The organism is Amycolatopsis sp. NPDC043885, from assembly GCF_056435685.1.
This window is the reverse complement of record NZ_JBWKEA010000003.1, coordinates 302,957-358,385: the sequence shown is the minus strand read 5'-3', so window position 1 is coordinate 358,385 and position 55,429 is coordinate 302,957. Positions and strand designations below refer to the sequence as shown.

The 55,429-nt window shown below is 68.9% G+C and carries 58 protein-coding genes (1 of these 58 only partly in view); 25 read left to right on the top strand and 33 right to left on the bottom strand.

All coding sequences use genetic code 11. The annotated features are described in order from the left end of the window. From modA to AC069I_RS14645, 5 genes are all read left to right on the top strand, one after another. A protein-coding gene (gene modA / locus AC069I_RS14665) for a molybdate ABC transporter substrate-binding protein (protein ID WP_478265617.1) crosses the window boundary here: on the top strand, window positions 1–458 show its 3' portion. The gene continues 298 nt to the left of window position 1, outside the view; only the last 458 of its 756 coding nucleotides appear in the window; its start codon lies off the left edge, out of view; it ends in the stop codon at window positions 456–458. Window positions 459–534: 76 nt separating this feature from the next. Next, window positions 535–1,311 (top strand): ABC transporter permease, encoded by a 777-nt coding sequence (locus AC069I_RS14660; RefSeq protein WP_478225263.1) that lies wholly within the window; start codon window positions 535–537, stop codon window positions 1,309–1,311. Further along, the gene (locus tag AC069I_RS14655) at window positions 1,308–2,372 is read left to right on the top strand and encodes a sulfate/molybdate ABC transporter ATP-binding protein (RefSeq protein ID WP_478265616.1); all 1,065 of its coding nucleotides are present in this window, start codon (window positions 1,308–1,310) and stop codon (window positions 2,370–2,372) included. Before AC069I_RS14660 ends, AC069I_RS14655 begins: the two co-directional genes overlap by 4 nt. A gap of 10 nt (window positions 2,373–2,382) precedes the next feature. Beyond that, on the top strand, window positions 2,383–3,177 hold the full coding sequence (locus AC069I_RS14650; protein WP_034308369.1) for an HAD-IIA family hydrolase: 795 nt from the start codon (window positions 2,383–2,385) through the stop codon (window positions 3,175–3,177). Window positions 3,178–3,423: 246 nt separating this feature from the next. After that, the gene (locus tag AC069I_RS14645) at window positions 3,424–4,239 is read left to right on the top strand and encodes a metallophosphoesterase (protein WP_478225265.1); all 816 of its coding nucleotides are present in this window, start codon (window positions 3,424–3,426) and stop codon (window positions 4,237–4,239) included. 3 nt (window positions 4,240–4,242) lie between these two features. Here AC069I_RS14645 and AC069I_RS14640 read toward each other — a convergent pair whose 3' ends face one another. Beyond that, entirely contained in the window at window positions 4,243–4,617 is a 375-nt protein-coding gene (locus AC069I_RS14640; protein ID WP_034308373.1) for a YccF domain-containing protein, read from the bottom strand. After that, window positions 4,617–5,378, bottom strand: a complete 762-nt coding sequence (locus AC069I_RS14635) for a PhzF family phenazine biosynthesis protein (RefSeq protein WP_478235360.1) — start codon at window positions 5,376–5,378, stop codon at window positions 4,617–4,619. The genes AC069I_RS14640 and AC069I_RS14635 overlap by 1 nt, the downstream gene beginning before the upstream one ends. A gap of 133 nt (window positions 5,379–5,511) precedes the next feature. Between AC069I_RS14635 and AC069I_RS14630 the strand changes: the two genes are divergently transcribed. After that, a complete protein-coding gene (locus AC069I_RS14630) occupies window positions 5,512–7,170 on the top strand; it encodes an AMP-binding protein (RefSeq protein WP_478235359.1) in 1,659 nt (552 codons plus the stop codon). 77 nt (window positions 7,171–7,247) lie between these two features. Further along, on the top strand, window positions 7,248–8,399 hold the full coding sequence (locus tag AC069I_RS14625; protein WP_478265615.1) for a hypothetical protein: 1,152 nt from the start codon (window positions 7,248–7,250) through the stop codon (window positions 8,397–8,399). Between the two features lie 57 nt (window positions 8,400–8,456). Here the strand turns inward: AC069I_RS14625 and AC069I_RS14620 are convergent, their stop codons facing one another. Together AC069I_RS14620 and AC069I_RS14615 are read right to left on the bottom strand one after the other, a co-directional pair. After that, window positions 8,457–9,428 carry a R2-like ligand-binding oxidase gene (locus AC069I_RS14620; protein ID WP_478265614.1) on the bottom strand — a complete coding sequence of 324 codons (972 nt, stop codon included), beginning with the start codon at window positions 9,426–9,428 and terminating at the stop codon, window positions 8,457–8,459. A gap of 30 nt (window positions 9,429–9,458) precedes the next feature. Next, window positions 9,459–10,055 carry a TetR/AcrR family transcriptional regulator gene (locus AC069I_RS14615; protein WP_478225270.1) on the bottom strand — a complete coding sequence of 199 codons (597 nt, stop codon included), beginning with the start codon at window positions 10,053–10,055 and terminating at the stop codon, window positions 9,459–9,461. Window positions 10,056–10,150: 95 nt separating this feature from the next. On the opposite strand from AC069I_RS14615, the gene AC069I_RS14610 reads away from it, so the two are divergent. Continuing rightward, window positions 10,151–10,804: an HAD family hydrolase gene (locus tag AC069I_RS14610; RefSeq protein ID WP_478225271.1), complete on the top strand. Its 654-nt coding sequence runs from the start codon at window positions 10,151–10,153 to the stop codon at window positions 10,802–10,804. Here the strand turns inward: AC069I_RS14610 and AC069I_RS14605 are convergent. Then, window positions 10,740–10,985: a hypothetical protein gene (locus tag AC069I_RS14605; protein ID WP_125683903.1), complete on the bottom strand. Its 246-nt coding sequence runs from the start codon at window positions 10,983–10,985 to the stop codon at window positions 10,740–10,742. The genes AC069I_RS14610 and AC069I_RS14605 overlap by 65 nt on opposite strands. Window positions 10,986–11,116: 131 nt before the next feature. Between AC069I_RS14605 and AC069I_RS14600 the strand changes: the two genes are divergently transcribed. Then, complete coding sequence (locus AC069I_RS14600; RefSeq protein WP_016337551.1) at window positions 11,117–11,503, top strand: cold-shock protein; 387 nt, start codon at window positions 11,117–11,119, stop codon at window positions 11,501–11,503. A gap of 131 nt (window positions 11,504–11,634) precedes the next feature. On the opposite strand, the gene AC069I_RS14595 is transcribed toward AC069I_RS14600, so the two are convergent. The 3 genes from AC069I_RS14595 to AC069I_RS14585 are packed head-to-tail and all read right to left on the bottom strand — an operon-like array spanning window position 11,635 to window position 14,857. Continuing rightward, on the bottom strand, window positions 11,635–12,099 hold the full coding sequence (locus AC069I_RS14595) for a DUF2771 family protein (protein WP_478225538.1): 465 nt from the start codon (window positions 12,097–12,099) through the stop codon (window positions 11,635–11,637). Between the two features lie 28 nt (window positions 12,100–12,127). Beyond that, on the bottom strand, window positions 12,128–14,041 hold the full coding sequence (locus AC069I_RS14590; protein WP_478265613.1) for an MFS transporter: 1,914 nt from the start codon (window positions 14,039–14,041) through the stop codon (window positions 12,128–12,130). Between the two features lie 51 nt (window positions 14,042–14,092). Beyond that, window positions 14,093–14,857, bottom strand: a complete 765-nt coding sequence (locus AC069I_RS14585) for a glutaminyl-peptide cyclotransferase (RefSeq protein WP_478225273.1) — start codon at window positions 14,855–14,857, stop codon at window positions 14,093–14,095. Window positions 14,858–14,906: 49 nt separating this feature from the next. On the opposite strand from AC069I_RS14585, the gene AC069I_RS14580 reads away from it, so the two are divergent. Both AC069I_RS14580 and AC069I_RS14575 read left to right on the top strand, forming a co-directional pair. Then, the gene (locus AC069I_RS14580) at window positions 14,907–15,773 is read left to right on the top strand and encodes a DUF3027 domain-containing protein (protein WP_478225274.1); all 867 of its coding nucleotides are present in this window, start codon (window positions 14,907–14,909) and stop codon (window positions 15,771–15,773) included. Next, a complete protein-coding gene (locus tag AC069I_RS14575; RefSeq protein ID WP_478265612.1) occupies window positions 15,763–18,570 on the top strand; it encodes a sacsin N-terminal ATP-binding-like domain-containing protein in 2,808 nt (935 codons plus the stop codon). The genes AC069I_RS14580 and AC069I_RS14575 overlap by 11 nt, the downstream gene beginning before the upstream one ends. Before the next feature lie 67 nt (window positions 18,571–18,637). Here AC069I_RS14575 and AC069I_RS14570 read toward each other — a convergent pair whose 3' ends face one another. After that, window positions 18,638–18,865 carry a DUF2530 domain-containing protein gene (locus AC069I_RS14570; RefSeq protein ID WP_125801418.1) on the bottom strand — a complete coding sequence of 76 codons (228 nt, stop codon included), beginning with the start codon at window positions 18,863–18,865 and terminating at the stop codon, window positions 18,638–18,640. An 80-nt stretch (window positions 18,866–18,945) separates the two neighbouring features. On the opposite strand from AC069I_RS14570, the gene AC069I_RS14565 reads away from it, so the two are divergent. The 4 genes from AC069I_RS14565 (at window position 18,946) to AC069I_RS14550 (ending at window position 22,691) form a co-directional block, all read left to right on the top strand. Beyond that, a complete protein-coding gene (locus tag AC069I_RS14565) occupies window positions 18,946–20,403 on the top strand; it encodes an NCS2 family permease (protein WP_478225276.1) in 1,458 nt (485 codons plus the stop codon). 67 nt (window positions 20,404–20,470) lie between these two features. Then, complete coding sequence (locus AC069I_RS14560; RefSeq protein WP_016337543.1) at window positions 20,471–20,902, top strand: MarR family winged helix-turn-helix transcriptional regulator; 432 nt, start codon at window positions 20,471–20,473, stop codon at window positions 20,900–20,902. A gap of 107 nt (window positions 20,903–21,009) precedes the next feature. Further along, the gene (locus AC069I_RS14555; RefSeq protein ID WP_478265611.1) at window positions 21,010–22,269 is read left to right on the top strand and encodes an MFS transporter; all 1,260 of its coding nucleotides are present in this window, start codon (window positions 21,010–21,012) and stop codon (window positions 22,267–22,269) included. Then, window positions 22,266–22,691, top strand: coding sequence for a hypothetical protein (locus AC069I_RS14550; protein WP_478225277.1), 426 nt, complete (start codon window positions 22,266–22,268; stop codon window positions 22,689–22,691). Before AC069I_RS14555 ends, AC069I_RS14550 begins: the two co-directional genes overlap by 4 nt. Here the strand turns inward: AC069I_RS14550 and AC069I_RS14545 are convergent. The 7 genes from AC069I_RS14545 to AC069I_RS14515 all read right to left on the bottom strand — a co-directional run bounded on the left by AC069I_RS14545 (window position 22,688) and on the right by AC069I_RS14515 (window position 31,422). Beyond that, on the bottom strand, window positions 22,688–23,704 hold the full coding sequence (locus tag AC069I_RS14545) for a hypothetical protein (protein ID WP_478265610.1): 1,017 nt from the start codon (window positions 23,702–23,704) through the stop codon (window positions 22,688–22,690). The genes AC069I_RS14550 and AC069I_RS14545 overlap by 4 nt on opposite strands. Window positions 23,705–24,772: 1,068 nt before the next feature. Next, complete coding sequence (locus AC069I_RS14540; RefSeq protein WP_478265609.1) at window positions 24,773–25,522, bottom strand: arylamine N-acetyltransferase family protein; 750 nt, start codon at window positions 25,520–25,522, stop codon at window positions 24,773–24,775. 94 nt (window positions 25,523–25,616) lie between these two features. After that, a complete protein-coding gene (locus AC069I_RS14535) occupies window positions 25,617–26,240 on the bottom strand; it encodes a superoxide dismutase (protein ID WP_340686579.1) in 624 nt (207 codons plus the stop codon). Window positions 26,241–26,438: 198 nt separating this feature from the next. After that, window positions 26,439–28,307 (bottom strand): serine hydrolase domain-containing protein, encoded by a 1,869-nt coding sequence (locus AC069I_RS14530; RefSeq protein WP_478265608.1) that lies wholly within the window; start codon window positions 28,305–28,307, stop codon window positions 26,439–26,441. Window positions 28,308–28,562: 255 nt separating this feature from the next. Further along, window positions 28,563–29,231, bottom strand: a complete 669-nt coding sequence (locus AC069I_RS14525; protein ID WP_478225281.1) for a biliverdin-producing heme oxygenase — start codon at window positions 29,229–29,231, stop codon at window positions 28,563–28,565. A 73-nt stretch (window positions 29,232–29,304) separates the two neighbouring features. Then, window positions 29,305–29,898: a TetR/AcrR family transcriptional regulator gene (locus tag AC069I_RS14520; protein ID WP_478225282.1), complete on the bottom strand. Its 594-nt coding sequence runs from the start codon at window positions 29,896–29,898 to the stop codon at window positions 29,305–29,307. Between the two features lie 24 nt (window positions 29,899–29,922). Then, complete coding sequence (locus tag AC069I_RS14515; protein WP_478225283.1) at window positions 29,923–31,422, bottom strand: glutamate-cysteine ligase family protein; 1,500 nt, start codon at window positions 31,420–31,422, stop codon at window positions 29,923–29,925. 216 nt (window positions 31,423–31,638) lie between these two features. Between AC069I_RS14515 and AC069I_RS14510 the strand changes: the two genes are divergently transcribed. Together AC069I_RS14510 and AC069I_RS14505 are read left to right on the top strand one after the other, a co-directional pair. After that, complete coding sequence (locus tag AC069I_RS14510; protein WP_478225284.1) at window positions 31,639–32,454, top strand: TrmH family RNA methyltransferase; 816 nt, start codon at window positions 31,639–31,641, stop codon at window positions 32,452–32,454. 27 nt (window positions 32,455–32,481) lie between these two features. Beyond that, on the top strand, window positions 32,482–33,084 hold the full coding sequence (locus tag AC069I_RS14505) for a DUF2537 domain-containing protein (RefSeq protein WP_478225285.1): 603 nt from the start codon (window positions 32,482–32,484) through the stop codon (window positions 33,082–33,084). Here AC069I_RS14505 and AC069I_RS14500 read toward each other — a convergent pair. From AC069I_RS14500 to AC069I_RS14475, 6 genes are all read right to left on the bottom strand, one after another. Further along, window positions 33,081–33,425, bottom strand: coding sequence for a YbaB/EbfC family nucleoid-associated protein (locus AC069I_RS14500; protein ID WP_478225286.1), 345 nt, complete (start codon window positions 33,423–33,425; stop codon window positions 33,081–33,083). The two genes, AC069I_RS14505 and AC069I_RS14500, sit on opposite strands and share 4 nt — an antisense overlap. Before the next feature lie 2 nt (window positions 33,426–33,427). Continuing rightward, entirely contained in the window at window positions 33,428–34,054 is a 627-nt protein-coding gene (locus AC069I_RS14495; protein WP_478265607.1) for a hypothetical protein, read from the bottom strand. Between the two features lie 3 nt (window positions 34,055–34,057). Continuing rightward, a complete protein-coding gene (locus AC069I_RS14490; protein WP_478265606.1) occupies window positions 34,058–35,269 on the bottom strand; it encodes a putative T7SS-secreted protein in 1,212 nt (403 codons plus the stop codon). Beyond that, window positions 35,266–35,709: a hypothetical protein gene (locus AC069I_RS14485; protein ID WP_478225289.1), complete on the bottom strand. Its 444-nt coding sequence runs from the start codon at window positions 35,707–35,709 to the stop codon at window positions 35,266–35,268. Before AC069I_RS14485 ends, AC069I_RS14490 begins: the two co-directional genes overlap by 4 nt. Before the next feature lie 33 nt (window positions 35,710–35,742). Next, a complete protein-coding gene (locus tag AC069I_RS14480) occupies window positions 35,743–36,483 on the bottom strand; it encodes a hypothetical protein (RefSeq protein WP_478225290.1) in 741 nt (246 codons plus the stop codon). Between the two features lie 189 nt (window positions 36,484–36,672). Continuing rightward, complete coding sequence (locus AC069I_RS14475; RefSeq protein ID WP_478265605.1) at window positions 36,673–37,491, bottom strand: hypothetical protein; 819 nt, start codon at window positions 37,489–37,491, stop codon at window positions 36,673–36,675. A 32-nt stretch (window positions 37,492–37,523) separates the two neighbouring features. Between AC069I_RS14475 and AC069I_RS14470 the strand changes: the two genes are divergently transcribed. After that, window positions 37,524–37,889: an MmcQ/YjbR family DNA-binding protein gene (locus AC069I_RS14470; RefSeq protein WP_478235340.1), complete on the top strand. Its 366-nt coding sequence runs from the start codon at window positions 37,524–37,526 to the stop codon at window positions 37,887–37,889. Window positions 37,890–37,925: 36 nt separating this feature from the next. Here AC069I_RS14470 and sepH read toward each other — a convergent pair whose 3' ends face one another. From sepH to AC069I_RS14450, 4 genes are all read right to left on the bottom strand, one after another. Then, window positions 37,926–38,771 (bottom strand): septation protein SepH, encoded by an 846-nt coding sequence (gene sepH / locus AC069I_RS14465; protein WP_478225293.1) that lies wholly within the window; start codon window positions 38,769–38,771, stop codon window positions 37,926–37,928. A gap of 190 nt (window positions 38,772–38,961) precedes the next feature. Then, window positions 38,962–40,119, bottom strand: coding sequence for an ATP-binding protein (locus tag AC069I_RS14460; RefSeq protein WP_478265604.1), 1,158 nt, complete (start codon window positions 40,117–40,119; stop codon window positions 38,962–38,964). Next, a complete protein-coding gene (locus AC069I_RS14455; RefSeq protein WP_478225295.1) occupies window positions 40,116–40,775 on the bottom strand; it encodes a response regulator transcription factor in 660 nt (219 codons plus the stop codon). The genes AC069I_RS14460 and AC069I_RS14455 overlap by 4 nt, the downstream gene beginning before the upstream one ends. A gap of 117 nt (window positions 40,776–40,892) precedes the next feature. Further along, window positions 40,893–42,695: an alpha-L-fucosidase gene (locus AC069I_RS14450; RefSeq protein WP_478265603.1), complete on the bottom strand. Its 1,803-nt coding sequence runs from the start codon at window positions 42,693–42,695 to the stop codon at window positions 40,893–40,895. A 230-nt stretch (window positions 42,696–42,925) separates the two neighbouring features. On the opposite strand from AC069I_RS14450, the gene AC069I_RS14445 reads away from it, so the two are divergent. From AC069I_RS14445 to AC069I_RS14425, 5 genes are all read left to right on the top strand, one after another. Then, window positions 42,926–43,471, top strand: coding sequence for a hypothetical protein (locus AC069I_RS14445; protein WP_478265602.1), 546 nt, complete (start codon window positions 42,926–42,928; stop codon window positions 43,469–43,471). Then, a complete protein-coding gene (locus AC069I_RS14440; RefSeq protein WP_478265601.1) occupies window positions 43,468–44,568 on the top strand; it encodes a peptidoglycan-binding protein in 1,101 nt (366 codons plus the stop codon). Before AC069I_RS14445 ends, AC069I_RS14440 begins: the two co-directional genes overlap by 4 nt. Next, on the top strand, window positions 44,565–45,251 hold the full coding sequence (locus AC069I_RS14435; protein ID WP_034308470.1) for an ABC transporter ATP-binding protein: 687 nt from the start codon (window positions 44,565–44,567) through the stop codon (window positions 45,249–45,251). The genes AC069I_RS14440 and AC069I_RS14435 overlap by 4 nt, the downstream gene beginning before the upstream one ends. Next, entirely contained in the window at window positions 45,248–46,468 is a 1,221-nt protein-coding gene (locus AC069I_RS14430) for an ABC transporter permease (protein WP_478265600.1), read from the top strand. Before AC069I_RS14435 ends, AC069I_RS14430 begins: the two co-directional genes overlap by 4 nt. A 92-nt stretch (window positions 46,469–46,560) precedes the next feature. Continuing rightward, window positions 46,561–47,751 carry a glycosyltransferase 87 family protein gene (locus AC069I_RS14425; protein ID WP_478265599.1) on the top strand — a complete coding sequence of 397 codons (1,191 nt, stop codon included), beginning with the start codon at window positions 46,561–46,563 and terminating at the stop codon, window positions 47,749–47,751. Between the two features lies 1 nt (window position 47,752). Here the strand turns inward: AC069I_RS14425 and serC are convergent, their stop codons facing one another. Beyond that, the gene (gene serC, locus AC069I_RS14420; RefSeq protein WP_478225301.1) at window positions 47,753–48,880 is read right to left on the bottom strand and encodes a phosphoserine transaminase; all 1,128 of its coding nucleotides are present in this window, start codon (window positions 48,878–48,880) and stop codon (window positions 47,753–47,755) included. A 115-nt stretch (window positions 48,881–48,995) separates the two neighbouring features. Between serC and AC069I_RS14415 the strand changes: the two genes are divergently transcribed. Next, window positions 48,996–49,313, top strand: coding sequence for a hypothetical protein (locus tag AC069I_RS14415; RefSeq protein WP_192743760.1), 318 nt, complete (start codon window positions 48,996–48,998; stop codon window positions 49,311–49,313). Next, a complete protein-coding gene (locus AC069I_RS14410) occupies window positions 49,313–49,780 on the top strand; it encodes a hypothetical protein (protein WP_478265598.1) in 468 nt (155 codons plus the stop codon). The genes AC069I_RS14415 and AC069I_RS14410 overlap by 1 nt, the downstream gene beginning before the upstream one ends. Here the strand turns inward: AC069I_RS14410 and AC069I_RS14405 are convergent. The 6 genes from AC069I_RS14405 to AC069I_RS14380 form a co-directional block, all read right to left on the bottom strand. Continuing rightward, window positions 49,777–51,123, bottom strand: a complete 1,347-nt coding sequence (locus AC069I_RS14405) for a serine hydrolase domain-containing protein (protein ID WP_478265597.1) — start codon at window positions 51,121–51,123, stop codon at window positions 49,777–49,779. The genes AC069I_RS14410 and AC069I_RS14405 overlap by 4 nt on opposite strands. A gap of 14 nt (window positions 51,124–51,137) precedes the next feature. Beyond that, the gene (locus AC069I_RS14400; protein WP_478225303.1) at window positions 51,138–51,758 is read right to left on the bottom strand and encodes a response regulator; all 621 of its coding nucleotides are present in this window, start codon (window positions 51,756–51,758) and stop codon (window positions 51,138–51,140) included. Continuing rightward, a complete protein-coding gene (locus AC069I_RS14395; RefSeq protein WP_478265596.1) occupies window positions 51,755–52,909 on the bottom strand; it encodes a sensor histidine kinase in 1,155 nt (384 codons plus the stop codon). Before AC069I_RS14395 ends, AC069I_RS14400 begins: the two co-directional genes overlap by 4 nt. Continuing rightward, on the bottom strand, window positions 52,906–53,718 hold the full coding sequence (locus tag AC069I_RS14390) for an ABC transporter permease (RefSeq protein WP_478225305.1): 813 nt from the start codon (window positions 53,716–53,718) through the stop codon (window positions 52,906–52,908). The genes AC069I_RS14395 and AC069I_RS14390 overlap by 4 nt, the downstream gene beginning before the upstream one ends. Beyond that, window positions 53,715–54,542, bottom strand: a complete 828-nt coding sequence (locus AC069I_RS14385) for an ABC transporter ATP-binding protein (protein WP_478265669.1) — start codon at window positions 54,540–54,542, stop codon at window positions 53,715–53,717. Before AC069I_RS14385 ends, AC069I_RS14390 begins: the two co-directional genes overlap by 4 nt. Window positions 54,543–54,706: 164 nt before the next feature. Continuing rightward, window positions 54,707–55,297: a TetR/AcrR family transcriptional regulator gene (locus AC069I_RS14380; protein WP_478265595.1), complete on the bottom strand. Its 591-nt coding sequence runs from the start codon at window positions 55,295–55,297 to the stop codon at window positions 54,707–54,709. Window positions 55,298–55,429 lie beyond the last annotated feature (132 nt).

Sequence of the window (55,429 nt, the reverse complement as noted above, 5' to 3'; positions counted from 1 at the left end):
ACGGGCAGCCGTCGGTCCTCGCCACCAATCGGCTCGCCATCGCAGTCGGCAAGGGCAACCCCCAGGGCATCAAGGGGCTGGCCGATCTCGCGCAGGACGGGCTGACCGTCGTCGTCTGCGCGCCGCAGGTGCCGTGCGGGTCGACGGCGAAGAAGGTCCAGCAGTCGTCCGGGGTCACGCTCAAGCCCGCGAGCGAGGAACAGGACGTCAAGTCTGTGCTCGCGAAGGTGCAGTCGGGTGATGCCGACGCGGGACTCGTCTACGTCACCGACGCGACCTCCGCGGCCGCGAAGGTGGACAAGGTGGACTTCCCGGAGGCGGCGGGCGCGGTCAACGACTACCCGATCGCGGTGGTGAAGGACGCTCCGCAGGCTCGGCTCGCAGGGCTGTTCAGGGACTTCGTCCTCGGCGCGGAGGGCAAGGCCGAACTCGCGAAGGCCGGTTTTGGCACGCCCTGACCCCGCATTTCGTCCTCTGGACGCGGTAGATGCACGCGCAAGTACCGCATTCAGAGGACGAAATGCGGGGGCCGGGGTGCCGTGGGTGTTGTGGCCGCCGGCGATCTGCGCGCTGGCGCTGGTGGTACTGCCGGTCGTCGGCCTTCTGGTGCGTTCGGACCTGACCCGCTTCCCGAGCCTCATCACCTCGACGTCGTCGCTGAACGCGCTCAAGCTCTCGCTGATCACCGCCGGACTGTCCACTGTGGCCTGTGTGCTGCTCGGGGTCCCGCTCGCCGTGGTGCTCGCGCGCTCGGGGGCGCGCGGTGTCCGCGTGCTGCGCGCGGTGGTGCTGCTGCCGCTGGTGCTGCCGCCGGTGGTCGGCGGCCTGGCGTTGTTGTACCTGTTGGGCCGCAAGGGTTTCCTCGGGATCCTGGTGACCACCCTGACCGGTGAGCAGGTGCCGTTCACCACGGCGGCCGTGGTCATCGCGCAGACGTTCGTCGCGATGCCGTTCCTGGTGGTCAGCCTCGAAGGAGCTCTCCGGGGCGCCGGCGACCGGTACGAAAGGGTCGCATCCACACTGGGCGCCGAACCGTGGACGGTGTTCCGCCGGGTCACGCTGCCGCTGCTGCTGCCCGCGCTCGGTTCGGGCATCGTGCTGAGCTTCGCGCGGGCGCTGGGCGAGTTCGGCGCGACGATCACCTTCGCCGGCAGCCTGGAAGGGGTGACCCGGACCCTGCCGCTGGAGGTCTACACCCAGGCCGAGGTCGACGTCGACAGCGCGGTGGCGCTCGCGTTGCTGCTCATCCTGGTCGCCGTCGCGGTGATCGCGCTCGCCCGGCCGCGCGCGCTCGAAGGAGTCCGGTCGTGACCCTGTCGGCCGAGCTCGCCCTGCGGCGTGGCGAGTTCACCTTGGAAGTCGGCTTCGAAGTTCCCGACGGCGGGGTGCTCGCGCTGCTCGGCCCGAACGGGTCGGGGAAGTCCAGTGTGCTCGGCTGCCTCGCCGGGCTGCTCCGGCCCGGCCGGGCGCGGATCACCCTCGACGGCCGCGACCTGGCGGGCCTGCCGCCGCACGCGCGCGGTATCGGCCTGCTCTCCCAGGACGCACTGCTGTTCCCGCATCTGTCCGCTTTGGACAACGTCGCCTTCGCGCCGCGCTCGACCGGTGCCGGCCGCGCCGAGGCGAAGAAACGTGCGCGGGAGTGGCTGACCGAAGTGGACGCTCTCGAACTGGCCGGACGGCGGCCCGCGCAGCTCTCCGGCGGGCAGGCGCAGCGGGTCGCGATCGCGCGGGCGCTGGCCGCCGAGCCGGGACTCCTGCTGCTCGACGAGCCCTTCGCCGCGCTGGACGTCGACGCGGCGCCCGCCATCCGGGGGCTGCTCCGGCGGGTCCTGCGTTCCGGGCCGCCGACCGTGCTGGTCACCCACGACCCCCTCGACGCGCTGGCGCTGGCCGATCACGTCGCCGTCCTCGACGGCGGCCGGATCGTCGAACGCGGCGAGACCCGCAAGGTCCTCTCCGCGCCGCGCACGGCGTTCACCGCGCGGATCGCCGGGCTGAACCTGGTGCCCGGCATCGCCGTCGAGGGCGGTTTGCGCACGTCAGGCGGGCAGCTGGCCGGAATTCCGGCCGAGGACGTCGTCGAGGGCGAAGCGGCCGTCGCCGTCTTCGCGCCCAGTGCCGTGGCGGTGTACCTGCGGGACGGCGAGCACCGGGGCAGCCCGCGCAACACCGTCGAGGGAATCGTCGACGCGCTCGAACCCCACGGACCGGTGATCCGTGTCCGGGCCCGCGGCGACGACTGGGCGGCGGGTCTCGCCGCGGACCTCACCCCGGCCGCGGTCGCCGAGCTGGCGCTCGAACCCGGCACACCGGTCAATCTTTCGGTCAAGGCGGCGTCCGTGGCTGTTCACGCCGTCTCGGATCATTAGGGTGGGCGGTATGAACGAGCGCCGTTGGACATACCTCAGCGACATGGATGGCGTGCTGGTCCAGGAGGAGCATCTCGTACCCGGCGCGGACGAGTTCCTCAAGGAGCTGCGCGCCAACGACATCGGCTTCCTGGTGCTGACCAACAACTCGATCTACACCCCGCGCGACCTGCGGGCGAGGCTCGAGCGGACCGGTCTCGACATCCCCGAGGAGGCCATCTGGACCTCCGCGCTGGCGACCGCGAAGTTCCTCGCGTCGCAGCGGCCGAACGGCTCGGCGTTCGTGATCGGCGAAGCCGGGCTCACCACGGCCCTGCACGAGGTCGGCTACGTGCTGACCGAACGCGACCCGGACTACGTGGTACTCGGCGAGACCCGCACGTACAGCTTCAGCGCGATAACCCGCGCGATCAGGCTCATCGAGGGCGGCGCCAAGTTCATCGCGACCAACCCGGACGCCACCGGCCCGAGCATGGAAGGCTCGATGCCCGCCACCGGTTCGGTCGCGGCGCTGATCGAGAAGGCGACCGGCCGCTCGCCGTACTACGTCGGCAAGCCGAACCCGCTGATGATGCGCTCCGCGCTGCGGCGGCTCGGCGCGCATTCGGAGTCGACGCTGATGATCGGCGACCGGATGGACACCGACGTCCACTCGGGAATCGAGGCCGGATTGCAGACGATCCTGGTGCTCACCGGCATCTCCACGCGGGAGAGCGCCGAGCACTACCCGTACCGGCCGACCAAGATCATCGACTCCATCGCCGATCTGGTCGGGCGCACCGGCGACCCCTTCGGCGAAGGCTGAGTCCGTGGTGAACCCGCGTCCGAGATCGACGTCGGCAGGGCGCGGCGCCGTCACCTCTCACTTCTCCACGGGTGGGACCGGCCAGGTGCCGTCCGTACGCGGCGTGTCGCGAAAGCCACAACCTCGGTGTGGAGAGGCGAGCGACCGAGCCCCGTAGCGGGGCCTTCGGCCGGTTTCGCGGGCCGTCATCAGCTCCGCCAACAGGCTGAGCGACACAGCCGCATGCGGAGGGCTTATCGTCAGACGATGCACGACGATCAGCCCGCGTCCTCGACCTACGTGGTCGGTGACGTGCACGGACACCGGGACGAGCTGGCCGAAGCGCTCCGGGCGAAGGGGCTGATCGACTCCGACGACGACTGGTCCGGTGGGGAGACGACCCTCTGGTTCCTCGGTGACTTCGTCGACCGGGGGCCCGACGGCGTCGGCGTCATCGACCTGGTGATGCGGCTGGAACGGCAGGCCGCGACGGCGGGCGGCCACTGCGGGACGCTGCTGGGCAACCACGAGATCCTGCTGCTCGGGATGTACCACTTCGGCGACACCGAGGTGCCGTCCGACTTCGGTCCGCGCAGCTTCGCCCGCAGCTGGGAGATCAACGGCGGGCTGCTCGAAGACCAGGACAGGCTCACCCCGCAACATATCGAATGGCTGACTTCCCGTCCGATGCTGACGCTGGCCGCGGACCATCTGCTGATGCATTCGGACACGCTCGAGTACCTCGACTGGGGCGAGGACATCGACGGCATCAACGCGCGCGGCCGCGAAATCCTCGAAGGCAGCGACATCCAGGCCTGGTGGGACGTCTGGCGGCGGATGACCACGCGCTACGCCTTCCGCGGCCCGGACGGCGCGGACGTCGCGCAGCAGGTCATGGACCGGCTCGGCGGCGAGCGGATCGTGCACGGGCACAGCGTCATCGCCGACCAGCTCGGGATCCACCCCGCGCAGATCGAGGGACCGTACCTCTACGCGGGCGGGAAGGCGCTGGGGATCGACGGCGGGTTGTTCGTCGGCGGCCCGTGCCTCATCGTGCCGCTGCCCTGGGAACCCGAGGACTGATCGTCAGGGGAGCTCCACGATCTCCTTGCCCAGCGGCATCAGCGAGACCGGGATCATCTTGAAGTTCGCCACGCCGAGCGGGATCCCGATGATCGTGACGCAGAGCGCCACCCCGGTCAGCACATGCCCGATCGCGAGCCAAAGCCCGGCGAAGAGGAACCAGATGACGTTGCCGATCGTCGACGCGGCCCCGGCGTCGCGCCGGTCCACCACGGTGCGGCCGAACGGCCAGAGCGCGTAGGCCGCGATCCGGAACGACGCCAGCCCGAACGGGATGGTGACGATCAGGATGCAGCAGATGACGCCGGCGACGACGTAGCCGAGCGCCATCCACAGGCCGCACAGCACGAGCCAGATGACGTTCAGGATCAGGCGCATCAGACGTGCAACTCCCCGCTGGCCACGGTGACCGCCTGCCCCGAAAGCAGGACGCGGTCGCCTTCGAGACTCATCCGGACGATGCCGCCGCGGGACGAGGCCTGTTCGCCGACGAGCTTCTCCCGGCCGAGGCGAGCGGCCCAGTACGGCGCGAGGACGCAATGCGCGGAGCCGGTGACCGGGTCTTCGTCGATGCCGACGCCCGGCGCGAAGAACCGGGTGACGAAGTCGATCCCGTCCACGTCACCCGGCGCGGTGACCATCAGCCGCCCGTTCCAGTGCGCGCGCAGCGCGGCGAGGTCCGGGGCGAGCGAGCGCACCACGGAAGCGTCGTCCACCACCGCGAACAGGTTGTGCTTACTGCGCCCGACGTACTCGAAGGAGACACCCGGCAGGATCGACGACAGATCGTCGTCCGACTCGCGGGGCGGGTCCGACGGGAAGTCCATCGACACCCAGCCGTCTTCGGCGCGGCAGCGCAACTCGCCGCTTTTCGTCGTGAAGGTCTGTTCGCCGCCGAGGACGTGCGTGGTCGCCAGCGTCGCGTGCCCGCACAGGTCGACTTCGGTCTCCGGCGTGAACCAGCGAAGCGACTTCGGGCCTTCGCCACCGACCTCGACGAAGGCCGTCTCGGCGTGCTTCAACTCGGCGGCGACGGACTGCATCCAGCCCGCGTCGCCCGGCGAGTCCAGCAGCACGACGCCGGCGGAGTTACCGGCGAAGGCCTCGGAGGTGAAGGCGTCGACGATGTAGAGGCGCATGTCTCCGACGATATCCGCCACGGCCGGACCCGGCCTCCGGGTTTCCCCTGAGGTGGTCTCCACTTGCAGGTGGCCGCCGTCACGCCGCGTTCCTAGACTCGGCGCGTCGATGCCGCCGAACGCAGGAGTCTCCATGCCCGACGCCCCCGCCTTGCCGAGCTACGCATCGGGAATCTCGGACACCCCGCTGCTGGGGGACACCATCGGGGACGACTTCGACCGCACCGTCGCCGCCTTCGGCGACCGGGACGCGCTCGTCGACCGCGCCGCCGGGAAACGCTGGACCTACACCGAACTCGCCGCCGAGGTGGACGCGCTCGCACTGGGCCTGCTGGACCTCGGGATCGCCAAGGGCGACCGCGTCGGCATCTGGTCGCCGAACCGGTGGGAGTGGACCTGCGTCCAGTACGGATGCGCGAAGATCGGCGCGATCCTGGTCAACATCAACCCGGCGTACCGCTCGCACGAACTCGAGTACGTGCTGAACCAGGCCGGGATCAAGCTCATCGTGGCCGCGGCGTCGTTCAAGACGTCGGACTACGCGGGCATGATCGCCGAAGCGGGCCCGAAATGCCCGGCGCTGGAACACGTCGTGCTGCTCGAAAGCGAGGAGTGGACGTCGCTGCTGGAGAACGGACGCGGCGCGGATCCGTCGAGGCTCGCCAAGCGCCAAGGCGAACTGTCCGCGGACGACCCGATCAACATCCAGTACACGTCCGGCACCACGGGGTTCCCCAAGGGCGCCACGCTGAGCCACCACAACATCCTCAACAACGGCTACTTCGTCGGCGAACTCTGCAACTACACCGAAGCCGACAAGATCTGCATCCCCGTGCCCTTCTACCACTGTTTCGGCATGGTGATGGGCAATCTCGCGGCGACGACCCACGGCGCGTGCATGGTCATCCCGGCGCCCGCGTTCGAGCCGAAGGCCACCCTCGAAGCCGTCGCGGCCGAGAAATGCACTTCCCTGTACGGCGTCCCGACGATGTTCATCGCCGAACTGGCCGACCCGGACTTCGCTTCCCACGACCTGTCCTCGCTGCGCACCGGGATCATGGCGGGCTCGCCGTGCCCGGTCGAGGTGATGAAACAGGTCATCGACCGGATGGGCATGGCGGAGGTGTCGATCTGCTACGGCATGACCGAGACGTCGCCGGTGTCCACGCAGACCCGCGCGGACGATTCGGTGGAACGGCGGGTGTCGACGGTCGGGCGGGTCGGGCCGCATCTGGAGGTCAAGGTCGTCGATCCGGAGACCGGGCTGACCGTGCCGCGCGGCGAACCCGGCGAACTCTGCACCCGCGGCTACTCGGTGATGCTCGGCTACTGGGAGCAGGCCGACAAGACGGCCGAGGCGATCGACGCGGCGCGGTGGATGCACACCGGCGACCTCGCGATCATGGACGCCGACGGGTACGTCAACATCACCGGCCGGATCAAGGACATGGTCATCCGCGGCGGTGAGAACCTGTACCCGCGCGAGATCGAGGAGTTCCTCTACACCCATCCGGACATCCTCGACGCGCAGGTCATCGGCGTCCCGGACGAGAAGTACGGCGAGGAACTGATGGCGTGGGTCCGCATGCGCGAGGGCGCGGAGCCGCTGACGGCCGAAGCCGTGCGGGAGTTCTGCGAGGGGAAGCTGGCGCGCTACAAGATCCCGCGGTACGTCCACGTCGTCGAGGAGTTCCCGATGACGGTGACCGGCAAGGTGCGCAAGGTCGAGATGCGGGCGGAGTCGATCAGCATCCTCGGACTCGAAAAGGCGGCGGCGACCGAACACGCCTGACACTTCGGGGGCAACCTGTCACAGTTTTGCCGCGTGTTCCCTTCGCGGTGGATCCGAACCGCCGCGAGGGGAGAAGAATGAAACTCGAGCGAAGCAGAAGAGTTCTCGCCCTGACCGTCTCGGCGATCGTCCTGCCGCTGTCGCTGCCCGGCGCGGCGGCCGCGGCTCCCGCGACCGCCCCCATCGATCTGGGCACCCTGCCGGGAGACCAGTACAGCCAGGTCAACGCGGTCAACGACGACGGCGTCATGGTCGGCTCGTCGACGCCGCCGGACGGCCAGATCAAGTACCACGCGGCGAAATGGGACCCGCGGGGCCGCATTTCCGCGCTGCCGGGCCTCGGCGGTGAACAGAGCAAGGCGACGGACATCAACCGCGGCGGGGTCGCGGTCGGCTGGGCCCACAAGGACGCGGCCTGGAACCAGACGGCGGTCAAATGGGCGCCGGACGGCACGGTCACCGCGTTGCCCTACCTGGCGGGCGGGGATTACGCGATCGCGAACGCGATCACCGACCGTGGCGTGATCGTCGGCGCGGCGCGGGCCGCGGACGGGAAGATCCACGCCGTGCGGTGGAATCCGGACGGGAAGGTGGTGGACCTCGGCGGCCTGCCGGGCGGGGCTTACGCCAACGCGGAATGGATCACCCCGGACGGCAGGACCGTCGCCGGGACGGCGTCCGACGCCGCCGGGAACAACCACGTCGTGCGCTGGAACCTCGCCGGCGCGATCACCGATCTTTCCCCCGGCAATCCGCGCGGCACCCCGGAGGACATGAACGATTTCGGCGTGATCGTGGGAAGTGCCGACGACGTGAACGGCAATCCGAAACCCGTGCGATGGGAGCGTGACGGGCGGATGACCTGGCTGGAGTACCCGGAGATGTGGCCAGGCTGGGCGATGGCGGTCAACAACGCCGGTGCCGCCGCCGGCGGCGGTTACCTGGTGTTCGGAACGGAGAGCCCGGTCAAGTGGAACCGGGCGGGAACCCGTACGACGCTTTCGACCGAACGCGGACTGGGTCACGACATCGACCGGGCGGGGACGGTCGTCGGCCTGGAGAACAACATCGCGACGAAGTGGGCCGCCGACGGCACCCGGACGGTGCTCGGCGCTTTGCCGGGCGGTACCTACAGCGTCGCCGACCACATCACGGCGAACGGGACGATCATCGGCCTGTCCGACAACGAGAACGGCCGCACGCACGCCGTCTACTGGCCCGCCGGGTAAGTCCGTGAAGGCCTCCTTCCCTACCCTCAGAGTAGGGAAGGAGGCCTTCACGGCACATCAGGCCGCGGTGTTGGCGGCGGCCGCGGCGATCGCCTTCGCGTCTTCTTCGCCGAAGGTCTCTTCGAGGTTCTCCGGCGAGTAGTCGAGGTCGATCTGCTCCACCGGCATCCCGCGCGCGGACTCGATCGCGCCGAGGCGCCGCCGCGCCCGGTCCGCCGCGTACTGGGTGATCCCGTCCTGGTCGAAGTCGAAGGGAGGCTCCTCGAACTGGCTCTGCACCCACTGGATCATGTCGAGCGCGTGGGGTAGCAGTTCGCCCATCCGCTGCTGCACCGCGTCCCACAGTGAGTCGTCCGCGGCGACGTGACGGCGGCAGGTGAAGGTGCCCCACGCCATGTGGCGGCGTTCGTCGTCGCCGATACGGCGTACCACCTCCTGCACACCCGGCAGGATGTTGTGCTGCGTGCAGATCAGCTGCCACGAGTAGTACCCGGTCAGCGCGAGACTGCCTTCGATGACGTGGTTGTAGGTGACGCTCGCGCGGATCTGGTTGAGCGGACTGGGATCGTCCTCCAGCGCACGCAAGGACTGCGGCAGCTCCTCGTAGAAAAGCTTGCGGTAGTGCGGATTCTCCGCGACATACGGATGCAGGTCCTCGGTGAGACCGACGGCGTCCATCCAGCGGCGGAACACCTCGGTGTGCTTGGCCTCTTCGAAGCAGAACTGCGTCAGGTACATCTCGTCGCCGAAGCGCCCGGTCGCGGACATCGCCCGCATGAACGGCTGGATGTCTTCGGTGACAGCCTCTTCGCCCGCGATGAACTGCGACACCAGGTACGTCGCCGACCGCTGCTGCTCCGGGTTGAGCGTCTCCCAGCCCTCGCGCTCCCGGGAGAAGTCGATGTCGGCGGGATTCCAGAACTTCATGTTCCCCTTGACGAACAGCCGCAAGGGGAACGAGTCCCAATTCAGCCCGCCTTCGCGCAGTGAGGAAAAACCGGTCCGCAGTTCGGAGACCGTATCGGTCATGACGTACCCTTCATGTCACTCCATTGTGGACTAATCAGTGGTCAGCGCCCGGATGGCGGGCGCCAGCACGGCGACGACCGAAGCCGCCGCCTCGTCGGCCGAATGCGTCGGCATGACGAGATGGGAGAGGGAAAGCCGCACGACGGTCTCCGCCAGCAGCGCGGCGGATTCCGGGGACAGCGACGGCTCGAACTCGCGGTACTGCCCGGCCGCGACCTCGGTGGCCGCGGCCAGGATCGGTTCGCCTTTGGTGGTCAGCAGGGGAAGGAGATCCTCGCCCGCTTCGGTGCCGAGTGTCGTGGCGACGAGCCGGTTCTCGCGGGCGTGCTCGATCGTGTGGACGACCGCCACCCGGATCCCGTCGCGCAGGTTCCGCGCGTCCTGGACGCGCAGGCGGATGCCTTCCAGGAACTCCGACGTCGTCCGGAGGATCACGGCCTCGGCGAGCGTGCCCTTGTTGCCGAACTCGTTGTAGACGGTCTGCCTGCTCACTCCGGCGCGGGCGGCGACGTCCGCCATCCGCAGGGCCGTGTAGCCGCGTTCGGTGAGCAGGTCGGTCGCCGCGTCGAGCAGAGCCTCCCGCAGAGAGGCCTTGGTTCGATCGGAGAAGCTCGTGATGTCGCCCACACTTCCAGCTTGACACAGATCGCGTCCATGTCAAAGAAGTTGACGGGCACCCCATTCGGTGTAAATCAGTCGGTGGGGGCGGCTACCGTGGCCGGGTGGGCATTACCGTGGGGTTCGACCTCGACATGACATTGATCGATCCGCGGCCGGGCATGGTCGCGGTGATGAACGCGCTCGGCGTGGAATCCGGCCTGCCGCTGGACGGCGAGTTCTTCGCGGCCAACCTCGGCCCGCCCCTCGACGCCAGCCTGCGGGGCTTCGGGGCGCCGGAGGAGCGGATCCCGGAGCTGGTGACGCGCTTCCGCGCGATGTACCCGGAGACGGTCGTGCCGGTGACGGTCGCGATGCCCGGCGCGGCCGAGGCACTGCACGCGGTCCACGAGGCGGGTGGGCGCACCGTCGTCGTCACCGGGAAGTACGCGCCCAACGCGAAACTCCACCTGGACGCGCTCGGTCTCGAGGTCGACGTCCTGGTGGGGGAGCTGTGGTCGACGGAGAAGGCCGCCGCGCTCACCGAGCACGGCGCCCGTGTCTACGTCGGGGACCACCTCGGCGACATCCGCGGCGCACTGGCGGCCGGTGCGGTCCCCATCGGGGTCACGACCGGCCCGTGCACCAAGGAGGAGCTGCTCGCGGAAGGGGCCGACGTGGTGTTCGACTCGCTGACCGAGTTCCCCGGCTGGCTCAGCTCTTTCGGCGAGCCTCGCGGATCAGGGCGATCAGGCCGAGGGCCAGCCCCAGCGGAGTGATCACACCCGCCGCGGCGGACAGCCACACCGGCAGGTTCTCCAGTCCGGCGGCGAACAGCACGAACACCGCTGTGACGGCGATCATGCCGAGCGCGAACAGGCCGATGCCGACGCGCATGAGGATCGGTTTGCCGGGCTTTTCGGGGACGGCCACAGCGGCCTCCTTTACTGCGGTCTCCATGAAGCAGAGGGTATCCGCCGGTATCCGCTTCTCCACAGGGCGTGTGGCGAGATACGCTTATGGGACGCGCGCCCTGGGTACGCCCCGGGCGCGTTCGTTGTGAGCAGGACAGCAAAGGACTGGTGAGGGAAGTGCCGACCGGCAAGGTCAAGTGGTACGACGCGGAGAAGGGTTTCGGTTTCGTCACCCAGGATGGGGGCGCCGACGTCTACATCCGCAAAGCCGCGCTGCCGCAGGGCGTCGAAGGGCTCAAGGCGGGCCAGCGCCTCGAGTTCGGTGTCGCCGACGGCCGCCGCGGCCCGCAAGCGCTCTCCGTCCGGCTGCTGGACCCGCCGCCGTCGGTCGCCGAGGCGCGCCGCCGTCCCGCCGAGGAGCTGCACGGGCTCATCGAGGACATGATCAAGCTGCTCGAGCTCAAGGTGCAGCCAGACCTGCGGCGCAATCGCTACCCGGACCGGAAGAACACGAAGCAGATCGCCGAGATCATGCGCGCCGTCGCCCGGGACCTCGATCCCTGATCGGCGCCCCTGCGGGTGGCTCGGGGGCCTGCAGCTGGTCCGTGAAGGCCCCCTTGCCTACCTTCAGGGTAGGCAAGGAGGCCTTCACGGACCGATGGGCCGCGCGTGGTAGCAAAGGTCCCTTGCTCCCCTCAGGCGGCCGGCGGCTCGACCTGCAGCGACCAGATCGCCGTGGTGACCGCCTCCGCGTCCTCCGGACGCCCGGTCTGGCTGATCACCGAAGCCTGCGCGACCTCGACGACGAGGATCTGGTCGTCGGGCCGGGGCGTCGTCACGGTGTAGGCGAACCGGTCCAGCGACGTGATGATGTCCTGTTTGAGCTCCTGCGGCTCGCCCTTGCCGTTCACGTACTGCACCGTGACCTTCCACGGTGTCTCCGCGATCGCGCTCGGCACCGAGATCTGCACCGGCTTCCCCGGCCGGATACGCAGCTTGCCGGCGGCGTCGGGCTTGGTGGTGCACTGCGCGCTCTTGATGTCGCAGGACGCCAGCGGGGCGACGTTCACCGTCTTGCCGTCGGCGAAGAAGGTCACCTCTTCGGGGCCGGGGGCCGCACAACCGGCCACCACGAAACCACCCGCCGCGAGTAGGGCCAAAATACGAAGTCGCCGCATACGGTGAAGATTACGAGCCCGGCCGCCACCGGGAGTCACCGGGCTGCGAGGGGATCGGCGATTCGCTCGTCGGCTCCGGGCGCAGCGGCCGGTCGCCGCCGAGTCCCGGGATCAGCGAAGTGCCGCGCCGGACCATGAACGTCTGCGTGAACCCGACGGCCAGCAGGATCGACAGCACCAGGAAGCCGATCCAGTACGTCGGCGGCAGCAGCAGGCCGACGGCACCGCCGAAGCACCAGGACATCTGCAGCACGGTCTCCGACCGCCCGAACGCCGACGCGCGCGACTCTTCCGGCAGGTCTTCCTGGATGACTGCGTCGAGGCTGATCTTCGCCAGCGCGCTCGCGGTCGCGCCGACGAGCGCCACGATCGCCGCCGTCGCCAGTCCCGCCGCCACGGTGGCGATGATCGCGATGCCGAGACAGGCTCCGACACAGGCCAGGATCACCTGATCCGGTTTGCCGAAGTGCAGCCGCGAGCCCAGCGCGTTGCCGAGGAAACCGCCGACACCGGCCGCGGCGCCGATGATCCCGAGCAGCAGCAGCTGGTCGAACGGGCTCTGCCCGCTGCCTTCCGCCTGCGCCTTCACCGCGAACGCGGAGAACATCATCAGGAACCCGGTCAGCACGCGGACGGTGCCGTTGCCCCACAACGAGACGACGATCTGCCGCCCCATCGGCTGCCGCTGCTTCTTGACCCGCCGCTCGGGATGCGCGGACAGCGACGCCGGCACCTCGCCCTCGGTCTTCTCGACCCAGGACGGGATGCGCATCGACTGCACCGCGGCGGCGACACAGATCAGCATGGTGAACCACAGCGCGCCCTGAGAGCCCCAGATCGCGTTGACCCCGCTCGCCAGCGCGCCGAACGCACCGGCGGCGACCAGGCCGAACACGGTCAGCCGCGCGTTGGTCTTGGACAGCGTGATCTCCGGTGGCAGCACCCGTGGGGTCACGGCCGCCTTGAGCACGGTGAACGACTTCGAGAGCACCATCATGCCCAGCGCCGCCGGGTACAGGAGCCAGTCGTCGAAGTGCAGCGCCATCACGATCGCCATCAGCGCCTGGCCCGCCGAGGACACGCACATCGCGAGCCTGCGGCCGCGCTGGATCTTGTCCAGCGCCGGGCCGATCACCGGTGCGACCAGCGCGAACGGGGCGATCGTGATGAGCAGGTAGAGCGCGACCTTGCCCTTGCTCTCCCCGCTGGTGGCGGCGAAGAACAAGGTGTTGGCCAGCGCGATCGCCATGGCGGCGTCGCTGGCGTAGTTCAGCATCACCGCGTACGTCAGCGAAGTCAGGCCCGATTTGTCGGCGCCGTCCGCCTTCGTCGCGCGCTGGAAGGCTCCGACGGCCTGCCCGGTGAGCTGACGGCTGCGCATCGCCGCGACCCGGGTGACCGTGATCTTCTTCGGCATCTTCGGCAGGGAGCCCGCGCGTGGCGGGACCGCGGTCGTCGGATGCTCGTGCGGCTGCTCTTGGGCGACACGCGGCTCACCCGCGTAACCACCGGTGTCGTAGTGCTCGTACTCGCCGCTGCCCGGCGGGTGCTCGTCGTAGAACCCGCCCGGACGACGCCGGACGGGTTCGGTCTGCCGCTGCGAAGGATCCGGATACGGCCGCGCGCCGCGGGGAGGGGTCCTCGGCGGGGGCGGCTGGTGGTGCCCCATCGGGATCGCGCTGGTGCGTGCCTCGTCGGCGGTCGGCCCGGCCGGATGCGGCTGGTAGTGGGGCTGGTGCTGCGGACGGGCCGCGGGCGGCACCGGCTGCTGGTCGACGCGGGTGGGCGGTGGCGCGGACCAGTTGCGCGCCTGGGCGGCTCCCGGCTCCGGCGTCCACTTCCGCTTGCTCTTGCGGCCACGCTCCTTGCCCGGCCTGCCGGAAGGCGTGCCGTCGGGTCCAGAGTTCGAGCCGAAGATTCCCACGCTTCAATCCTGCCTTACGCGGGTCTCGCTTCGCGCGTTCACCACTGCTTTCTAGGTGGTCGCGACGAATTTCACGCGGAACATCCTGGGCCAGAGCTTGCCGGTGATCAGGAATTCGTCGGTCCCCGGCACCGCCGCGATGCCGTTGAGGACGTCGGCGGAGCTCCGCTCCTCGGGAGTGAGGAGCCCGGACGCGTCGATCTCGCCGGTCACCCGCCCGGTCGCGGCGTCGATCCGCAGGATCCGGTCGGTCTGCCAGACGTTCGCGTACACGGAGCCCCCGACGCATTCCAGCTCGTTCAGCTGGTCACGGCCGACATCGACACCGCCTGTCGGCGCGAAGGTCACGGGGTCACGGAAGGTCAGCTTCGACGACCCATCGCTCATCACCAGCTGCCCGTCGCGGTGACACAGCCCCCAGCCCTCGCCGGTGTAGTTCACGCGCCTCAGCTCGGCCAGCGTCTTGGCGTCGCGTTCGATCGCGACGCCGTCCTGCCAGGTGATCTGCCAGGCCGTCGGCCCCAGCACGGTGATGCCCTCGCCGAACAGGCCGGGCAGGTCCTGCCGGACCGACGGCGCCGCGCCCGGGGGCCCGGCCCGCATCGACGACTTCCCGACCAGGCCGGTCCCCTCGTACAGCGTCTCGCCGGAGAACTCGAGGCCCTGGGTGAAGGCGGCCGGGTCGTGGGGCAGCGTCGAGAGCACCCGCACCTTGAATTTCTCGGGCGCGGGCGGGGCGGCGTCGCTCACCGGCGCGGCGGCGCAGCCACCGAGGACGGCGGCCAGCAGGAGTGACATGGTCATCAGCGTGCGCACGCGGACAGCCTGACACGGACCGCGATATCGCGTGCGGCAGAATGGGGGCATGACCCTGCTGTTGACCCTGGACGACGGCTCCATCCAGCGCAAACTCGCCGAGGCGGTCGATCTCGCCCGTGCGGCGGTGCTGGAGGACGCCGGTGCCGAACAGGTCGGCGCGCACGTCGGCGTCGACCGGGAGGACGCGGTCTCCGCGAGCCACCTGTTCGAGGCGACCGTGTCGGGTTATCGAGGCTGGCGCTGGTCGGTCACGGTCGCGCTCGCCGGCGAGGAAGAGCCGATCACGGTCAGCGAGGTCGTGCTGATCCCCGGTCCGGAAGCGCGCGTCGCCCCGGCGTGGGTGCCGTGGGACCGCCGTGTCCAGGCGGGCGATCTCGGCGTCGGCGACATCTTCCCGGTGGAGAAGGACGACCCGCGGCTCGTCCCGGCGTACCTGGAGTCCGACGACCCCGCGGTCGAAGCGGTCGCCAAGGAGACCGGCCTCGGCCGGGTCCACGTGCTGTCCCGGTACGGCAGGCTCGACGCCGCCGCCCGCTGGCACGGCGGCGAGTTCGGCCCGCGGTCGGACATGGCGCGCAGCGCGCCGGACGTCTGCGGGAGCTGCGGCTTCTTCGTGCCGCTCGCCGGGTCGCTCAGCGCGGCCTTCGGCGCGTGCACCAACGACATCTCCCCGGCGGACGGCCACGTCGTCGACGTCGAGTACGGCTGCGGCGCGCACTCCGAGATCGAGGTCGAGGTGACCTCGTCGGTGCCGGTGGCGGAGCTGGTCTACGACGACTCGCTGATCGACTTCGAGCCCGCACCGGAGACCTCCGCCGAGGTCCAGCCGGAGGTCGAGCCGGAGACCGTCTCCCCGGCCGAGGAGACCGCCGACGAAGCTCAGGTCGAGGCCGAAAGCGCCAGTGAGCACTGACCCGTTCGGCACCGAGCGGCTCCGCGCCGCCGTCCTGCGGGCGTGGGCCGATTCGCCGACGCGGTTCACCGAGGACACGAACACCGAGAACGACCTGCGGGTCGGCGGCTACCGTGACCGGCTGTTCGTCGAGCTGGCGCAGAACGCCGCCGACGCCGCCCTGGCCGCCGGTGAACGCGGCAGGCTCCGGGTGTCCGTCGTGGACGGTGAGCTGAGGTTCGCCAACACGGGTGCGCCCTTGGACGCCCGCGGGGTCGAATCCCTTGCCTCCCTTCGCGCTTCCGGCAAGGGGGAGGAGACCGTCGGCCGCTTCGGCGTCGGGTTCGCCGCCGTGCTCACGGTTTCCGCCGAGCCGAGGATCGTTTCGGTGACCGGTGGGGTCGCCTTCTCCGCGGAACGCACGCGCGCCGAAGCCGACCGCGCCGGCGACGTTCCCGTGCTCCGGCTTCCGTGGCCGGTCGCCGAAGCCGAACCTCCCGTGCCCGAAGGCTTCACCACCGAGGTCCGGCTTCCGCTGAGTGAGGGCGTCGACAGCCAGGCCCTGCTGGAGAACCTGAAGAACGACATCGGCGATCTCCTGCTCACCCTGTCCTGGCTCGAAAGCATCGAGATCGAGGGCGGTGTCTGGCGCCGGTCCGATCTCGGTGACGGCGTCGTCGAGCTCGCGTCACCGGAGGGTGCCGAGCACTGGCAGGTCCATCGCGGCGACGTCGTCTGGGCCGTCCCGCTGGACGGGGCCGGTTCGCCCCGGCCGCTCGGTGACGACGTCCTGCACGCGCCGACCCCCACCGACGACGAGCTTTCCCTGCCTGCCAGGCTGATCGCGACGTTGCCGATCGAGCCGTCCCGCCGCCGCGCGCTGCCGGGTCCGGAGCTGACGTCGGCACTGAAGAACGCCGCGCGGGAGTACGTCGAACTCGTCCGTTCCTTGCCCGGCAAGGAACGTCTGGCGCTCGTGCCCGGCGCGGACTTCCCGCGTTCCACTGTGGACGGAACGCTGCGGGAGGTCATCCTCGAAAATCTCGCCGACTCGGCCTGGCTTCCCGCGCAATCAGGTGACGACTTGCCGGGGCGTCAGGCGCGTGTCCTGCCGGTGGACGTGCCGGGGCTGGCGCCGCTGCTGGCGGACCTCGTGCCTGGGCTCATTTCACTGTCCGGTGTGGACCTTCGCGCCGTCGGTGCGCAGTCGCTCTCACCCGCCGAGGCCATCGAGCTGCTGACCGGGGCGCAGCGCGAGCCCTCGTGGTGGCGTTCGCTCTACGACGTGCTGCTGCCGGCACTCGAAGCGCACGACCTCACCAAGGACGACCTCGGCGCGTTGCCGGTACCGATGTCGGACGGTCGTACCTTGCCAGGCGTACGCGACGCATTGCTCGTCGGCGGCTCGGCGGAACTGCTCGAACTTCTGTCCGATGTGGACATCATCGGCCTGCGGCTCGTGCATCCGGCCGCCGCGCATCCGTTGCTGGAACGCTTGGGAGCCAAGCACGCCGAGGCGAGCGACCTGCTCGAAGCCGACGCGCTGAGCGCCGCCGTCGAACGCAGCGTCGAAGACGTCCGGTCCGGTTTGGACGGTATGGCCCTCGCGGGTGCGGTGCTCCGCCTGATCGCCGAGGTCGGTGACGAGGCCCTCGATTGGGCGGGCGCCTTGGCCTTGCCGAGTGAGGACGGCTGGCGTCGTGCGGACGAACTCGTCCTGCCCACGTCGCCACTGGGCGACATCTTCGATCCCGAGGTGTTCGAAGAAGACGGCGCTTTGTCCGTGCTGGACGAGGAATTCGCCGAGGACTGGCCGGCGGCCACGCTCGTCGCGGTCGGCGTGCTGGATTCCTTCGCGATCATCACCGACGACGAACCGCTGGAACCCGAGCACGGCCTGCCCGACGAGCACGACTGGTGGGATTCGCTGGAGCGCCCGCCGTCACGGGTGCTCGCCGTGCGCGATCTCGATCTCGTCGGTGATGACGCCTGGCCGGAGGCGCTGCGGTTGCTCGCGTCCCGTCCCGAAACCTGGCGTGCCCTCACCGAACCCGGCGGGCATACCGGCTGGTGGCTCGCGCGGTACGCGCTCCTGGACGGGCACGCGCCGCTCGATTGGCGGATGCCGGAAGCGTCCGCGCTGGCCGGGCTCTACGACGTCGTCCCGGATTCGGGGTTGAGCAAGGAGATCCTGCTCGCCATCGGGGTAAGGACAGAGCTGGGTTCCGACGCCGAAGACGTCGAAGATCTCTTGGAGCGGCTGGGCGACCCCGAGCGCAAGGTGAGCTCCGGACTCGCTTCCCTGGCACACGCGGCACTCGCCGAGTACACAGTGGACGTCGCGCCGCCGGATCGCGTCCGCGCCGCAGATGGTTCGGCCGTCGATGCCCAGAACGCCGTCGTGCTCGACGTGCCGTGGTTCGCCGCCGTGCTGGCGCCGGAGCGCATGGTCGTCGCGGCGAGCGGCGCCGCCGCGCTGGCGGAACTGCTGGACCTGCCGGTGGCGAGCGGTCTCGACGCCAAGGTCATCGAAGACGGCGAATACGTGCCGTGGACGGAGCTGCCCGCGCTTCGGCTGGCCGCCGATCAGCTGGGCGTCGAACCGCCCGAGGGCGGGGTGCTGCTGCACGAGGCGCTGACGGTGACCTTCGAGGACGCGGAGCATGACGTCGCCTGGTGGTCCGACGGCAGGCTGCACGCCGCCGACACCCCCGAAGGGCTCGGCCGGGCCTTCGCCTGGGCGACGGACCGCTGGGCCGACCGGCACGTCCTCACGGCCCTGCTCGAAGACCCCTCGCCTTCGGCCCTCCTGAACTGACGCATTTCGTCCTCTGAATGCGGTAGTTGCACACGCAAGGACCGCATTCAGAGGACGAAATGCGCGGCTAGAAGCGTTGGGCGCTCTTCGAGCCCCGGCGGGCGGCGGCGCGCTGCCAGGCGATGATCGCGAGACCGATGAAGCCGAGCACGAGGCCGGAGAACGCCGTCTGCACCCAGATGCCGTCGGTCACAAAGAACAGGACCACGGTCGCGACCGCCCAGAGCGAGGTACCTACGATCACGACCGGCGTCAGGTCGGTCAGCCGCTTCGGCAGCTCCGGCGTTGGCCGCAATGAACCGTTTACTTCCCCGGAATTGATCGATTCGCCCACGTGGGGAAGGGTACCCGGCAACGGGCGAAGGGTGGTACGCGATGGCGGAGCAGCGCACCCGGTCCACACTGGACCGGTTCTTCAAGATCAGCGAGCGCGGCTCGACACCGGGGCGTGAGATCCGCGGCGGGGTCGTCACCTTCTTCACGATGGCCTACATCGTGGTCCTGAACCCGCTGATCCTCGGCAGTTTCTCCGCCGACGACGCGGGCGCGCACAAGGACGTCCTCGGCGACATCCTCCCCGTGCCGCAGGTCGCCGCGGTGACCGCGCTGGTCGCCGGGGTGCTGACGATCATCATGGGCCTGGTCGCGAACTACCCGTTCGCCATCGCCACCGGTCTCGGCATCAACAGCCTGATCGCGGTCACCTTCGCCTCCCAGATGACCTGGCCGGAGGCGATGGGCCTGGTGGTGATCGAGGGTCTGGTCATCGTCCTGCTGGTGTTCGCCGGTATCCGGACGGCGGTGTTCAATGCCGTGCCGCCGCCGCTGAAATCCGCGATCGCGGTCGGCATCGGCCTGTTCATCTGCCTCATCGGCCTGGTCGACGCCGGATTCGTGCGCCGCGTCCCGGACGACGCGAAGACGACTGTGCCGGTCGGGCTCGGCATCAACGGTTCGATCGCGTCGTGGCCGACGCTGGTGTTCGTCGTCGGCCTGCTGGTGACCGGAATCCTGGTGGCGAAGCGGGTCAAGGGCGCGATCCTGATCGGTGTCCTCGCCTCGACCGTGCTGGCGATCGTCATCGAGGCGATCACCAAGGTCGGCCCGTCGAAGGGCGTCAACCCGCAGGGCTGGAACCTCGGCTACCCGGCGCTGCCCGATCAGGTCCTTGGCGTGCCGGACCTCTCGCTGGTCGGCGACATCTCCTTCGGCGCCTGGACGCGGCTGCCGATCATCACCGTCGTGCTGCTGGTGTTCACCCTGGTGCTGGCGGACTTCTTCGACACCATGGGCTCGATGACCGGCCTGGCGAAGGAGGGCGGTCTCCTCCCGCCGGACGGCAAACTCCCGAACGTCGGCAAGGCCCTGTTCGTCGACGGTCTCGCCGGCGCCGCGGGCGGGTTCGCGTCTTCGAGTTCGAACACCGTGTACGTCGAATCCGCGTCCGGCATCGCCGAGGGCGCCAGGACCGGGCTCGCGAACGTCGTCACCGGGGTGCTCTTCATCGCGGCCATGTTCCTGACCCCGCTCTATCAGGTCGTCCCGGTCGAAGCCGCCGCTCCGGCGCTGGTCGTCGTCGGCGCGCTGATGATGAGCCAGGTCAAGGAGATCGACTTCGCCGACTTCACCGTCGCGCTGCCCGCGTTCCTGACGATCGTGGTCATGCCGTTCACCTACTCGATCGCCAACGGTATCGGCGCCGGCTTCGTCAGCTACGTCGTCATCCGCGCGGTCACCGGCAAGGCCAAGGGTGTGCATCCGCTCATGTGGGGTATCGCGGTGATGTTCGTGGCCTACTTCGCGGTCGGTCCCATCCAAGCCGCGTTCAACTGACCAGCGGTTATGTCATCCGTGGGCGATCTCACGGGCCGATGATCCGATCGTGAGGTATGCTAACTATATGTCCGGAGACACGCACGAGCGCTCACTGGCGAGCCGCCTGCGTCTCGCGGTGGTGCGGCTGAATCGACGGCTGCGGGCCCAGCGCGCCGGTGACGGCATCTCGCTGACCCAGGTGTCCGCGTTGTCGACGCTGCACAAATGCGGTGCGCTGACCCCCGGTCAGCTCGCCGCGAAGGAAGGCGTCCAGCCGCCCTCGATGACGAGGGTGATCGCCGCGCTCGAGGAGATGGGTTACGTCGAGCGCAGGCCGCATCCGACGGACGGCCGCCAGGCGATCGTCGAGTTGTCCGACCGCGGCCGGGCCTACGTGATCGAGCAGATCACCGCGCGGGAGATCTGGCTGGACAAGCAATTGGCGGAGTTGAGCGCCGAGGAACGTGAAGTGCTCTCTCGCGCCTCCGAGATCATCGACAGGATGGCGGGGAACTAACAGCGGTGACGACCACGGGTAACGAAACACAGTGTCCTTCCAAGACCACCGTTACCCGGGAACCCACTCCACCGCCACCACCCGCGCGCGAGAAGCCGCGCGGGAGCATGTTCTCCTCGCTGAAGGTCCGTAACTACCGGCTCTTCTTCACCGGCCAGGTCATCTCGAACATCGGCACCTGGATGCAGCGCATCGCGCAGGACTGGCTGGTGTTCACCCTCAGCGGCAACGACCCGATCGCGCTCGGCATCGCGGTCGCGCTGCAGTTCGCGCCGACGCTGTTCCTCTCGTTGTGGGCCGGGGTGCTGGCCGACCGCGTCGACAAGCGGCGGCTGCTGATCGGCATCCAGATCGCCGTGCTGGCGCAGGCGGTCGTCCTCGGCGCGCTCGATCTGAGCGGGATCGCGGCGCTCTGGCACGTGTACCTCCTCTGCTTCACCCTCGGCGTGACGGCCTCGCTGGAGGTGCCCGCGCGGCAGTCGTTCGTAGCCGAGATGGTGGGCAGGGACAAGGTCACCAACGCCGTCGCGCTCAACTCGTCGATCTTCAACATGGCCCGTATCGTCGGCCCGGCCATCGCGGGTTTCGCGATCACCTGGGTCGGCACCGGCTGGCTGTTCATGGCGAACGCGGTGAGCACGGGCGCCGTCATCGCCGCGCTGGTGATGATGAACCCGGACAGGCTCTTCCGCGGCCCGGCCATCCCGCGCGAGAAGGGGCAGCTCGTCGAAGGGCTGCGATACGTGCGGCGGCGCAGCGACCTGATGACCGTGATGGTGCTGGTGTTCTTCGTGAGCACGTTCGGCATCACGTACTTCACGTCGCTGCCGATCGTCGCCGCGAACGTCTTCCACACCAACGCCGACGGCTACGGCCTGCTGTCGACATTGGTCGCCGTCGGCACCTTCACCGGCGCACTGATGTCGGCCCGCCGCAACACCCGCGGCGGGCCGCGCGTGCGGCTGCTGCTGATCTCGGCGTTCCTGCTCGGCGCGTTCGAGGTGATCACCGCGTTCATGCCGACCTACCTGACCTTCGGCCTCGCGCTGATCCCGCTCGGCTTCGCCACGATCACCTTCCTGAACACGGCGAACGCGCTGGTGCAGACCGCGGTCAGCCCGGAGATGCGCGGCCGCGTGATGGGCCTGTACGTGCTGGTGCTGATCGGCGGCAACCCCATCGGCGGCCCGATGACCGGTTGGATGGCCGACGCTTTCGGCGGCCGCTCGCCGTTCTACATCGGTGGCGCGGTCTCGGCGCTCGCCGCGATAGCCTGCGCTGTCGTGCTGATCCGGCGCGGCGGGGTGAGCCTGCCGGTGCGGCGGTTCGGGAACGGTCTGCGGGTGCTGAAGCGGGAGCGGGTGTGAACGAACTCGGCGTCGAACCGTCGGTGACCGGCGAGTCCCGGTTCCTCGACTGGACGATCGACGGCGTCGCGCTGCGCACGCTGGTTCCCGCTCAGCAGCAGACGCCGTTGTCCCTGGACGACGAAGGATGGCGTGATTCGGCGGTCGAGACGCTTTCGCGGTTGCTCGGCCGCTTGCCCGGCGATTTCGACGACGGCCGGGTCGCGCTGCTGGTGTGCCCCTTGTGCGGTGATCTCGGCTGCGGCGGGTACAGCGTCGAGATTGTCTTCGGCGACCACGCGGTCGAGTGGCGGGCCTTCGGCTGGCAAACCGACTACGAGCCGTTCGACGACCCGGAGGAGTACCGGTTCACCGGGGCCCGTTTCGACCGGAAGGCGTACGAGACGCTGCTCGGCGATCTTCTGGCGGACTACCGGGCTTAACGGCCGAGCAGCGGCGGCACCATCTTTTCGGCGAGCGCCTGGAGGTCGCCGGTGCCTTTGAACTTCAGCGTCTGCCCGGCCGGATCGTCGGTGAGCTGCACGACGACACCTCGTCCGTCGATCTGGGCGGGCAACCCGGCGATCGTCGTGGTCGGCGCGACGGCGGTGGACAGTTCGCTGTAGTCCGCGGTCACGCCGTTCAGCTCGCATCCGGCGAAGAAGATCGGTTTCGCTTTGTCCGGCGGCACACCGAGCGCGCGGCCGAGTTCTCCGCACAGCAGCCACGAGATCACCGGGAGCGGCCTGTCCTTGATCGGGCCGGGTTCGATCTTCTCCACGGCGATCTCACCGTCCTTGCCGATTTTCGGCAACTTCGGCCCTGGTGGTGTCACGCCTGCGATCAACGCTTCGGCGAGTGCCCTCGCCGTCTTTTCGGTTTCGGGGCTCTTGACGATCCTGCCGCGGAGCGAGACATGCAGCACCGGCGAGGCGCCGTTGTGCGGCGCGACCTCGACGAGTTCGACGCTCAGGCTGGTGCCGTCCTTGTCGGTGGCGATGACCGCGAGCTTGCCGGCGACCGAGGTCTTCGTGGGCATGCCCCGGCTCGTGTCCTCGGGCAGCGCGGGAATCATCTGCACGCTGACGTCGAGTTTCGTGGTGATCGCGTGACAGGAGCTTCCTGCCTCCCGCAGCGTGCGGTCGCCGAGGATCTCCTCCCAGCGCTGCTCCGGGATCGCCTGGCACAGCACCTGCGCGCCGGTTTCGTCCGTCAGCGCGGCCACCATCTCGCCCGTCGGCATCGTGACCGGGCGGAGCGCCAGCCCGGTCTTGGACGGCCAGACCGCGGGCAGTTCGGCCTCTGGCTCTTCGTTGTTTTCGTTCAGCATGATGATCGCGACGGCGATACCCGCGCCGAACAGCAGCAGGACACTGACCAGCGCGCAGCCCGCCCAGATCCACATCGGACGGTCGGTCTTGCGTGCGATGGCGCGGTAGTCGTTCGGGGTGGCCACGGGGTGAAGCTAGCCCGTCGGGCGTCCGCTGTCCGGCGAAACGCCAACCCGATGGATGGATCCGCACGGTGGATCTTCGAGGAGAGTTGCGTAGACCTGGACCAGCGCTGGTCAGTAAACCGGCGAAGTGGACCCGGCCGCCTTCCGGACGGTGGGTGGGATTCTGATCTCTTCCGCCATTTCTCTCACTCGGCTCTTTTTGTGACCGCCGCGCTGCCAGCACCAGGCGAGGGCGACCGGGACAGCGAGCAGCGGTTCTTCGAAAGCACGTAGATCATCACCGTCGGCCCGAGCTCGGAGATGGTGTCCAGGATTCCGTTTCCGGCGTCCATCGTTCTCGTGGGTGAAATGCAGACGACGTTGCCCCGGAAGCACCAGGCTTCGTACGGCACGTCAGGCGGACGTGAGGTCGCCTGAAAACAGCGCGGCGCTGTCACCAAGTAACCAGATCAACGGCCGAGGAAGGCGCTCACCTCTCGTGGGGCGGAACAACGCCCGTATCGTGATGCTCAAGACATGAACAGCACAGCGTTCCGGTTGGCGCGGAAGACTTCGAACGTTCAGCACCCGGATCGTCCGTTGAACTCGGGACCCGGGGCATCCTTCATGGACGACCACCGCCCCCGTGGTCCCGAGGTCAGCGGCAGGTAGGCGGAGACCGGGTCTCACCTCCACCTGGCCGAGGGAGGCGGCTCCAGCGCCTCCCGCAGGTCGCCGCCCACGGCGTCCGCGATGTCTTCGACGGTCCAGGCGTCCCGTTCGAGGACGGGGTCCTTGGTCACGGTCTGCCTAAGGACGCACAGGATGTCGCCGTGGTGACGACCACGGCCTTGCCGCTCAGAAGACTCATGGGGACCAGTGTGCTGTCACCCGGAAGGGTGAGATCGGCATCTTTCGGCGGAACCCCTTGTCGGGGTAGATGAGGTTAGGCTAACCTCATACATGTCCGCTTCGTGGTGGGAGCGGCAGTCAGTTCGGGAACGGACGAAGTCCCGCAACCGGGTCACCCCCGGAGGCGGGGCTTCGTTCATTCCGGAGGGTTCATGGTCGATGACCATGCCGATTCGGTCAAGGCACCCGGTCGAGTTCGATCCCGAACTCCTTCCGGTAGACGTCCAGGATCTCCCGATCACCCGAAAGCCTGGTCTCCTCGTGGACGCCATGGGTGGTGACGATCAGCCTGTCACCCGCGAGCGTGACCCGCCCGTGCCTGGTCGGCAGCGAGCAGGTCGGCCCCTGCGTGAAATGCGAGTCCGGCGACGTCGACTGCCAGAACGCCGTCGGGACGAACTCGTCCAGATCCCGCGGCCGCCGCTCGATCCGGTACTGGGGATCGCCGTCCCGCAGGACGTCGATGTCCCCGTGGGGCGCGTCGAGGACCAGGAACTCACCCTCCGGGTCGGCCTGCGCCTCGGTGGCGGACAGCCGCAGCGGGAACCGGCTGAACCGGCCGAAGCTGACGTCGGCCAGCCAGGGTTCGTCCAGGTCGACGTGGACGACCGCGTGGTCGAACGGCGGCCCGAGGGTGCCGTCCGGCCGGAACACCTTCGCCGGCCTGAGCTCGGCGTCGAACCCCAGTTCCCGTAGCAAGGCGGCGAAGAGCCCGTTCAGTTCGTAGCAGAAGCCGCCGCGCCGCCGTCGCACGATCTTGTCGAACAGCGCCTCGATGTCCAGGACGATCGGCTCACCGAGGTGGCTGCTCAGATTCTCGAACGGGACCACCGCGAGGTGGCGTTCCTGCAGCGTCCGCAGCGCGGCGACGTCCGCGGTGGCGGGACGGTCGAGCCCGAGGCGGTCGAGGTATGCGGCGACGTCCATGCGTCCACCTTCACACCTCGACTCCACTGGAGGTCAAGGCGGAAACAAAGAACGGGGCCCTCCCGGAAGGAGAGCCCCGCTTCGTGGCGAGAGGTCAGCCGAGCAGCAGGCCGTTGCCACCGGCGACGGCGTTGTCGAACCGCTTGGAGATCTCGGCCCAGTTGAAGATGTTCCAGAGCGCCTTGACGTAGTCCGGCTTCACGTTCTTGTAGTCCAGGTAGAACGCGTGCTCCCACACGTCGACCAGCAGGATCGGCGTGGTCGGCAGGACCAGGTTGTTGTGGTGGTCCCGCAGCTGCTGGGTGATCAGCGTCTTGCCGATCGGGTCCCAGGAGAGTGCGGCCCAGCCGTTGCCCTGGATCGTGGTGGCGACCGCGGTGAACTGCGCCTTGAACTTGTCGAAGGAGCCGAACGCCTCGTCGATCGCGGAGGCCAGCTCGCCGGTCGGCTTGTCGCCGCCTTCCGGGGAGAGGATCTTCCACCACACGACGTGGTTGGCGTGCCCGGCGAGGTGGAACGCCAGCGTGGTCTGCAGGCCGACGATGTCGCCGAAGTTGCCGGCCTCGCGGGCCTCGGCGAGCTTGTCGAGCGTGTCGTTCGCGCCCTTGACGTAGGTCGCGTGGTGCTTGCTGTGGTGCAGCTCGTTGATCTCGCCCGAGATGTGCGGCGCCAGAGCGCTGTAGTCATAGTCGAGATCGGGGAGCACGTAGCGGGCCATCGGCCCTCCTTCTGTCTTCGACACAAGTTTCCAAGGACGAACTTAGTCGTCTTCACCCGTTTGCGGCGACCGGGGGCGCCGCGTTTCTCCCCAGGTGGAACGACCCGTTCGTAGCGGCTGTACCCCGTGGGGCCACCGCTTGAAACCCACCCTGCTAGCTCCAGTTAGCTGGAGGTCAAGGCGATGTGACGGCGGTCATCAAGCCAGGTAGGGCAGCCCGACCAGGTGATAGGAGGCGATCACTCCGAGGAAGGCCACCAGTGCCACGGAAATCACCGTGTAGGTGATCCTGGCGGGGGTGTTCCACCAGCGGCGGAGCCACGCGAGCGCCGTGCAGGCGACGGCCGCGCCGGCCAGGAGCAGGACGACGTTCGGCAGGAGCAGGGTGATGCTCAGCAAGGGGGAGTGCCCAGAGGTCAGCGCGACGGCGGTGGCACTCAGATCGCTCATGAGGAGCGCGAAACCACCCGTGAACAGCAGGACCGCGAGGGCAGCGGACCAGGCGGCGACGGTCGCGAACCGGGCACCCGGCGGGTTCCGCTCACGGCCTCGCCGGACGAACGCGCGGATCGGCCACCACACCAGCGCGCCCAGCAGGAGCAGCAGCGCGATACCGAGGATCAGCAGATGCGTGGAGGGCGAACCGAGCCACGACGTGCGTTCGTGGGAGGAGTTCGGGTCGTCGCCCGCGAAGAGCAGCATCTGCCCGCCGGATTCGCGGAACGCGAGCCGCTCGCCCGCCGCGTCGGTGAACAGACCGGGCTCGGTCTGTGTCCATCGCCGGGTCCCTTCGCCGAGACCGGACGTCGTCAGCGCGCCGTCGCCGTCGGCGGTCACCGTGACGCCGCCCGCGAGCGCGCGGACCTTCGTGAAGCTGTCGTAGTCCAACCGGGTGTTGTTGTAATCGCCTTCGAACCGTGAGACGTCCCCCGTCAGTGGCACGGGAGCGGGAATGGGAGCGGCGGGCTGGAGCCGGTCGAGGAAGGCTTTGAGCACCTCGGCGGTCACCGCGGCGGCGTCACCGGAGAACGCGCCGCCGTTGAACGCCAGGTACACGCCGGTGTTCTTCTCGGGGATCAGTTCCAGCACGCTGAAGAACCCCGGTGAGTCGCCGCTCTTCTCCACCATGCGCAGGCCGTTCAGGTACCGCTCGGAGAAGCCGAACCCCATCGCGGGCAGTCGCGGGTCGTTGCGGTACCGCGCGCCATGCAACTGGTCGAGCAAGGAGCGGCTGAACACGCCAGGGACGAGGTTCGCGGACAGATAGCGGCCCATGTCGGCCGGAGTGGCGACGTTCCCGTCACCGGCGGGTGGTTCGGGGCCGAAGTTGGCGGGCGGGACGACCTGCGCGGACCCGTCCCAGCGGTAGCCGGTGGCGAGTGGGACGTCCGGGGTGGGCTGGGCGACGCTGCTGTCCTTCATCCCCGCCGGTTCGAAGATGTGCTGCCGCACGTAGTCCGCATAGGACTGTCCGGACGCGAGTTCCACGAGATGCCCGGCCAGCGCGAAGCCGTAGTTCGAGTAAATGGCGACCTCGCCGGGCGGGCGGACGCGGGTGGGTATCTCGTTCGCGAGGTGCTCGGCGAGCGTCGGCAGCTTTTCGTCCCGGGGCGTGAACATCCGGTACACGCGGTCCTCGAAACCCGCGGTGTGGGTCAGGAGGGAGAACAGGGTGACCGGCCGGCCGGGGAAGGTTTCGGGGATCTTGAACGACTTCAGGTACGTGTTGACGTCGGCGTCCAGCGCCAGTTCGCCCTTCTCGACGAGCTGCATCGCGGCGGTCGCGGCGATCGACTTGCCGACGGAGTTGATCAGGAACCCGGTGTGCGCGGGGTCCACCTTGGCTTGACTGTCTACTGAGGACACTCCGTAGCCCGCCGAGAACACGGTCTTGCCGCCTTCGACGACCACCACGGCGGCGCCGGGAATGTGATGCTCCGCAAGGCTTCGCGGGAGGATTTCATCGAAGACGCCGGCGGCGGAGCCGGGTGTCGCCGCTTGGGCGGCGGGGGCACTCAGGACCGTCGCGACGGTCAGCAGGGCGGCGGTGGCCGCGATCCGGAACATACCCCGAAAGTTAGGGATTTCCCCGGGGAGAAGGGATCCGGCGGGCCGCCGATCGGGGGGTGGGGCCTGCCCTACCCCGCGACCGGTCCGCCATCAGGAGAAGGAGAAAGGTCCGGGAGGCGCTCGACGAGGCGACCGTCAGCCTGGGTGCTTCTTGCGTGAGCCTGCCCGGCGGCTCGGTGTCCGGTGCGGCTCCGGGGTCTCGGCGCTCGCGTCCACCGGCGTCGACGGCGGCTGGCAGTCAGGCGCAGGAGGTCAGGCGGCCCGGTACGCGTCCAGCTCGCTCGCCAGCTCGTCGAACACCGCGATGTTGCACTCGAAGGCCACGATGGCCTCCTCGATCAGCCGCGCGCGCTCGTCCTCGGTCCACGGCGCCGAGTTCAGCCGCTCGCGATAGTCGTCCCGGAACTTGGGCGCGCTGCCCAGCTGGTCGAAGTGGTAGAACAGCGAACCCGCTTCGGTGAGCTCGTACTTGCGTTCCAACAGCCGCCGGATGACCTGGCCGCCGGCGATGTCGCCGAGGTAGCGCGTGTAGTGGTGGGCGACGAACCCGCCGGACCAGTCCGACGCCTCGGCGACGCGCCGCGCGTAACGCTCCGTCGAGGGCAGGGGCCGGATGGTCTCGCGCCAGTCCGGGCCGACGAGGTGTTCGAGGTCGCGTTCGAGGCTCGGCAGCCGCCGCAGCTCCTCGAAGACGAACTCGCCCGCCACCGGGTCTTTCGCCAGCTTGTCGGCGGCCTGCTCGATGGCCTGGTAGATGAAGTAGTACTGGATCGCCAGCCGGGTGTACCCGTCGCGAGTGAGCTCGCCGCCGAGCAGCGCGTTCATGTACTCGGAGTGGTTGGCCCGCTCGTGGGCGGGCAAGGTGGAGGCGCGCAGGGTCGCGGAGAACGGCCCGGATTCGACGTCGGTGGTCACCGGCATGGACAGAGCCTCCAAGCATCGATCTGACATGCTGTCAGAAAGAGCGTAAGGCACAACTGCGGGTTAGGCTACCCTAATTTTCCGGTTTCCCGATCATCCCGACCGCTCTGAGCACGAAACGGACGGCTCCCTCGATCGCGTCGTCCAGCCGTTCGGGTGGTACGTCGACGACCTGACGGCTGCCCAGCGCGGCGGTGATCATCGGGATCAGCACGTCGGGGTCCTCGTCCGGCGTCCCCTCGGCGAGGATCTCGCGCAACTGGCCGGTGATGGGGTCGGCGTGCGCGCTGATCCGCCGGTACGCGGCGGGTGCCAGCGCGGACGCGAGCGCCGTCCCCGGCGGCAGGTGGTACTCGGCCAGTACCCGCAGCTGGAGCCGGACGAACGTCGCGAGCTTCTCGACCGGGGTGTCCGCGGTCGCGACGGCCACCGTCAGCCGTTCGACGTACCGGGTCGCCTCGTCCTCGACGAAGGCGACCAGCAGGCTCTCCTTGTCGGGGAAGTGGTTGTACATCGCCGTGCGGCCGAGGCCCGCTTCGGCGGCGACACCCGCGAGCGTGATCGCGTCGAATCCGCGTTCGTACAGCTGCCCGCGCAGGACGTCGAACACCCTGCTGCGGACCTCGCGCCGGTGCTCCTCCAGCGACCGGCCGATGATCTTGGGCACGAGCCACCTCCCTGGAGGGAGACTCTAAGCCTCCAGCGACCAGGTGTGCACCGGCGTCTCGGTGGCCGACAGCTCCAGATACCGGCCCAGCATCCGGTGCAGCGCGGTCTCCCGCTCGGCGCCGCGCTCCTCCGCGCGCAGGACGTACTCCCGCTGCCATGCCGCGCCGGTCCGCCTGGTGAGGCACCGCTGCTCGATGATGCCCAGATAGCGCTCTCTCGCCTCGTCCGAAACGTCCGACCGGCGTAGTCCCTCGTGCGCCAGCGGCAGCAGGACCCGCAGCACCAGCTCGTCCGGCGGGATCCAGCCGATCCCCGGCCAGTACAGCTGCGCGTCGAAACCCCGGCGCGCTCCCGCGTACATGTTCTCCTCGGCGGCCTGGAACGACATCTGTGTCCACACTGGACGGTCAGCCTCGGCGAGGGCCCGCTGCGCGCCGTAGAAGAAGGCGGCGTTCGCGACCATGTCGACGACGGTCGGGCCCGCGGGCAGCACGCGGTTCTCCACCCGCAGATGCGGCAGGCCGTCGACGACGTCGTAGACCGGCCTGTTCCAGCGCCAGACGGTGCCGTTGTGCATCCGCAGTTCGGTGAGCTTCGGGGCCTGCCCGGAGTCGAGCGCCTCGATCGGATCCTCGCGGTCGGTCTCGGGAAGCAGCCCGGGGAAGTACCGGACGTTCTCCTCGAACAGGTCGAAGATCGACGTGATCCACCGCTCGCCGAACCACACCCTCGGCCGCACGCCCTGGTTCTTCAGCTCTTCGGGCCGGGTGTCCGTGGCCTGCAGGAACAGCGGGATCCGCGTCTCGTGCCAGAGCGCCTTGCCGAGCAGGAACGGCGAATTCGCGCCGACGGCGACCTGGACGCCCGCCAGCGCCTGCGCCGCGTTCCAGTGCGCCGCGAACTCCTCCGGCGCGACCTGCAGATGCAGCTGGACGGAGGTGCAGGCGGCCTCGGGCAGGATGGATTCGGAGTAGCTGCGCAGCCGCTCGGGCTGACGGCAGGGAAGCGGCGCGCCTTCCATCGAAAGCACGGTGCGCTCGCCGCGCGCGGCGAAGATCCGGTCGTTGAGCAACGAATACCGCGCGTTGTTGGTCAGCCACTTCTGGTCGAAGTGCTCGTGCCGCAGCGTCGGGAGGATGCCGATCATCGCCAGGGAGGCGCCGGATTCCTCGGCCTTGCGGGAGGCGGCGCCCAGATACGCGTGGAGATCATCCTCCAGTTGCAGCGCGGACTCGCCTGCCAGCGGCCGCGGCGGCACGTTGAGCTCCAGGTTGTGCTGGCCGAGTTCGGTGGTGAACGACGGATCGTTCAGCGCTTCGAGCACCGTCGTGTTCGTCATCGACGGGCGCAGCTGGCCGTCGACGAGGTTGAGTTCGACCTCGAGGCCGATGTTCTTGCGCGGGAAGGAAAAACTTCCGTCGGTGAGCATGCGGGCCAAGGTGTCGAGGCAGCGCTGGACCTTCCGGCGATAGCGGCCGCGATCCTGCGGCTCGGAGGGGTCCGCCGAAAGATTCTTACCCATGTTCGTCGAGCTCCTCATTGGCCACGCTCCGCGGGATCCAGGCGGGACTGCCAGGCGGCCCAACGGTTTCACGCCTCGCTGTCGCCCGGCTAGCGGCCAAACTGGTGCTCTCTGTCACGAGTGGTTAACTGACAGCAAAATACCTCCATTCGTACCATTTACCCGCAGGCGATCGGACGCAAACGGCGCGCAGCGGGCGGATGACACACTCTCCTGGTGGCAGAACTGATCACCATCGACGACCGCGACGACCCGCGGCTCGACGATTTCCGCGACTTGTCCACAGCCGATCGGCGTCCCGATAGGCCGGGTGGGCGTGGCTTTGTGATCGCCGAAGGCACCGTCGTGGTCGAGCGGCTGCTCAAGTCCCGCTATCCGGTCCGTTCCCTGCTCGGAGTGGAACGGCGGTTCCACGAACTGGGCGGCGACCTGGACGGCGTCGATGTCCCCGGTTATGTGACTTCGGCCGAGACGATGGCCGAGGTGGTCGGATTCCACCTGAATCGCGGCATCCTGGCCGTCGCGGACCGGCCGTCTCCGCCGCCGGCGGTGGAAGAGGTCATCGACGGTGCGCGGGTGCTCGCGGTGCTCGAAGGCGTCGGTGACCACGAGAATCTCGGTTCGCTGTTCCGCAACGCGGCCGCGCTCGGCGTCGACGGGGTCCTGCTCGGCGCCGGCTGCTCGGACCCGCTGTACCGGCGCAGCGTCCGCGTCTCGATGGGGCACGTCCTGCGCGTGCCGTTCGCGACAATCGGCTCCTGGCCCGGTGACCTGGAACTGCTGCGGGAACGCGGTTTCCGTATCGCGGCCCTCACTCCTCGTGCGGATTCCGTTTCGCTGCGCCAGTTACGCGACCAGACACCGGAGAAGGTCGCGCTGATGCTGGGCGCGGAAGGCCCCGGCCTGACCGAGGAGGCCATCGCCGCCGCCGACGTCGCGGTCCGGATCCCGATGCCGGAAGGCGTCGATTCGCTGAATGTCGCCACGGCGGGCGCGATCGCGTTCTACGAGACGCGTCCACCGCTATCGTGAGCACCCGAGCGATCACGAGGAGAACCCATGGAATTGCGGATCCGTGAGGGACGCGCGGTGCTGGCCGGTCCTGGCGGCGAAAGCGCGCGCGAGGTGGACCCGCATTCACTCGCGATCGGTTCGGATCTCGCTCAGGCGTTGCACGAATGGGCCAGGGTCGCTTCCGCCGTCGGCGGCTCCGGCACCGAGGCGGCTTCCGTGGTCTCCCAGCGAGGCCGCCAGCTCGCCCAGCGGGTCGCCGCCACGATGGGCACGTCGGTGCGGTTCGTCGATCCTGTCTCCGGCGACGGCGTCCTCATCGACCCGCCCGCCCCGGCACCCCGCAACGAACTCGCGCGGCGGCTCTTCGGCACGCCGGACCCCGCCGGGGAACCGACACCCTGGCTGACCGGGCTGACCGTCTCCGCGTTCGCCGCGGCCGTGGTCGTCGTGGCGATGCTGGCACTGGCGAACACTCTCGCGCGTGAGACCAACGGCTGGCTCGCGCTGCTCGCGTCCGCCGTCGTGTCCGCCGGGATCACGCCGTCGCTGTGGCTCGCGCGGAGGGTGCCGATCGTGCGCTGGGCCTCCTTCGGCGCGGCCGCGGGGATCGTGATCGCGTGGATCGGCGTGCTGATCGTCGTCTTCTAAAGATCGAAAACGGTGTCGATCGGCTCGTCGTGCTCGTCCTCGGCGGGTGCCGGACGGTTCGGCCGCGGCGCGGGCTCCCCGGTCAGCGCACGCCGGATGGTCGCCGTGATGACGTCACCGAGCGCGCTCGCGCTCGACGCCATCGCCTTGTCGGCGAGCCGGACCTCGCCGATCGCGCCGCCGGGTCCGACGGTCACCGTCACCGTGCCGTCGGGGGAAGTCACCTCGGTCACGTCACCCGCCGCGGCGAGCGCCTTGGCGTTCTCGGCCTTGCGCGCCTCGATCTCGCGCAGCTGCCAGCGCATTTCCTCGATCAGCTGGGGATTGCTGAGTTCCGCCATGGTCATTCCTCCGTGGTGCCCGGGCGAAGGCTGTGCGCAACGCGGGACGCGGCTTCCGCGACCGCGGGCCACGCCTCCATAGAATCCGCGGTCACCGCGAGGATCACGACGCCCTCGCCAGTGGGCAGTGGAACCTGAAACTCCGCCTTGATCCGGGGTTGGACCAGGTCTTCCGCCTGCCCGGTGAGTTCGGGCGGAAGCCGGAATTCACCGACCTCGATCGCCGCCAGTGCGGGGCCGAGTGGTAGCCGGACCGCACGAACATCCGCCAGCGGATGATTTCGCCGATGGACGTCCAGCAACGCACTCGTCATCACCTCGCCGTCCGGTTCAGCCGGCCCTGTGCGGACAGACGGCAAGCGGACGGTTCCCAGCGTCAGTGTGGCCACGTGCTCCGGACCCTCGCCGACGGCGAATCTGCCGAACAGGCGGACGCCGTTGGCCTTGAAATAAGGGGCCAACGCCCTCAGATGAGCGCTGAACTGTTCGGCATCCGTCCCGGTGACCTCGGCCACCTTCTGGCCGAGGGCCTTCGTGATCTCCGCGTTCGTTTCGTCGTCGCCCGTCACCGGCATGCCGATGAAGCCGGGCGGCAGATCCAGGAGTAGGCCGGTCTCGATCGAGTTCATGGATCAGCTCCAGGCCTTGTCTTCCGCGCGTTCGCGTCGCCGCTCTGGGGTGTTGTCCGCGGCGACCCCCGCCTCGGTGGCGTTGCCCACCGCGACGGCTCCCCACAGAACGGGCAACCCGTTGAAGATCGACGCCGCCGCCATGGCGGCTTGTCCGGCGTCCTTGGGCCACCAGTAGTTCTTGAAGTCGTCGATCGGGCCTTCGAAGCTCATCCCGGCCACTTCGGTACCCGCATCGGTCTGGAACTGCGCGCCCACCAAGCCCAGACCCACTGGCTTGATCCACGGACTGTTCGGGAAGAGAGCGCCGAGGGCGGAAGTGGTCACCCCTGCCAGGTCGAACGCGATCGTCTCCGGCGAGACGTCGGCCCCGGCAAAGGCGGCCGTGGCGTGACCCGCGGTCGCGACGACCCCGAAGCCGGTGCCGATGGCAGAGACGACCTCGCCCGCGGGCGGCGGAATGAACTCCCCGGCGAGACCGAGGACGTTCCCCGCGTCACCCACGACGTCCGAAACCTTCGAAAGAGCCTCGGCGTTGTCTTGAACGGCGTCCCAGACCGCGTCCACCACGTCGGCGGTCAGGTTGACCAGATCCTTGACGACACCGGTGACCGCGTCGACTACATCGTCCAGGAGGTCGGGCTCGTCGGGAGCGAGTTCCTTCGCCCTCCGGAGCGACTCCGCAGCGCGAGCGGCGAGCGAGGTGTGCTGTGCGAGCAGGTTCTTCGCGGCTTCCTGAATCTCCGAGCAGCCGTCGATGGCCGCCTGGAGCTGTTGTCCGGCGTTGTCGAGAAGAGCCTGCGCGATCCGCAAGGACTGCTGGTCGGTGAACGTCTGGTTCGCCAGCGCGAAGTCCGGATTGGCGCGAGCCTGCTCGGCGGCCTGGGCGGCCGCTTGGGCCTGACGCTCCAGGTCCGCTGCTTGACGCTGCATCTCCCCGAGGTCACGAGCCCAGCCTTCGAGTGCGTACGCGGCTTGCGCCATCGAACGCGCGGCGCCGTCCAAATAGTCGGGGAGTGGGCCGAGACGACGAGCGAACGCTTCACTCGCTTCGCCGGTCCAGATTCCCTGCTTCGTGACGATCTGGCGCAGCATGGTGTCAGCCTCTTCGAGGTCGCGGCTGACCGTGCGGTACTTCTCGGCCAGATCGCCGACGCCCACGACGTCACCGGGAGCCGGGTCGAAGCCGAGCGCGGGGTACTGGTTCCCGGTCACCTGCCGCCTCCGAGGATGTCGGTGATGCCGCCGGTGTAGCCGCCGCCGACCGGGCCGCCGTCGTCACCGAGCGGGAACCGCGGCGAGGGATCGGGGCCACCGGCGCCACTGGGTTTCGGCGGAGCGTCGGCAGGCTCGGGAATGAGGTCACCGAGCTTGTCGAGGCCTTCGCCGAACTCTTCTTCCATCTTCCGGTACTTCTCCTGAGCGGCCTTCAGCCTTTCGGTGACGCCTTCCGCAGCTTCACCGAGCCTTCCGATGCCGAATTCCCAGGCTTCCTCGAAATCCATGCCGGATTTCGCGAGATCCGGGTTGCCGAGCGCGCCCCATACGCCTCCGCCGGCGAGTTTCTTGTTCGCGTCTGCCATCCGGTCGGCGCCGGTTTCGAGATCGCCGATGAGCTTTCCCAGCTCGGCGATCTTCACCGCGTACCCGGCCATGCCGTCCTCCCCTGTGAATCGGTGTCGAAGAGCTCAGGGCCGTTCGGCCGTTCCGGAATCTGACGATCGTTCGTTCACCCGCGTTCCCCGGACGAAGACGATTTCGTTCTGCCATTCGTATTTGCCCCGGCGCCAGGCGGTGTAGAAGTAGCCGAAACCGGCGGCCATCTGCGCCGCGAGCTCGGGATCGAGCCCGCTGACGATCGTGTTGACGTGGACTGCCGGGTCTCCGGCGGTGAACCGGTTCGCGAGCCACCCGACGCGAGTGGAACGAGGCACCAGGTAGATCCAGAGCGCACCCGCCGCGATCCCGGGGAGCAACAGCGCAGCGCCGAGGTAGAACAGCCATTCTTGCGAGGTCAGCTTGCCCACGAGCATGAGGACGCCGCACAGCAGAGCCGCGATCACGCCGGTGAACAGGGGAAACTGTGGGGAGCCCGGGTGGAACCCGCTTCGGTGCCGGGGCGGTGCGGCCGGGTCGCGCTGCAGCAGTAGAAGCCTGTCGGCACTGGTCGCGAGTTCCCGGGTGATGATCATCCCGTTCTGATGGGCGAGCTCGGCGACGTACCGGCGGGCCAGCTTCACGTGCCGAAGACTGAGCCAAGCCTCGTTTTCGCCGCGGATCCGCCGGAGCAGACCGCGTTGCCCGGCGGGGTCCGGTTTCGGCTGCCAATGGTCATAGAGCCGTCCCGGAAAGCTGTCCGGTGCGTACTGGAAACTCAGGATGTTCGGATCGGAAGGCGGGATTTCGACATACCGCCGATCGGCGGCCATTTGCCGAATCACCTGCGGATCCATTGCCCATATCGAGGGCGAGACATGGACAATGGGACGGCCGTCGAAGTGCAGGTACCGCAGTGAGGCCAGTCGGCACGCCCAGTCGACGCCCAGAGAGACCGGCTGGATGCCTTGTTGCGACAGGTACACCGATGATCACCCTCCCCGGCGCCGAGGGTAACCGAGTCACGCGCGTTTGTAGAACTTGAGACTCGGGCCGCCCGCCTGTGTCGCAGACTGCCCGTAAAGCTCATAACCGTGATACGACGCGATCTGCACGACCAGGTCGGCGGGGATCTGATAGGCGCGCATGGCGAATTCCACGTGGGGGCTGCCGTCGAATTCCCGGGCCAACCAGCCGACGCGGGTGGTGCGCGGGAACAGGCTGGTGGTGAAAGCGGCCGGGATGGCGCCGGCGAAGGCCGCCATGAACAGGAGGCTGACGACCGGGGCTTCGTGGCCTGACGGCATTCCGACGATCACCGCCGCCGCGCCGAGGAGGACGAGGACGGTGACGGGTGCGATGTTGTTCAGCCAGGCGTAGCGGAACCGGAGGCCCGTGGGTGCGGGCAGGGGAAGCCTCGGCGGTGACGGATCCCGGCTGAGCAGGAGGACCCGGTCGCTCGGATCCGCGAATTCGGCCGCGACACGCAGGCCCTCCGTCTCGGCGACTTCCGCGACACGCCGGGCGGAGAGGTTCGCGTGCTTGAGGCTGATCCAAACCCGGCCGGAGCCGCTGAGATGGTTCAGCAGCCAGCGTTCGCGGTCTTTGTCCGGTCTGTCCGGCCCGTCGAAGACGGGGACCGGCGGGACGTGCTGCGGCGCGAACTGGAAGCTCAGGCAGCCCTGGAACATCGGCGCGATCTCCAGGTAGCCGCGGCTTCGGGCGATACCGCGGAGAGCGTCGGGATCGATCCGCCATTCCATCGGTGAGACATGCGTGTACGGCGTCCCGGTGAAAACCTGGAAACGCAATCGGACGGCGCGTGCGTACCAATCCTGCATGAATCCCCCCTGGCCCGAGGATACTGAGATCCATGACCGGTGACCCGCTCGATTCACTCAGACGGCTGTGTCTCGCGCTGCCGGAGACCTCCGAGCGGCTCAGTCACGGCGAGCCGACGTGGTTCGTCCGCGGCAAGAAGACGTTCGTCATGTACGCCGACCGTCATCACGACGACAAGGTCGCCTTTTGGTGCCCGGCGCCGCCGGGGGCGCAGGAGGAATTGGTGGGCGCCGAACCCGAGCGATTCTTCCGTCCGCCGTATGTCGGGCATCGGGGGTGGCTCGGGGTACGGCTGGACGTGGACGTCGACTGGACCGAAATCGAGCGGATCGTCGTCGACGCGTATTGCCTCGTGGCGCCGAAATCCCTGATCGCGCAGGTCCCCGGACGCACGTAGTGGCCCCTCCACCGGAAGGGGCCACTACGTGCGGATTCAACCTCGTTGTGATCGGACGCCCAGAAGGACGTCTTCCCAGGATGGAACGATGGGGTGGTTCTTCTTCCCCTTCGCCCGTGGAGCGGGTTCGGCCACTTCCTCCGGCTCGTCAGCCGGAAGTGGTGGCTCGGCCTCTTCTTCGGGCTCCGCGATCGGCGCGTCGATCACCTTCGCGACCGGCTCTTCGGGGGCCGAATCGAGGGTGGGCTGGACGACCGCTTCCTTGCCGGGGTCCAGCGCCCGAACCGTGCGCGGGGCGCGGTAGGCGTTGGGGTTGAGCAGGACTTCGGCGTTCTCGTCGAGGGCTTGCACGGTGCCGCCGTGCGCGCCGGGCGCGAACGACCAGTGCGCGCGGTTGTCCGAGCGGCCGGCCTTCCAGCTCAGCACGACGACCCACTTGCCGTCGTCGCCTCGCCAGGAGTCCCAGGTCGCCTGGCTGTAGTCGTGGCCGCGCTGCCCGAAGGAGTGCGCCACGACCTCGCCGAGCGTCTGGACGTCGGGGCCGTCCTCGCGGACCGGATGGGCTCGCTGGGCCAGTTCGGCGGTGCGGGAACGTTCGAGCAGGACGGGGTACGCGAACCGCTCGACGCGCTGCACGGTGACGCCGGCGCTGCTCGCGACCTGCTCCACGGACTCACCGGCCCGGATTCGTGCCTGGATCTCGCGTGGCCGCATTTGGCTCTCCAACTCGATTTCGATCTGGCCGAGGCGGGTGATGTCACCCCTCGCCGCCGCTCGCAGCCTCTCATCCGCGGGGAGCAGGAAGCGCGTGCGGCTCGCCGGGTCTTCGCACACGATGGACTTACCGTCCTCGTGCAGCCCGACCACCCGTAGCGCTCGCATTCTCGCCTCCCCGATTCTTCACCATTGTGGGTGTCCACGTTAAAACGGCGCGTCGCCTTGACGTGTGAGGCGCGCCGATGTCATGTGTCCTGCTCACTATTTTGTTCATGACGGCAAGGGGAATTCTGCGGGAGCGACGGGCGGCTCGTGGCGTGACGCGCCGGACACGCACAGTCACGATCGGGGGAATCTACGGCAGCCGCACCTGGACGACCAGTCCACCGCCTCGGCCGCCCGGTTCCGCGCCCGCGGTCCCACCGTGCGCCTTGGCGATGGACCGGACGATCGACAGGCCGAGCCCGGCGTTGCGGGAGTCGCCGGTGCGGTCGCCCGAAAGCCGGCGGAACGGCTCGAACAGGGCGGGTACGGCGTCCAGCGGCACCTGCGGGCCGGTGTTGCGCACCACCAGCGCCGGATCGACGCCGATGTCGACGTGGACCCAGCCGCCCTTGTGGTTGTAGGTGATGGCGTTGTGCACCAGGTTCGTGACCAGCCGTTCCAGCAGCACGGGATCGCCGGACACCGTCCGCGGCCGCAGCCGCGACTCCACTGTGACACCCGCTTCCTCGGCCATGGCCGACGCCGACCGGATCACCGTCGCCGCGACCTCGTCCAGCCGGACGGGGCCGCGCGCGGCCAGGCCGCGGTCACTGCGGGCGAGCACGAGCAGGCCTTCGATCATCCGTTCGCTGCGTTCGTTGGTGTAGATCAGATGCTCACCGAGTTTCCGGACCTCGGGGCTCACGTCGGGATCGGCCATCGCCACCTCGACGAGCGTGCGCTGCACCGCGAGCGGGGTCCGCAGTTCGTGGGAGGCGTTGGCGACGAAGCGTTTCTGGCTGTCGAACGACACGGCGAGCCGGTCGAGCATGCCGTCGAAGGTGTCCGCGAGTTCCTTGAGCTCGTCGTCGGGGCCGTCGAGGTCGATACGCCGGTCGAGGTTTTCCACCTCGAGTTTCCGTGCGGTGGAAGTGATCGCGTGCAACGGCCGCAGCACTCGGCTGGCCATCAGCCAGCCGAGCAGCACCGCGAGCGCGCCGGCGATCGCCAGTGCCACCAGTGATTGCCACAGCAGGGTCGAAAGCACGTCCGAGCGGTATTCGGTGATCGACGTCGCGACCAGTTCCGTGGCTTGAGCGCGCCCTGCGGGCAGGAAGGACGTCGTGTCCATGGGGTACGCGCGCTGGACCGCGATACCCGCGGCGTCGGTGGCGAACGCCGCCGTATCCGGCAGGGACGAGCTCACCAGCAGATAGTTGACGATCAGCAACGCGAGCCCGACGATCAGGAACGCGCAGCCGTAGAGCGCCGTCAGCCTGGTGCGGACGGAGAGCCGGAGCGGTTTCACGACCCGAACCGGTAACCGGCGCCGGGCACGGTCTCGATCAGCGGCGGTTCACCGAGTTTGCGCCGCAACGTCATCATCGCCACCCGGACGGCGTTCGTGAACGGGTCGGCGTGTTCGTCCCACGCCTTCTCCAGCAGGTCTTCCGCGCTGACCACGGTCCCTTCGGCGCGCATGAGCACCTCCAGTACCGCGAACTCCTTGGGGGACAACGGAAGGAACCGGCCGTCGCGCGACGCCTGGTGCCGGGGCGGGTCGAGGACCACGCCGCCGCGCTCCAGCACCGGCGGCAGCGCCGGCCGTGCGCGCCGCGACAGCGCCTGCACCCGCGCGACGAGTTCGGCGAACGCGAACGGTTTCGTCAGGTAGTCGTCGGCGCCGAGGCCCAGCCCGGCGACCCGGTCGTTGACGTCGGCCGCGGCCGTCAGCATGAGGACCCGCGCCTCGCCGCCGGCCCCGATCACCGCGGCGCAGACCTCGTCACCGTGCACGACGGGGAGATCCCGGTCGAGGACGACGACGTCGTAGCCGTGCACTCCGACCCGGTCCAGGGCCTGCGCGCCGTCGTAGCAGACGTCGACCGCCATGGAGAACCGTCGCAGGCCCTCGGCGATCGTGTCCGCCAGCAGCCGCTCGTCTTCCACCACCAGCACTCTCACCTGGCCAGTCTGCCCCGGGAGGGGGTAAGCGCGGGATAAGCGCCGGGTCGCGTGGGTCGTGAGTGGCGTTTCGGGTTAGAACCCGAAACGCCACTCACGACCACCTGTACCGAACGCTCAGCCTGCCGGGTGCAGTTGCCGCGCCGGAATCACCCGCTGAGGGGTGTTCGGGCTGGACCACAACAGCTTCATCGACGCTTCCCCGCCGCGTTCGGTGTGTTCGAGCCGGATCGCGTACGACCGCCCGGCGACCAGGGCGAGTGTCGCTTTGTCGACACTTGGGCCGTGCGGGATGGTGTTGTCGATCAGGAGTTTCCCGTCGACCCACAGTCGCACGGTGTCGTCCGAAACCGTGGTGAACGTGTACTTCCCGGTGTCCCGCGCGGTGACCCGGCCGGTCCAGCGCGACGAGAAGGTCTCCGCCGGGATCTTCGCGTCCGGCGAGCCGGTGAGCTTCCAGTTGTGGTTCACGCCCGGCTCGACCCGGCGCACCGTCGGTGTCCCGGTGAAGTCCGCGTTCGGCCAGTACTCGGCGGTCAGTCCCGTCCCGCGGCCGGCGGGCGCCTGCGGCAGCGGATCGACGCTCAGCTCGATGACGGTCGCGACATCGTTCGTCCGGCCGCCCGACGGCGTGAGCTTCACGCTTCCGGAGGTCTGCTCGACCCGTACGCGCTGACGGCTGCCGAGCACCCGCGCCTCGCGAACCCGGAAAGGTGCCAACGCTTCGAGCGTCAGCGAGCCGCCCGAAGCGGGCCAGTCGAACACCGACGCGTAGAGCTTGTCGCCGCGACGGCTGACGACGCCCCAGCCCGGTTCGGCGACCAGTCCCGGCGCGCCCGCTCCGTAGACGGCGGCGGACTGGCCGTTCGTTCGCAGCCACTGGCCCATCTGCTTCAGCCGGTCGATGGATTCCTGCGGCACGCGGCCGTTGCGGTCGGGCCCGACGTTGAGCAGGAAATTGCCGCTGCGGCCGGCGATCGAGAGCAGCTTCCTGGTCAGATCCGCCGAGGACTTCCAGTTATGGTCCCAATCGGTGTATCCCCAGCTGCCGTTGAGGGTCATGCACGACTCCCACAGCTGCCCGTCGACCGGTTTGTCCGGGATCTCCTGTTCGGGCGTCCCCGTGTCGCCGTCGACCACCCGCCGTTTGCCGACGCGGTTGTTGACCACAATGGACGGATCGAGGCCGCGGACGTAGGCCTCCAGTTCCTCGCCGTCCCTTTCCGTCCACGGGTTGTTGGGCCGGTCGGTGCTCCATTCGCCGTCGAACCACAACACCGCCGGATGATAGTTGTCGACGAGTTCCTTGAGCTGGGCGTACATCCGCTCCTTGTACTTCGGGAACGTCGCGGGATCGGGGAAGTCCGGGTCGTGCCAATCCCAGATCGAGTAGTAGAAGCCGAGCTTGACATCGCGCGCGGCCGTCGCGCGGTTCAGTTCGTCGAGGATGTCGCGCTTCTTGTCGAACGCCGAATGGTCGCGGAGGTTGAACTTGTTGACCTTCGTCGGCCACATCGCGTAGCCGTCGTGGTGTTTCGACGTGATCACCACGTACTTCTGCCCGGCGTCCTTCGCCGACTGCGCGATGGCGTTCGCGTCGAACCCGGCGGGGTTGAACTTCGCGGCGATCTGCTCGTATTCGGCACGCGGGATCTGGCAGTTCCGCTGGATCCACTCCGCGTCCTGGCAGACGCTTCCGTCGGGACGGGTGTACTTCCCTTGCAGCTGGGAGTACGCGCCGAAGTGGATGAACTGGCCGAAGCGGTCGTCACGCCACCAGCGCGTCCGCTCGGCGGTGAACGGGTCGTCGTAGGCGTGGTCGGACGGGAGTGGTGCGGCTTCCGCGGCGGGTACGACGCCCAGTGCGGTGGTCGCGATGACGAGGGCCGCCAGGGCCCGGAGTGGCTTGCGGCGATTCATGCACTCCTCCTCGCTGAGGTGTGGACGTCGGGGACTCTAAGAAGCCAGAGGTCGGATGTGAACCCCTGGAAGTCTCACTAGGTGCCTAGTTCACCCGTAAAGACGGCAGATAGATCGGATCTCTGTTCCGCTGACTGGGACGGTAAGCGCGACATAAGCGACTTCGCTTACCGCGCCGGAAGCGCCCGCTCCGTAGAAATCGGTGCGCCAAGACGACCGAAGGAGCAGCGATGCGGAAACGACCCATGGCGGTACTGATCGCCGGAGCGGTCCTCGCGCTGGTGGCCGGTTGCGGTGGTGGCGGGGACGGCGGCGACAAGGTCGCCTCGATCTCGTCCCCGCCCGCCGCCGGCGCCGACGACGGGAAACAGGCCGACAACGTGTCCGACGAGGACAAGAGGCGCAATTTCGCGAAGTGCATGCGCGAGCACGGGGTCAACATGCCCGAGCCCAAGCGGGACGCCAACGGCCAGGACACGATCACCTTCGAAGCGACCGACATGCCCGACGAGAACAAGATGAAGGCCGCGGACGAGGCGTGCCGCAAGCTGCTGCCGAACGGTGGCGAGATCAAGCCGCCGACGCCGGAAGAGCTCGACAAGATGCGCAAGGAAGCGAAGTGCATGCGCGACCACGGCATCGACTTCCCGGACCCCGAGCCCGGGGGCAAGGGCGCCATCGCGCTGGGTGACGCGGGCGGCGACCCGAAGAAGTTCGAAGAAGCGGCGAAGGCCTGCGGTCTCGGCATGACCATGAGGGCGGCCCCGGCGAAATGAGCGAACACGAAGGACCCGGTCGCGCACGGCGTTCGCGCCGGACACGCTGGTTCATCATCGCGGCGGTCCTCGTCGTCGTGGTCGGGACGACGTCGGTGGTCGTGCTGACCAGGGTCACGTCGGAGGCCCAGCAGGTCGGGCAGGCGCCACCACCGGTGGAGACCGCGAAAGTCGAGAAGACCGACCTGCGGGAGGAGGAAGAGGCGAACGGGACTCTGGGCTACGGCGCGGAAAACCCCCTCGCCGGCCGGAAACAAGGCACCGTCACCGCCCTGCCGGACACGGGTGCGGTGTACACCCGGGGGAAGACCGTGTACGGCGTCGACGCCAAACCGGTGCCGTTGTTCTACGGCACGCTGCCGTTCTTCCGTGACCTGGCGGACGGGGCCGCGGACGGCCCGGACGTCAAGCAGCTGGAAGAGAACCTGAAGGCGCTCGGTTTCGGCGGTTTCGGCACCCCGGACAAGAAGTTCACCTCGGCCACCGCCGCCGCGCTCAAGAAGTGGCAGAAGTCGCTGGGCGTCGAACAGACCGGCACCTTCGGACAGGGCGACGTCGTCCTCGCGCCGGGTGAGATCCGGGTTTCGCAGGTCGCCGCGCAACTCGGCGGCCCCGGCGGTGGCGAACTCCTGAAGTACACCGGCACCGAGCGCCTCGTCGAGGTCAAGCTCGACGCCGCCAAACAGGCCATCGCGAAGGAGGGGGACAAGGTCGGGGTCGACATCACCGGCGGCAAGAACACGACCGGCGTGATCACCGAGGTCGGCAAGGTCGCGGAAACCGGCAAGGACGGCGCCGGACAGGACGACGGCAAGCCGAAGATCAAGGTGAAGATCAAGCTGGACGATCCGGCCGCGGCGGGGTCGCTCGATTCGACACCCGTCTCGGTGCGGTTCACCAAGGAAGTCCACAGTGGAGTGTTGGCGGTCCCCGTCGGCGCGCTGCTCGCGCTCGCCGAGGGTGGATACGCCGTCGAGGTCGACGAAGGCGGCAATCGGCGTCTCATCGCGGTGAAGACCGGCCTGTTCTCCGGCGGCCGCGTCGAGGTCACCGGCACCGGCCTCGCCGCCGGAATGCGGGTGGTGACGACCTCATGACCCCGGTGCTGGACGTGCGCGGCGCCTCGCGTACCTATCCCGGCGGGGTGCGGGCACTCCACGAGGTGTCACTGTCCATTGAGGACAGGGAGATGGTCGCCATCGTCGGCCCGTCCGGCTCCGGCAAGTCGACGCTGCTGCAGCTGATGGGCACGCTCGACCGGCCGACCAGCGGCGTCATCGAACTGCGCGGGCACGACGTGGCGAAACTGCCCGACCGCAAGCTTTCCGCGTTGCGATCGCGGTGGATCGGGTTCGTGTTCCAGCAGTTCTTCCTCAGCGAGGGAGTGAGCGCGGTCGACAACGTCGCGACGGGACTGCTGTACGCGGGCGTGCCGCGGCGGAAACGGCACGAGCGGGCGCTGGCCGCGCTCGACCGAGTCGGTCTCGCGCATCGGGCGGGGCATTTCCCGAACGAGCTCTCCGGCGGGGAACGGCAGCGGGTGGCGATCGCGCGGGCGGTCGTCAACTCGCCGTCGATCCTGCTGGCCGACGAGCCGACCGGGAACCTCGACACGGGCAACGGCGCGGCGATCCTCAACCTGCTCGCCACGCTGAGTTCGCAGGGGACGACGGTCGTGATCATCACGCATGACCGGGAGATCGCGGCGGGTATCCCGCGGCGGATCGAGTTGCGGGACGGCCGGATCCGGCTCGACACCGGGACGGGGGTGCTGGTGTGAGCGCACCCGTCGTCGACAAGACGCCGACGCCGAATCCGGCCAGGCTCGGCCCGCGTGACGTGCTGAACCTCGGCGCGCACGGGATGCGGACGCGGCCGATGCGGGCGGTGCTGTCCGCGCTCGGCATCGGGATCGGGATCGCCGCGATGGTGGCGGTGCTCGCGATCCCGGCGTCGGGCGCGAAGGCGTTGCAAGACCAGCTGGCCGCGCTCGGCACGAACCTGCTTTCGGCGGGGCCGGGCAAGACGATGTTCGGCGGCGACGCGACGCTGCCGGACAGCGCGGTGCCGATGGCGAAGCGGATCGCCCCGGTGACGGCGGCGTCCGCGACCGGCACCACCGACGGGACGGTCCGGCGTACGGACAAGATCGACAAGGACGAGACGTCCGGCCTCGGTGTCTACGCGGCGACCCCGGACCTTCTCGACGTCATCGGCGGCGCCGTCCGCACCGGGCGTTTCCTCCGTGACGCGACCCGCGACTACCCGGTCACCGTGCTGGGTTCGGTCGCGGCCGCGCGGCTCGGGATCGACCACATCGATCCGGCCAAGCCGCCCCAGGTGTTCATCGGCGGCCAATGGTTCACCGTGGGCGGCATTCTCGGGCCGACGCCGCTGGCGCCCGAGATCGAGCGGTCGGCGCTGGTCGGCTGGGACGTCGCCAAGCGGCTCCTCGGCTTCGAGGGGCATCCGACCACCGTGTACGTGCGGGCGAAGGATTCGCAGGTCGAGAACGTGCGTTCGGTGCTCGCGCAGACGATGAACCCGGAGGCGCCGAACGAGGTCGAGGTGCGCCGTCCGTCGGAGGCACTGGAGGCGCAGAAGCTGACGGAGAACACCTACAGCGCGCTGTTCCTCGGGCTGGGCGGGGTGGCGCTGCTGGTCGGCGGTGTCGGGGTGGCCAACACGATGGTGATCTCGGTGCTGGAGCGGCGCCGGGAGATCGGCCTCCGTCGCGCGCTCGGCGCGACGAAACGGCAGGTGAGAGGCCAGTTCCTGGCCGAGTCGGTGTTGTTGTCCGGGCTCGGCGGGATCGCCGGGGTCCTGGTCGGCGTGCTGGTGACGGCCGGGTACGCGCTGAGCCAGGGCTGGCCGGCGGTGCTCCCCGTCGGCGCCCTGCTCGGCGGGGTCGGCGTCTCGGCTCTGGTCGGTGCCGTCGCCGGTGCCTACCCGGCGATGCGCGCGGCACGCCTGCCCCCGACCCAGGCCCTCGCCTAGCTCGCGTTTCGTCCTCTGGATGCGGTAGTTCGTAGTGCCGACTACCGCATCCAGAGGACTGGATGCGGAGTAGCGGTGGGTAATCTCGCCAGGTGCTGGTGGGATTGTCGGGGCGGAAACTCGCGGGGGCGTTGATCGCGCTCGAAGTCGTCGTGGTCGGCGTGCTGTTCACCCTCAAGGTGTTCGACGGCCAGGACCTCGAGGTCTACATCGGCGGCGCGCGGTTGCTCCTCGACTCGGGTGACCCGTACGGCGCGTGGGTGCAGACGCACGGCGGCTGGCTGCCCTTCACGTACACGCCGTTCGCGGCGGCGGTGTTCCTGCCGGGCACGTTGCTGTCCGCCGCGCTGGCCACGAGGCTGGTCGGGCTCGCGTCGATCATCGCGGGCGGGATCGTGGTCTACCTCTTCGTCGCGACGCTCAACGGTTCGCTCGCCGACCGTGCGAACGTCCGGGGCCGTGCCATCGCCGTTCTGGCGGCGATCGGGGCCCAGGCCGTCGGCGGCGTCATGGAGCCGGTCCGCTCGACGCTCGGCTTCGGCCAGGTCAACACGCTGCTGATGCTGATCGTCGTCCTCGACGCGCTCCTGCCGGGCCGCGCCCGCACGAAGGGACTGCTGATCGGCGTCGCCGCGGCCATCAAGCTGACCCCGGCCTTCTTCATCCTGTTCTTTCTGTTCCGCAAGGACTTCCGCTCGTCCACGCGGGTCGTGGCCGGGTTCCTCGGCGCGGGCGCGCTGATGTTCCTGGCCGCGCCGGGCGCGTCCGCGAAGTTCTGGACGAACATCCTCTTCGACACCGGCCGCATCGGCGATCGCGGCTATGTCGGCAACCAGTCGCTGCGCGGGATGCTCGCGCGCTTCGGGCTCGGCTCGGCGGAAGACATCGTCTGGGTGCTGGCTTCGATCGCCGTGGTCGCGCTGACCGCGTTCGTGATCGTGCGCGTCGCGGAACCGGTGCTCGCGCTGACCGCGTGCGCTGTCGGCGGGCTGCTGGTGTCGCCGGTGTCCTGGACGCACCACTGGATCTGGTGCGTGCCGATCCTCGCGCTGCTGATCTGGGCGCGCTCGGTCGTTTCGTACGCGCTCGCGGCCGTGACGGTGGCGCTGTTCGTGATCGCGCCGATGTGGCTCGCGCCGCGGCCCGCCGGGAACTTCGGCTGGTGGCTGGCGACGGAGTCCTACGTGCTGTACGGCCTGGTCGTACTCGCTCTGGCCGGTAAATACGTGAAGGCCTCCTTCCCTACTCTCAGGGTAGGGAAGGAGGCCTTCACGGACCGCTAGCTCAGCCCAGGCGCTCGACGACGTACTCGATGCTCTGGGTCAGCTTCGTGATGTCGTCCGGGTCGATGGCCGGGAACAGGCCGACGCGCAGCTGGTTGCGGCCGAGCTTCCGGTACGGCTCGGTGTCGACGATCCCGTTGGCGCGCAGCACCTTCGCCACCGCCGCGGCGTCCACCTCGTCGGCGAAGTCGATGGTGCCGACGACCTGCGAGCGCAGCGAGGGGTCGCTGACGAACGGCGTCGTGTAGCCGGTCTTCTCGGCCCACTCGTACAGCCGGGTCGACGAGTCGCGGGTGCGCGAGGTGGTCCACTCGAGCCCACCGTTCGAGTTCATCCACTCGATCTGGTCGGCCAGCAGGAACAGCGTCGACACCGCCGGGGTGTTGTACGTCTGGTCCTTGCGGGAGTTGTCGAGCGCCGTGGTCAGCGACAGGAACTCGGGGATCCAGCGGTCGCTCGCGCCGATCTCGCCGATGCGCTCGACCGCGGCCGGCGAGGCCAGCGCGATCCAGAGGCCACCGTCGGAGGCGAAGGACTTCTGGGGCGCGAAGTAGTAGACGTCGAAGTCCTCGGCCTTGACCGGCAGGCCGCCCGCGCCGGAGGTGGCGTCGATGGCGACGAGGGCGCCTTCACTGCCTTCGGGGCGGCGCACGGGCACCGCGACACCGGTCGAGGTCTCGTTGTGCGCCCAGCCGACCAGGTCGGCGCCTGCCTCGTAGGCGATCTGGGGCGCGCTGCCCGGGTCGGCCTTGACGACGATCGGGTCGGCGAGGAACGGGGCGCCCTTGGTCACCGTGGCGAACTTCGAGGAGAACTCGCCGTAGGTGAAGTGCTGCGCACGTTCCCGCACGAGCCCGAACGCGGCGGCGTCCCAGAATGCGGTCGTCCCGCCGTTGCCGAGGACCACTTCGTAGCCTTCGGGCAGGGAGAACAATTCGGACAGACCCGCACGCACGCGGCCGACGAGGGACTTCACCGGCTTCTGACGGTGCGAGGTGCCGAGGTAGGTGGCACCGGATTTCGCCAGGTTGGCGAGCTGCTCGTCACGGACCTTGGACGGTCCGCAGCCGAAGCGGCCATCGGCAGGCTTCAGGTCCGCGGGGAGGGTCAACTCAGGTGCGTCGGTCATGCGCCCAGTCTCTCAGGTCGGGACGACCCTGCTGATAGTCGGTGCCGCGTGTCCGGAATATGGGATCGGCGGACCGGCTCCCGTCGGAGCCGACCGCCGGGTAGCTTCTCGCCTCATGGCGACAGTGCACGAGCGGTTCCCCGTTCCCCCCGAGGCGTTGTGGCAGGCCCTCCCCAACGGGGTCGACGCGGTCAAGGGCCAAGTCCCCTATTACGACGCCGCGGCCGGATACGTCACCTTCTCGACCAAGCTCGGCTTCTTCAGCTATGGGCAGACGGTCACCGTGAAGGTGGAGCGGACGACGGAGGGCTCCGGGCTGGCGATCCAGACGAGCCTCAAGTTCGGCTTCGTCGACTGGGGTGAGGGCAAGCGCATCGCCCGCAAGTTCATCGCGGCCGTCGGCGCGGCGGTCGGGCACACTCCGGCCGCTTGATGTCCGATCCGTGGAGACCCAGATGGGGTTTCCTGTTCCTGTACTTCCTCGGGCTCGGCGGTCATTGGATCTTCGCCGACTGGGACGACACGTCCACCATCGGCGCGCTCGTCGGTTTCGCGGCGACTCTCGTGCTCGTGTTCGTCCCCGGCTTGCCGAGCTGGATGCACGGAGACCTCCCGGGGGAGAGCACGATCCGCCGTCGTGAACGTGTCCTCGACGTAGTGCTCGGCCCCTGGGCGTTGGCCACCGCCACACTGGATCCCGCCGCCGGAACCGCGCGCGAGTGGGCCGTCCTCGACGGACGTCCGGCGAAGTTCGTCATCGAGCGATGCCCCGGCGAACTCGCCGAGTCGCTGCGCGGCCCGCGCCGGATGTGGGTCGTCGGAGACGCCGACTACGGCGACGGCCTGGTGTGCGCCGACGGCGGCCGCGAATTCACGACCGCCGCCTTCCGCTTCCGTTAGCGCCAGCCCTCGGGGTCGACGCCGCCCGGGATGGGCGCGGCCGGATCGAACGGGGTCCGCGAGAAGATGAACGTCGCGAGGTCGAGATGGTTCGGCTTGCCCGCCGAGTCCCGCCCGACCCGCAGCGTTTCGCCCGCGTAATAGGCGTCGAGCCCGACCCAGGTGTCCTCGCCCACCGGCGCGAAGCGTGAAGCGCGGCCGGGGCCGTCGGCCGGCGCGAGGGAGAACAGGCCGCCCGGGAGCAGTCGCAGGTGGTACGGCGTCGGGCCCCAGTGCCACAACCCCGTCAGTTCCAGCAGCTTCGGGTCCACAGTGGACGGTTGCCATTCGGCGGGCATCGACGGCTCGTGCTGTTCGGTCAGCTTCATCAGGTCGAGGCAGAGCTGCGTGATGCCGACGCCCGCCGTCGAGTTCGTCAGCACGAGCGCGCCGATGCCGGCGTTCGCGTCGACCAGCGAGCAGGCGAGGAACCCCGGCATCGACCCGGTGTGCCCGGCCAGCCGCCTGCCCTCCGTGCGGATCAGCATGACGCCGAGGCCGAATCCGGTGGTCCAGACGTCGCCGTCGTCCACTGTGACCATTTCGCGCATCTCCGCGACGGTCTGCTCGCTGAGCACGCCGCCGGTGTGGCCGCCGAGGAACGACGTCCAGCGGGCGAGGTCGGTGATCGTCGACCACAGTTGCCCGGCGGGGGCCATCGCTCCCGCGTCCGGAGACGGTTCCGGCATGAGGAGATCGGCGAAGGGGTGCACGGCGAATCCGCTCGCGTGCGCGCCTTCGGGGTGCGGCGACGTCCGGGTCATGCCGAGCGGGCGGAGGATCTCGGCGCGGATGACGTCGAGCCAGGACTGCCCACGGTGCCGGGCGACCAGCTCGCCGAGCACGCCGTATCCGACGTTGCTGTAGTGGAACTTGCTGCCCGGCCGCAGCCGCGTCGCGCCGTCCTTGAGGCTCTCGACGAGCGCGTCCCAGTCGGCGCCGACCGTGCGCTCCCACCAGGAGCCGGGCGATTCCGCGGTCAGGCCGGAGGTGTGCGACAGCAGCTGCGCGATGGTGGCCGAGCCGAACGCGGTGCCCGGCAGGTGCTGCTCCAGCGGGTCGTTGAGGCCGAGCTTGCCTTCGTCGCGCAGCCGCATGACTGCCGTCGCGACGAGTGTCTTGGTGATCGAGCCGAGCCGGTACTGCGTGTCGGCGCCGGGTGTCTCGCCGTCGACACGTCCGCGGCCTCCGGACCAGGCGAGTTCGCCGTCACGGACGACGGCGGCGACGATGGACGGGGCGCGGCACGAGGATTGCTCGTGCGCGAGGCGGCGCAGCAGCGCCAATTCGGTCGAGGCAAGCATGGGACGCATTCTGCCTACCCGAGCAGGCCCAGTCGCATAGCGGTGGTCACCGCGGCCGTGCGGTCCGAAACGTCCAGTTTGCCGAACACGCGCAGCAGGTGGGTCTTGACCGTCGCCTCGCTGATGTGGAGCGCCCTGCCGATCTCGGCGTTCGTGCTTCCCCGCGCCACCAGCCGGAGTACTTCGATCTCGCGCGCCGACAGCGGTGACGCCGTCGGATTGCGTACCCGGTTCACCAGCTTCCCGGCCACCGAAGGCGCCAACACCGTCTCGCCGCGTGACGCCGCACGGATCGCACTGGCGAGCTCCGCGCGCGAAGCGTCCTTCAGCAGATACCCGGAGGCGCCCGCTTCGACAGCGCGCAGGATGTCCGCGTCCGTCTCGTAGGTGGTGAGCACGACGACCCGCTGGCCCGGCCGGTCGGCGAGGATCCTCCGCGTCGCGCCGACGCCGTCGAGACCGGGCATCCGCAGATCCATCAGGATCACGTCCGGCTGCTTGATCCGGCTCAGCGCGACGGCCTCGTCGCCGGAACCCGCTTCCCCGACGACGCTCAGATCCGGCTCGGCCTCCAGCATGCCGCGCAGGCCTTCCCGCACCACGGGGTGATCGTCGACCAGCATGATCGTGATCACGCGGGCACCTCCAGTTCCAGCGTCGTCCCCGCACCGGGTTCGCTCTCGAGTGTCACGATGCCACCGACCTGATCGGTGCGCGCCCGCATCCCCGCCAGGCCGAAGCCACCGGTGGGCGCGGCGGGATCGAATCCGGTGCCGTCGTCGGTCACGGTGAGCCGGACTTGTCCGTCCACAACGGACAGGCGTAGCGAGACCGCGGTGGCGTGTGAGTGCTTGCGGATGTTGCTCAGCGCCTCCTGCGCGCCTCGCAGCAGGACGACTTCGGTGGCCATCGGGAGCGCGGGCAGCGGGCCGTCGACGTCGATCGACGCCTCGATCCCGGTCTCCTCGGTCAGCCGTTCCACCTGACGGCGCAGCGCTTCCTCCAGTGAAGCGGCGGCGAGCGCCGATGGCCCCTGCGCCGCGACCATCGCCCGCGCCTCCGCCAGGTTCTCCCGCGCCGTCCGGGCGGCGAGCTCCAGGTGGCGGCGGGCCGCATTCGGATCGGTGTCCATTTCGGACTCGATCGCCTGGGTGAGCGTGACGATGCTGGTGAACCCCTGCGCGAGCGTGTCGTGGATTTCGCGGGCCATGCGCTCGCGTTCGGCGGCCGTCCCCGCCTCCCGCGAGAGCCTGGCGACCTCCGCCTGGCTGGCTTCCAGCTGGTCGATCAGTGCGGCCCGGCCTTTGCTCTGCTCGATGATCTGGGTGGTGTAGCGGCCGGCGAGGAGGCTGAAGATGATCAGGATCGCCGTCATCGGCAGCAGGACCGGCTGTTCGCCGAGCCCGCCCCGGGCGAGCAGGGACACCGGGCTCGACAGCACCGCCGCCGTGGTGAGGATCGACGCGGCCTTCGTCGGCATCGTCATGTACAGCACGGGGCAGACGAGGAAGAGGATGAAGCTCGAGGTGCCCGCGGCGAAAATGGCACCCGTCGTGAAGAGCATCATCACCCCGGCGAACAACCATGGTGTGTGGTCGTGGTCCGGGCCTTTGATGAGGCGGCGTCCCCGGATCAGGTAGGTCGCGCCGAGCCCTGTCAGGCACAGGAGCGCGACCGTTTTGCCCGTCGTCGCACCGTCTTCGAGGAGCACCAAGGCCGTCGTCGCGACGAAGGTGACCCCGAACAGGACCTCCCAGAGCCAGTAGAACCGCTCCCAGGCGTTCACTTGCCTTCGTTCGACCAGCGGAACGTCAGCTTCGCCAGCAGCAGCCCCGCGGCGCACCACGCCGTCAGCACCAGTGCCACCATCGGAAGTTCCCATGTCCCCGCCATTTCCTGGGTCGCGGCTTCGGACGGCAGGAACACCGAGCGGAAGCCCTGGCAGATCCACTTCACCGGAAAGAACGAAGCGATGTCGACCATAACCCTCGGCAGCGCGGTGATCGGCGTGACGAACACCCCGGAGATGAACTGCAGCGCGATGTAGATCAGGTTGGTCACCGCGACCGCGCCGCTGACCGTCCTGGTGACGGATCCGAGCGCGATCCCCAGCAACGTGCAGCTGGTGATGCCGAGGAGGAAGACCCACAGCGCGGTCAGCAGTTTCGCCGGGTCGCTCGGCAGTTCCAGGTCGAACAGCAGGCTGCCCACGATCGACATCAGCACCACCTGCGCGATGCTGGTGAAGCCGACGAGGATGATCTTGCCGACGAAGTAGGACGCGGCGGGCATCGGCGTGCCGCGCAACCGTTTCAGCGCGCCGAGCTCGCGATCGGACGCGAGGTTGATCCCGATGTTGGTGAAGGAAGTCGAGACGATGCCGGAACCGATCATGCCCGCGGCCAGCACCTGACCGGTGGTGATCACCATGCCGGGCATCGAGGAGTTCAGCATCGAGCCGAGCAGGATCATCAGCAGCGACGGGAACGCGAAGGTGAAGATCACCTGCTCCCGGATGCGGAAGAACTGTTTGATCTCCGCGGCGCCTCTGACGAGGCCGAGTGAGAAGGTGCCCGGGAGGGCCAGCGTGCTCATCGGGCTTCTCCGATCAGGTCGAGGTAGGTCTCTTCGAGGGTGGGGCGGTGGACGGTCAGCTCCGACGGCTCGCGGCCGTCGGCGGAGAGCTCGCGGATCAGCTTGGCCGGGAAGTGGGTGCGCTCCTGATGGCCGCCGCGCTCGTCGGCCCAGCGGACGGTGGCCTCCGCGGTCGCGCGGCCGCTGAGCGTCCGCGGCGTCCCCTCGGCGACGATCTCTCCGCGGGTGATGACCGCGACGCGGCCGGCCAGCGCCTCGGCCTCGTCCAGATAGTGGGTGGTGAGCAGGATCGTGGTGCCTTCGCGGGCGAGACTCCTGATCAGCTCCCAGAACCGGCGCCGGGCCGCCGGATCGAACCCCGTCGTGGGCTCGTCGAGGAATACCAGCTCGGGCCTGCCGATGATCCCGAGCGCGACATCCACACGACGCCTTTGCCCGCCGGAAAGGCTCTTGACGCGGGCGCCCGCCTTCTCGGTCAGTCCGACCTGCTCGATCACTTCTTCGGTGTCACGGGGATCCGGGTAGTAGCGGGAGAAATGCCGGACCGTCTCGGCGACGGTGAGCTCGGCGGCGTCGTTGGCCGTCTGCAACACGATCCCCAGCCTCGCCCGCCAAGCCCGGCCCGCGGTGCCGGGATCCTCGCCGAGCACGTCGACCTCGCCCGACGTCCGCACGCGGTGCCCCTCCAGGATCTCGACCGTCGTCGTCTTGCCCGCCCCGTTGGGGCCGAGGAGCGCGAAGACTTCGCCCTGCTCGATGTCTAGGTCGATCCCTCCGACAGCCGTGTGGCCCGGGTACTCCTTGCGCAGACCGCGCACTCTCACTGCCGTTTTCATACCTCGATCGTGCTGTGCGGGACCGGGGTCCCGGGACATCCGCAGGACTGAACCTGGCTGTCAACCGATCGATGGACACCGGTGTCACCGCCCTCCCCGCATTTAGTCCTCTGAATGCGGTTCTTGCACACGCAACTACCGCGTTCAGAGGACTAAATGCGGGGAGTTAGGAGGGTGCGGACGGAGGTTTCGAGGGAAGGTAGGAGGGCTGCCGGGTCGGTGGACGTGAGCATCCGGTTCGCGAAGCCGTCGGAGAGGGCGAGGACTCCGTCGGCCAGGTCGGAGGCCGCGAGGTCGTCGCGGACATGGCCCGCCGACTGCGCTTTCGAGAGGTACTGGGCCGTGATTTCCGCGAGCTCGTCGTAGCCGGTGCGGATGAACTCGGCCCACGACGGCCGGACGGCGGCGCGGGCGGTGAAGGCGTTGATGACGATCACCTCCGCGCGGCGCTGCTCGTCGAGTGGCATCGCCTCGACCAGCAGGCGCAGCAGCAGGTCGAGCAGGTCGCCGGACTGATCGAGGGTTTCCCAGCGCTGCTCCAGGAACTCGCTGGTCATGTCGAGGGCGAAGCGGAACAGATCTTCCTTGGTGGAGAAGTACTTCTGCACCGCGCCCGCGGATACCCCGGCTTCCATGGCGACCGAGCGCACGCTCACGGCCTCGACGCCTTCACGCGCGACGATGCGCAGGAGAGCGCCCGCGATCTCTCGGCGGCGTTCGGCGTGGTCGACGATCTTCGGCACGACCGAATCCTCCCCTCTGCTCGCCGACTAGGTCAGGTGGGTCGTGGGGGGGGGGTTTGGGTTTCCCCCCAAAAACCCCCCCCCCCCCCACCACCACGAAACCCCCCTCCCGGCCGAACCCTTGCGTGAGAC

Excerpts from the sequence above, each read along its gene's own strand:
- AC069I_RS14650 (WP_034308369.1), top strand. The coding sequence starts at position 2,383 with ATGAACGAGCGCCGTTGGACATACCTCAGCGACATGGATGGCGTGCTG.
- AC069I_RS14645 (WP_478225265.1), top strand. The coding sequence starts at position 3,424 with ATGCACGACGATCAGCCCGCGTCCTCGACCTACGTGGTCGGTGACGTG.
- AC069I_RS14640 (WP_034308373.1), bottom strand. The coding sequence starts at position 4,617 with ATGCGCCTGATCCTGAACGTCATCTGGCTCGTGCTGTGCGGCCTGTGG.
- AC069I_RS14635 (WP_478235360.1), bottom strand. The coding sequence starts at position 5,378 with ATGCGCCTCTACATCGTCGACGCCTTCACCTCCGAGGCCTTCGCCGGT.
- AC069I_RS14630 (WP_478235359.1), top strand. The coding sequence starts at position 5,512 with ATGCCCGACGCCCCCGCCTTGCCGAGCTACGCATCGGGAATCTCGGAC.
- AC069I_RS14625 (WP_478265615.1), top strand. The coding sequence starts at position 7,248 with ATGAAACTCGAGCGAAGCAGAAGAGTTCTCGCCCTGACCGTCTCGGCG.
- AC069I_RS14620 (WP_478265614.1), bottom strand. The coding sequence starts at position 9,428 with ATGACCGATACGGTCTCCGAACTGCGGACCGGTTTTTCCTCACTGCGC.
- AC069I_RS14605 (WP_125683903.1), bottom strand. The coding sequence starts at position 10,985 with ATGGAGACCGCAGTAAAGGAGGCCGCTGTGGCCGTCCCCGAAAAGCCC.
- AC069I_RS14580 (WP_478225274.1), top strand. The coding sequence starts at position 14,907 with ATGACCCTGCTGTTGACCCTGGACGACGGCTCCATCCAGCGCAAACTC.
- AC069I_RS14565 (WP_478225276.1), top strand. The coding sequence starts at position 18,946 with ATGGCGGAGCAGCGCACCCGGTCCACACTGGACCGGTTCTTCAAGATC.
- AC069I_RS14560 (WP_016337543.1), top strand. The coding sequence starts at position 20,471 with ATGTCCGGAGACACGCACGAGCGCTCACTGGCGAGCCGCCTGCGTCTC.
- AC069I_RS14555 (WP_478265611.1), top strand. The coding sequence starts at position 21,010 with ATGTTCTCCTCGCTGAAGGTCCGTAACTACCGGCTCTTCTTCACCGGC.
- AC069I_RS14540 (WP_478265609.1), bottom strand. The coding sequence starts at position 25,522 with ATGGACGTCGCCGCATACCTCGACCGCCTCGGGCTCGACCGTCCCGCC.
- AC069I_RS14535 (WP_340686579.1), bottom strand. The coding sequence starts at position 26,240 with ATGGCCCGCTACGTGCTCCCCGATCTCGACTATGACTACAGCGCTCTG.
- AC069I_RS14530 (WP_478265608.1), bottom strand. The coding sequence starts at position 28,307 with ATGTTCCGGATCGCGGCCACCGCCGCCCTGCTGACCGTCGCGACGGTC.
- AC069I_RS14525 (WP_478225281.1), bottom strand. The coding sequence starts at position 29,231 with ATGCCGGTGACCACCGACGTCGAATCCGGGCCGTTCTCCGCGACCCTG.
- AC069I_RS14515 (WP_478225283.1), bottom strand. The coding sequence starts at position 31,422 with ATGGGTAAGAATCTTTCGGCGGACCCCTCCGAGCCGCAGGATCGCGGC.
- AC069I_RS14505 (WP_478225285.1), top strand. The coding sequence starts at position 32,482 with ATGGAATTGCGGATCCGTGAGGGACGCGCGGTGCTGGCCGGTCCTGGC.
- AC069I_RS14500 (WP_478225286.1), bottom strand. The coding sequence starts at position 33,425 with ATGGCGGAACTCAGCAATCCCCAGCTGATCGAGGAAATGCGCTGGCAG.
- AC069I_RS14495 (WP_478265607.1), bottom strand. The coding sequence starts at position 34,054 with ATGAACTCGATCGAGACCGGCCTACTCCTGGATCTGCCGCCCGGCTTC.
- AC069I_RS14485 (WP_478225289.1), bottom strand. The coding sequence starts at position 35,709 with ATGGCCGGGTACGCGGTGAAGATCGCCGAGCTGGGAAAGCTCATCGGC.
- AC069I_RS14480 (WP_478225290.1), bottom strand. The coding sequence starts at position 36,483 with ATGGCCGCCGATCGGCGGTATGTCGAAATCCCGCCTTCCGATCCGAAC.
- AC069I_RS14475 (WP_478265605.1), bottom strand. The coding sequence starts at position 37,491 with ATGCAGGATTGGTACGCACGCGCCGTCCGATTGCGTTTCCAGGTTTTC.
- AC069I_RS14470 (WP_478235340.1), top strand. The coding sequence starts at position 37,524 with ATGACCGGTGACCCGCTCGATTCACTCAGACGGCTGTGTCTCGCGCTG.
- sepH (WP_478225293.1), bottom strand. The coding sequence starts at position 38,771 with ATGCGAGCGCTACGGGTGGTCGGGCTGCACGAGGACGGTAAGTCCATC.
- AC069I_RS14450 (WP_478265603.1), bottom strand. The coding sequence starts at position 42,695 with ATGAATCGCCGCAAGCCACTCCGGGCCCTGGCGGCCCTCGTCATCGCG.
- AC069I_RS14445 (WP_478265602.1), top strand. The coding sequence starts at position 42,926 with ATGCGGAAACGACCCATGGCGGTACTGATCGCCGGAGCGGTCCTCGCG.
- AC069I_RS14440 (WP_478265601.1), top strand. The coding sequence starts at position 43,468 with ATGAGCGAACACGAAGGACCCGGTCGCGCACGGCGTTCGCGCCGGACA.
- AC069I_RS14435 (WP_034308470.1), top strand. The coding sequence starts at position 44,565 with ATGACCCCGGTGCTGGACGTGCGCGGCGCCTCGCGTACCTATCCCGGC.
- serC (WP_478225301.1), bottom strand. The coding sequence starts at position 48,880 with ATGACCGACGCACCTGAGTTGACCCTCCCCGCGGACCTGAAGCCTGCC.
- AC069I_RS14415 (WP_192743760.1), top strand. The coding sequence starts at position 48,996 with ATGGCGACAGTGCACGAGCGGTTCCCCGTTCCCCCCGAGGCGTTGTGG.
- AC069I_RS14410 (WP_478265598.1), top strand. The coding sequence starts at position 49,313 with ATGTCCGATCCGTGGAGACCCAGATGGGGTTTCCTGTTCCTGTACTTC.
- AC069I_RS14405 (WP_478265597.1), bottom strand. The coding sequence starts at position 51,123 with ATGCTTGCCTCGACCGAATTGGCGCTGCTGCGCCGCCTCGCGCACGAG.
- AC069I_RS14390 (WP_478225305.1), bottom strand. The coding sequence starts at position 53,718 with ATGAGCACGCTGGCCCTCCCGGGCACCTTCTCACTCGGCCTCGTCAGA.